The sequence below is a fragment of the Streptodolium elevatio genome (genome assembly GCF_053592165.1).
The window spans coordinates 1-56,765 of record NZ_JBSFVE010000032.1 but is presented as its reverse complement, the minus strand read 5'-3'; the positions used below and the strand labels follow the sequence as shown (position 1 = coordinate 56,765).

The following is a 56,765-nucleotide window of genomic DNA, read 5'->3' as shown; positions in this document are numbered from 1 at the left end:
TGTACGCGGTGAGTTCCACCATCGCCGCCGCGCCGAGCCGGTCGAGCAGGCTCGCGTGCAGTTCGTCGGTGACGGTCGGCGGCGTGTTGGTCATGGCCTCGGCGTACTCCAGCACTTCCCGCTCCAGGACCGTGAAGTCCGCCGACTCGCGCCAGCGCGGCACCTGGCTCGCCTTCGCCGGGTCCAGGTTCTGGTTCAGCGCCTGGAAGTAGCCGACGTCGAGACACCAGGCGCAGCCGACCTGGGCGGCGACCGCCATGTGGGCGTACGACTTGAGGCTCTCGTCGGCCGCGTCCCACGCCGCCAACTTGGCCGAGAACTCCAGGTTGGACATGGCCACGGCCGGGTTGTGCCACACCACTTCGACGGGTTCCGCGACCTGGCCCAGCTGGCCGACCATGTTCTCGCGAAGCTCGGTGGGAAGCTCCGCCTTCGGGACTCGCAGCACCATGGTGTCCTCCTCGGGACTGTCTCTTCGGACCGGGTCTTTCGTCGGCGTCTGCCGATCTGACATGAAGACACCGGCCGGCCCGCGCGTGTGACACCCGTGGAGGAACCTCGCTCATGTGTCGACCGCGCCCGGGGGTCCGGGCGCGGTCGAGAGCGGTGCTTGCGTCGGTCGTGTGCGGGTCAGCGGCGGGCGCTGCGGAGGCCGCCGAAGGTGGTGAGCAGGGCGAGGAAGGCCGCGACGACGGAGACGACGAAGGCGGCCTTGTAGCCGGCGAGGAGGTCGGAGGGGGACTCGGACTGGGTGACGGCGACGTTGACGGCCGTGGCGACGGCCAGGCCGAGCGCCGAGCCGAACTGGAAGGACGTGTTGAACAGGCCGCCCGCGAGGCCCTGTTCGGCCTCGTCGATGCCGTCGGTCGCGGCGATGGTGAGCGGGCCGTACGCGAGGGCGAAGGCCATGCCGAGCAGCAGCATCGCGGGGAGCATGACGGCGTACGCGGTGTCCGTGCCCACCGTCAGGAAGAACGCGTAGGCGCCGAGGGCCGCGGTGAACCCGGTGGCGATCACCTTCGCGTTGCCGAACCGCGCCACCAGGCGCGGCGTCAGGACCGGCGCCACGATGGCGTCGATGCCGATCGCGATCATCGCGAGACCGGTCTCCAGGGCGCTCCAGCCGCGCAGGTGCTGGAGGTACTGCACCAGCATGAACTGGAATCCGACGAACGAGCCGGAGAACGCGATGGCGCCGATGTTGGCGCGGATGAGCGGTGCCGAGCGCAGGATGCCGAGGCGGACCAGCGGCGACGAGGAGCGGCGCTCGACGGCGACGAAGACGGAGAGGGCGAGGAGTCCGGCGACGCCGGTCAGGACGGTCCACTTGACGTCGACGTCGGGGGCGCGGACCACGGTGGTGACGAGCAGCAGCATGGCACCGGTGATGGTGACGGCACCGGTGACGTCGAACCCGCTTGTGCGGGCCGGGCGTTCCTCGCGCGGGAGGAGGCGGGCGGCGGTGACCAGGATCAGCGCGGCGAGGATGACCGGCGCAAAGAAGACCCAGCGCCAGTGGATCGCGGTCAGGAGTCCGCCGACCACCAGGCCGAGGGAGAAGCCGGCCGCGGCGATGCCGGCGTACACGAGCAGCGCCTTGTTGCGCTGCGGGCCCTCGGCGAAGGAGGTGGTGATGATCGAGAGCCCGGCGGGGGTCATGAAGGCGGCGGCAAGGCCGGTGACGAAGCGCGACAGGATCAGCATCCAGCCGCTGTCCGCGAAACCGCCGAGGCCGGAGAAGAGCAGGAAGACGGTCAGCCAGAAGAGGAACATGCGGCGGCGGCCGAGCAGGTCGGCGGCGCGTCCGCCGAGCAGCATGAAGCCGCCGTAGCCGAGGACGTACGCACTGACCACCCACTGCAGGGACGCGGTGGACATGCCGAGGTCGGACTGGATCGCGGGCAGGGCGACGCCCATCATCGCGACGTCGATGCCCTCCAGGAAGATCGCGCCGGACAGGACGAGGAGGATGCCCCAGGCCCGTGGACTCAGGCCGACGTCGGGTTTTGCGGCCGACGTGGCGGTGGCGTGGTCCGGAGAGGGCGGTGCGGTGGAGAGCGCGGACATGGCATGGCTCCTCGGGTGCGCGGACGGCAGGGGACGGGCACACGGCGCCCGGTCCCGGGCGAGCCCGAGTCGGTTACCTCTTGTGCCTGAAGGAATCTTCGGGAACCATGGGCTGACATGGAAGAAGGCACTTACAAGTCACCCGGTCACTGCGAAGGAACCGACCGCGACTACGACGCCCTTCAGTGGGACACACGGGAGGACTGCGAGGTACGCCAGATCCTCGACCGCGTCGCCGACAAGTGGTCGCTGCTCGTCATCGCGCTGCTGGACCGGCACACGCTGCGCTTCACGGAGCTGCGCCGCAAGATCGACGGCATCAGCCAGCGCATGCTGACGGTGACGCTGCGGCAGTTGGAGCGCGACGGGCTCGTCGAGCGCACGGTGTACCCGGTCGTGCCGCCGCGCGTCGAGTACGCGCTGACACCGCTGGGCGCGACGCTGCACGACACCATCCAGGCGCTGGTGACGTGGACCGAGGGGCACCAGAACGAGATCGCGGCGGCGCGGGCGGCGTACGACGCGCGCGAGGCGGCGGAGGCGCGGGCCCGGCCTCAGGAACATACGCGGGTCTGAGGAGCGGTCTGACCGACGGTCTCAAGAACGGGCCGACGTGCGCGGGCCCTGCCGTACCCACGCCGCCCTTGCGCGCCCTCAGAACGCCGCGCGGACAGCCCCCACCGGCCGACCGCCACCGGTCAGTTCGACCTCGGCGATCTCGTCGAGCACGGCGGCGTCGACACCCATGCGACGCAGCGCCCGGGCCACGATCGGCCCGAGCGTACGCACCGAGCCGTCCTCGACCTTGAACGCCAGCGCGCGCCCGTCCGCGAGCGCGATGCCCTGCACAGCTTCCGCACCCATCTTCGCGACCAGCCCCGGAACGCCGCGCATGAGCAGCGTGTCCACTCGGCCGGTGCCCGCGACGTACTCGGGGTGCGCCCGCATCGCCGACGCGACGCGCTGCTGAGGCGTCCCGGTGCACGCGACCACCATCGAGCGGAACAGCCGTGCGAGTCCGGTCAGGCTCACCGCCGGCACCGGCGCACCGCAGCCGTCGACGCCCAGGTGCGCGATGCGCTCGTCGGCCAGTTCCTCGATCGTCCGCAGCACGAGCTGTTGCAGCGGGTGCACGGGGTCGAGGTATGTCTCGGTGTCCCAGCCGTTGGCGACGCATGCGGCCAGCCACGCGGCGTGCTTGCCGGAGCAGTTCATCACCAGCGGGTCGGGACGGCCGCCGGAGCGCAGGTAGTCCTCGTACGCCCGTTCGCCCAGCGGCGGTTGCGGCGGCGTGTGCAGCGCGGACGGGTCGAGGCCCGCCCCGGCCAGGATCTTGCGTACCCCGTCCAGGTGGAAGGGTTCACCCGAATGGCTCGCGGCGGCCAGCGCCAGCAGCTCGCCGTCGAGGTCCAGCCCCGCCCGCAGCGCGGCGGCGGCCTGCGCGGGCTTGGTCGACGAGCGCGGGAACACCGGGCGCGTGACATCCCCCAGGGCGAAGGCGACCGAGCCGTCCGCGTCCAGGGCGACCAGAGCGCCCCGGTGCCGCCCCTCGACGAAGCCCGAGCGGACGACCTCGGCCAGGACCGGCGGGGCTTCCGGCGTCGCCGGCGCTGAGCCCGGTATTGCCCCGGAGGACGCCCCGGACACTGCCCCGGGTATCGCGGGCAACGAAGGGTCCTGCGGCTGGACGGACATAGGCGTGTTCCTCGGCATACGACTGGTGAAGGCGCGCACGCAAGGCGGCCGCCCGGGATTCCGGCCGGGGTCGCCGCCACCCGCTCCGCACCGCCCATCAGCGCCCGGAGAGCAGGTCGTCGACCCTGGCCTCCCCTTCACGGTACCTGCGGGCGATCTCCGCGCCGCAATGGTCCATCTCGCGCTGGAGTTCCAGGCGCCGCGCGGAGACCTCCTGCTCGTAGCCCGACAGGTCCTCCAGCGCGGTGCGGAGTTCGGCATCGCTGCGTGCCGCGAGATCCGACAGTTCGACGTCGGCGAGCATGCGCTCGATCCGGACCCGGTACCGCTCGGTGCGCGGCGGATGGACCGTGACGTGACGTGCCCCGCGGGCGGGGCCGGTGTGCCTGGACAGGATCTCCGACAACTTCTCCATCACCGGCGCCGGACCGGGGCCACCTGCCGGGGCCGCCGCCGGGTCCTGCCGCCGCAGCAATTCGGCGCGCACGATGTCGATCCGGCCTTGCAGCAGGCGACGCAGGTACGACAGGTCGCTCTCCTCCCGCTGGGCCTCGCGGCGCCGACCGCGCACGGCGTCGAGACCGAGGGCGCGTACCGGGTCGGGCGCCGGGTCCGGGACGGCGGCAGGGGCGTCGCCGGAGTGTGCCGCCGACGCTCCGGGATCCGAAGCGGGGTTCGGCGCCGGGTCCGGGGCGGTGGCGTGTTCGGGCGCGAGGGCCGTGGCCGGAGCCGCGGAGGGGGCGGGCGAAACGGCCTTTCGGGCTGCCTCGTCCCGCGCGGACGGCTTCAGCGGATCTGCCATGGCACGCATCGTGCCACGGCAGCCGGGATGGTGCGTGCCGTACAGGGACGAATCGCCCCGGACGGGTCGCACCCGCACCGCGTCCGGGGGAACCGCCCTCGATCGCCCGACGCTCGGGATAAGAACGGCCCGCGTGCCCGCTGTTGAGCTAGATGTCGATGACGAGCTAGATGTCGATGACGAGTGTGATCGGCCCGTCGTTGACGAGTGCGACGCGCATGTCCGCACCGAAGACGCCGGTCTCCACGTGTGCGCCCAGCGCCCGGAGTTCGGCGACGACCGCGTTCACCATGGGCTCGGCGACCTCGCCGGGCGCCGCCGCGTTCCAGGTGGGGCGCCGTCCCTTGCGGGCGTCGCCGTACAGCGTGAACTGGCTGATCACCAGGAGCGGGGCGGACAGGTCGGAGCACGACTTCTCGCCGTCCAGGATCCGCAGGCTCCACAGCTTCGCGGCCAGGCGTTTGGCGTGCTCGGCGGTGTCGTCGTGCGTGACGCCGACGAGCACGCACAGGCCGGGGCCGAGGATCGACCCGACGGTCTCCCCGCCCACGGTCACGGACGCTTCCGACACACGCTGGACGACTGCTCGCATGCGGCCATTGTGACGCCCCGGACGTCCGGCCCGGCAAACGCCCCCGGCGGCCGCGGTCAGGGGCCGTCAGGGGGCCGTCAGGGCAGCCTGCGGCGGTTGATGTTGCGGATGCGGCGGCGCTGCGAGCGGTCGAGCGTGAGGTACGCGACGACCGGGATCCCGAGGATCGCCGCGAAGACGACCCACGCCAGCCAGCCCGGAATGACCCACAGGGCGATGATCGCCACGACGATTCCGGCGGCGATGTACGGGCCGCGGTTGGACATGTCGTACCCCCTCGAAATGGCCTCGTACCGCCATTGTCCGCCCGCGGCGGCGCAACCGACATGGGGATACCCCCCGGTCGCGCCGGAACCCGGTCAGGCCGAGACGACGACCTCCTGGGAGGCGGGCACGCCATCGGCGGTCAGCACCGCGTCCACCGCCGTGTTCCGCTTCACCAGGGCCAGCGCGATCGTGCCGAGCTCGTGGTGCCGGGCGGAGCTGGTCACGAAACCGATCTGCCGACCGTCGAGTTCCACCGGGGCGCCGTGGGCCGGGAGCTTCTCCTCGGTGCCGTCCAGGTGCAGGAACACCAGGCGGCGCGGGGGCCGTCCGAGGTTGTGCACGCGCGCGACCGTCTCCTGGCCGCGGTAGCAGCCCTTGTTGAGGTGCACAGCAGTGCCGATCCAGCCCAGCTCGTGGACGATCGTGCGGTGGTCGGTCTCGTTGCCCACCCGCGGGCGGTACGCCGCGACGCGCAGCGCCTCGTACGCCCACATACCCGCCGGATCGGCGTGCGCGGCACCGTACTCGGCGAGGCGCTCACGCGGCAGGAACAGCTCGCGGCCCTCCTCCGTCGCGCGCACGACGACGCCCTCGCCCGCGGACGTGTCGCCGTCCGGTTCGGTGCGCGGCTCGAAGACCACCGCGTACGTCTCGGTCAGGTCCTCGACCTCGACGCGCAGCAGGAAGCGCATGCGGTCGAGGAAGGTGACGAGCGCGGGGGCGGTGCCGGGCTCGACGTGCGCCCAGAGAGCCTCGCCGTCGTCGACGACGTACATCGCGTGCTCGATGTGGCCGTTCGGGCTCAGGACGAGGGTGACGGTCGCGTCGCCCGGCTTGAGGTCGGTGAGGTGCTGCGTGGTCAGCGAGTGCAGCCACGACAGGCGGTCCGGGCCGGAGACGCGGACGACGCCGCGGTTCGACAGGTCGACGAACCCCCGGCCCTCCGCAAGCCTGCGTTGTTCGCGCAGAGGGTCGCCGTAGTGCGCGGCGACGCCTTCGTCCGGCGCCTCGGCGGCGACGGCACCGGGCAGGGACAGCAGAGGGCTGGTGACGGTCATGCCGTCCAGCTTAGGTACCTCGCGCGGAAGTCGACGGGGAGGTGGTCCCGTTGCCGACGCCGTCGCCGGCCCTGCTGCCCGCCCCGGCGCCCGTCCGGTCGCCGTCCGTCGGGCCTGGCTCCTCACCACGACGGGCCTCGGGGCCGTCCTCCGCGGCGCTCTCGGCGGCACGGACCCGCACGCAGTCCCCGCAGCGGCCGAAAATCGCGAAGTGCTGGAGGTCGATGTCGAAGCCGTGGCGCGACTCCACGGTGGCCGCGAGCGGCGCGGCGAGGCCCGGCTCGACCTCGGTGACGCCCCCGCAGTCCCGGCACACCAGGTGCAGGTGATTGCTGTGCCCGGCGGGGTGGTACGTCGGGGCGCCGTGCCCGAGATGCGTGTGCTTCACCAGCTCAAGGTGCTCGAGGAGTTCGAGCGTGCGGTACACGGTCGAGATGTTGATGCCGCTGGCGGTCTTGTGGATCTCCGTCAGGATCTCGTCCGGCGTCGCGTGCCCGAGGGTCGTCACCGCCTCCAGCACGAGCTGGCGCTGTGGCGTCAGCCGGTAGCCCTTGTCCCGTAGCTCGCGCTTCCAGTCGGTGGTCACCGGCCAATTCTAGGTCGCCTCACGACTTGGCGGATTCCCACGTGGCAGTGTCCTCGCCGGGACACAATGCCCCACGTGGACGACGAACAGTCCCGGGTGGGGGCACCATCGGACGGCACGTCCGGCGACGGACGTGCGCAGCCGCACGCCGAGTCGCCGGGCGCGGCGCAGGGCGAAGCTTGGCGCGGGTCGGAGCGCGGTTCGGGGAGCGAGTCGGAGGGCGCGTCGCAGGAGGGGTCGACGCGGGCCGAACGTCGCGCCCGGGCACGTGCCGAACGCGAGCGACAACAGATAGCCGACGGCATCAGCAACGTGCACGGCCTCGGGCTGCGCATCCTGGACGACGGCAGCATCGACGAGCGTACGGCCGCCCGCCGCGGTGGCGGCGTCGACGACGACGGGGTGGACGGCGACGCGGGCTCGGGAGCGGGCTCCGGCGGAGGCAACGGGGACGGGGACGGGGACGGGGACGACGGGAGCGACGTCCCGGCCGTGCCGCCCGACCGGCGCAAGTTCCGGCGGCGCCGACGTACCCGGGCCGTCCTGATCTCGATGCTCGTGATGATGCTGTCGCTGGTCCTGGTGGCGGCGGTCGGCGTGTGGTGGTTCATCGACCACTACGCCGGCAAGGTGGACCGCATCGAAAACGCCTTCCCGAACGTCCCGATCGCCGAGCAACCGCCGCGCGGCAAGGGCCTGAACTTCGTCCTCGTCGGACTCGACTCGCGCTCCGACATGCCGACCACCGGGCGCGACGCCAAGGCCCCACTGTGGCAGGAGGGTGCGCAGCGCAGCGACGCGACGATGCTGCTGCACCTGTCGGCGGACCGGACCCAGGCGTACATCGTCTCGATCCCCCGCGACTCGTGGGTGACGGTCCCGGGGCGCGGCGACGCCAAGATCAACGCGGCCTTCTCGTGGGGCGGCCCGCCGCTGCTCATCGACACCGTGCAGCGGCTGACGGATGTGCGCGTCGACCACTTCGCGGCCATCGACTGGGAGGGCTTCAAGAAACTCACCGACGCACTCGGCGGCGTGGACATCGTGGTGGACGAGGAGATCCCGCCGGGCGAGGACGGCCGCGCCTGGACGGTCGGCAAGCACCACATGAACGGTGCCGAGGCGCTGGCGTACGTACGCGAGCGCAAGGGCCTGCCGCGCGGCGACCTCGACCGGGTCGAGCGGCAGCAGGAGTTCATGCGGGCGGTCATGCAGAAGCTGTTGTCCGGCGGCCTGCTGGACGACCCGCTCGACCTGCCGGACCTGCTCGACGCGCTGACCGGCTCGATCAGCGTCGACGACCGGATGTCCAACAGCGACCTGCGCGACCTGGTGTGGGGAATGCGCAAACTGCGCGGCGACGACGTCAGGTTCATGACCGCGCCGGTCTCGGAGCTGACGAACATCGCCGGACAGGACGCGGTGGTGCTCGCCCCCGAGCAGTCGCAGTTCCTCTGGGAGAACCTGCGCGCCGACACGATGGACGTCTACCTGCGGCGCTATCCGAACGCGGAGACGCCGAAGACGGTCGGGTAGCGCGGTGAGCGCCGTGGGCCGCGATCAGTGGTCGGCGGCGCGAGCCTGCCGGCCGCGCACATGCGGTCGGCAGGCCCCGGTACGGCCCGGCTCGGTCGGACTGCCGGGCGTACCCGGTCTGTTCGTCCTACTCGGCGGCGATCTCCGTGTCGACGCGCTTGAGTTGCGCGGACACGTGGGCCTGGAGGGGTTGCCCCATCGCAGCCATGTCGTACGCGTACATCAGCTCGCCCTTGACCAGGCCGTAGAGCCGGTGGCCCGCGGTGTACTCCTTGGCGTCGACCGTGCGCGCCACGACATCCGTGCGGATCTCGACGCGGCCGTTGTCGGTCTCGCCCAACCAGATCTCGACGATGCCGGTCGGATGAGCGAGGGTCACCTCGACGCTGCCGTCGAGCTTCGACTTCCAGTACCCGGTCTCGGTGGCGAGCGGGCGCACCCGGTTGCCGTCGTCGTCCAGCAGCCACGTCCGCGACGTGTAGGCCAGGAACGGCCTGCCGTCCTGCGTGAAGGTCACCTGCTGGCCGTAGCGGAACGCCTCGATCGTCGGGTAGTCGCCGACGCCGGCGCCTTCCCAGGTGCCGAGCAGAAAGGCGAGCGGGACGACGTCGGGGTGCATGTCGTCCGGAATTTCGATCATGTCATCCGGCCTGGTACGGGAACAGTGTCGGCGCCCGAGCCTACCGGGTGGATCAGCTCTGGCCCTTGTAGAGCTTGGAGACGGTGAGCGCCGCGAACCAGGCGACCATGATGCCGACGACGACCAGCATCACGATGAAGAACGTGTGCACCTTGCTGCTCCTTGGGCGAGTGCCGCGCGTCGTGCCGCGAACCAGGCTGAATCCGCGATCAGTGTACGGGCGCGGGGGGTGCCGGAACCGCCCAGGGTGGCGTACGACACGGCCGTGGGACGGGCGCCGGCCGCCGGGCGCACTACCGTGAGCCGGATGAAGCGGAGTCTTGTGGTGAAGGTGACGGCAGGCCTGGACGCGCCCGAGCGGTGCTCGCAGGCGTTCACCGTCGCGGCCGTGGCGGTGGCCGGCGGCGTCGAGGTGTCCCTGTGGCTGACCGGCGAGTCGGCGTGGTTCGCGCTGCCCGGCCGTGCCGCGGAGTTCACCCTCCCGGAGGCCGCGCCGCTGACCGACCTGCTGGAGGCGGTCCTCGCGGGCGGCCGCGTGACTGTGTGCACTCAGTGCGCGGCGCGGCGGGAGATCACCGGCGACGACGTGATCCCGGGCGTGCGGATCGCGGGCGCGCAGGTGTTCGTGCAGGAGGCGATGGCCGACGACGCGCAGGCGCTCGTGTACTGACGTCCACACGTGCTGGCGTGCGCGCGTACTGGCGTGCACGTGTGTACCGACGTCCGCGCGTACCGACGTCCACGCGGACCTACTCGTCGAACCACTTCTCCCCCGGGTCGCGGCGATTGGCGACGATCGCCGCGAACGGCGGGATCACCATGGCCACGACGCTCATCGCCACGGCTGCCGGCACCGAGACAAAACGGATCACCGCCCATGCGAGCACGAACAATGTCAGGCAGGTGCCCATGAGCGCGAAGTAGAGCCTGCGGCGCCGACGCACCCTTCCACCGTACGTCCGGGGCGGCGAAAAGCCCCGTCCCGCCGCGACGGCCGGCGGCCTGCCGTCAGTGGCTGATGCCCGACAGGTTGAGGCCCACGACGCCCGCCAGGATCAGCGCGATCGAGACGAGCTTGAGGACCGACGAGGATTCGCCGTACAGGAAGATGCCCATGATCGCGGTGCCCGCGGCGCCGATGCCGGTCCACACGGCGTACGCCGGCCCGACGTCGAGTGTCTTGAGCGACAGCGTCAACAGGCCGAAGCTGCTGATGGCGCACAGCGCGAACCCGATCGTGGGCCACAGCTTGGTGAACCCGTCGCTGGCTTTGAGCAGCAGCGCGAACCCGGTCTCCAGAACCCCCGCGACGATGACGAGCAGCCAAGCCATCAGCGCCTCCCCTCCCCCTCGCGGACGCGACCGTCCGTCGGTCGGTTGCGTGCGCGATCATGAATCGTTTCTGCGGACGATGGGTTAGTCACAACGGCGATCTTGCCCGAGACCCGGCGTGCTCACACGGACGGGTATGCGCAAGGGCGGTGCCCCTCGCCCTTTCGGGGGAGGGGCACCGCCCTTGCGCGAACGCCCGGATGGGACAGGCACCGTGGGTGTACGTCCGAAGGAGACCCGTGCCACCGTCGTCCGCGCCGCCTTGCGACGGGCGTCGACCGCCGAGCGCCGGAGCGTCCGGGACGTCGAAGCGTCCGAACCTCGGAGCGTGGTCGGAGCGTCAGACCGCGATCTCGACCTCGGCGACGCCGCCCTTCTCGGCGACGACCGCACGGTCCACGGTCGCGCCGGGGACCAGCGCACGCACGGTCCAGGTGCCCGGGGCCGCGAAGAACCGGAACTGGCCGCTCGCGGAGGTGGGGACCTCCGCGGTGAAGTCGCCGCCCGCGTCCAGGAGACGCACGTAGCCGTTTATCGGCTGTCCGCCCTTGGTCACGGAACCCTGGATGATCGTCTCGTTCGCCACGTCTACTCCTGCCAGATCCGGCCCGCCGGCCTTAGCGCCGCACATGTCGTAACTCCTTGCCTTATATGCGCTGAGCGCTTACTTGCCGGAACCGAGCTCGATCGGCACGCCGACGAGCGCGCCGTACTCGGTCCAGGAACCGTCGTAGTTGCGGACGTTGGCCTGGTCGAGCAGCTCGTGCAGCACGAACCAGGTGTGCGCCGAGCGCTCGCCGATGCGGCAGTACGCGATGGTGTCCTTGGACAGGTCGACACCCTCGCCCTCGTAGAGGGCCTTGAGCTCCTCGTCGGACTTGAAGGTGCCGTCGTCGTTGGCGGCCTTCGACCACGGGATGTTCTTCGCGGTCGGGACGTGGCCGGCCTTCTGCGACTGCTCCTGCGGCAGGTGCGCGGGGGCGAGCAGCTTGCCGGAGAACTCGTCGGGCGAGCGCACGTCGACCAGGTTGGTGGTGCCGATCGCCGCGAGGACGTCGTCGCGCCAGGCGCGGATCGACTTGTCCTGCTCCTGGGCGACGTAGGTGGTCGCCGGGCGCTCGACGACCTCGACGACCAGCTCGCGGGAGTCGAGCTCCCACTTCTTGCGGCCGCCGTCGAGGAGCTTGACGTCGCCGTGGCCGTAGAGCTTGAAGTACCAGTAGGCGTAGGACGCGAACCAGTTGTTGTTGCCGCCGTAGAGGACCACGGTGTCGTCGTTGGCGATGCCCTTGGCGGACAGGAGCGCGCCGAACGCCTCCTGGTCCACGAAGTCGCGCTTGACCGGGTCCTGGAGGTCCTTGCGCCAGTCGATGCGGACCGCGCCGCGGATGTGGTTCTTCTCGTACGCGGCGGTGTCCTCGTCGACCTCGACCAGGACGACCTTCGGGTTGTCGAGGTTGGCCTCGACCCAGGCGGCGTCTACCAGGACGTCGGAACGGCTCATGGGGTGTCTACCTCCGGTGTGTGGGCACGCCGCACGGAGGCGGCAGGCCACGAGACTGGGCACTGCACGGGCAGAAAAAGTCGGGGGATGCGCTTCGTCGACGCGCGGCGGCGGCCTTCACCGTCCGGCTCCGGGGCCCGCCACCCGCACGGGTCGGGGGTCCTGGTCCGGTGGCGCGGTCGGCCGCTCCGGTGCTCTCCGGGGCTGGCCGCGGCTCCGCGGGTGCGCCGCCGTGTCCTCGGTCGGGCATGCGGATGCATGGCTCGCGAGTCGCGGGCGGGCTTTGCGGGCCGCCGGTCACATGGTCGCGGTCGTACGCGGAAACTCGTCGAGTCCGCCGGTCGCCGACCTGTGTGCCCGGGTGCGCGTCAGCGCAGGCAACACAGGCAGGTTGCGGTGCGGCACAGGTCCACTGCGCGCCGCTTGGTGAGGTCTGCCTGTCGCTTCACGTTCCCGATCGTAGGGACGTATGACCGGCAATGTCATGCCCGTGTCATATATCGAGACGCAAATGCCCGGATGGTGAGATGCGACGTCGGGCCACGGGGGTCTTTGTCATGGTTTCCTGCGGTCTGACGCTCAACAAAGTCTCGTCCTTGCCGACGACCGTGATCCGGAAGCTCACGATCTCGTCGGGCGGGATGCTCGTCGCGCCGGGCACGGTCAGCGTGCCTCCCGGGCCGCCGTAGCCGCCCTCCGGCACCACCCACGACGACGCGGTCTCCTGGCGCCCGCGGGTGCCGTAGACGTCGAGCTGGCACCGGGTTCCCGCGGGGACGCCGGACAACATGAGGTCGATGCCGGTGCCGTACGTCGCCGGGCGGTAGTCCAGCGTCATCGCGGCCCCCGACGCCGCATCGGAGGCCTTGACCGTGCGCTGGTCGGCCGGCGGCCGGGAAGGCCCGGGCGGTGTCGTCGGGACGGGCGAGGGCGGTATGGCACTGGCCGTTCCGGCGGCGGTCGGCGAGCCGCCGTCCTCGGCCCCGAGCGCCCAGCCGAGCGTGCCGGTCAGGATCGCCAGCGCGGCCGCGGCGGCGAGCAGGACGTGGCGCGTGCGCTTCTCCCGGTGCACGCGTTCCGCGGCCGTGGTGAAGACGCGCGCGGGCGGCAGCTCGTCGGCGGCCCCGCTCGCCTCCGCCTCGGCCGGGGTGAGGCGGGCCAGGAAGCCCGGCAGTACGGCGAGTTCCTCGTACGCGGCGCGGCACTCGGGACAGACGGCGACATGCGCGCGGACCCACTGCGCCTCGCTGTCGCTGAGCGCGCCGAGGACGTACGCGCCGAGGTCGAGGCGCAGGGCGGCGCAGATCTGCTTCGCGGGGTCGTCGGTGTCCGCGCTGTCGGCATCCGTGCTGTCGGCATCCGTGCTGTCGGCGTCGGTACGTCCAGAGCGCGAGCTGCCGGAGTGCGAGCTGCCGGAGTCCGCACTGTGGGACGCGAGTTCGTCTGCCGAGACGGCGGAGGCCTTGGCGAGCACGGGGGCAGCCGCGGGCGCCGCGGGTGGCTTGGGGCGTAGCCACGGGTTGTCGGGGCGCTCGGCCTCGCCGGGCTTCTCGGTCGCTTCGGTCGCCTCGGTCGCCGGCGCCGCCTCGGCCGGTTCGCGCGTGCCTGGCTCTCCGTCGTCCGCGGCTGCGGGCACCGGCGGCGCATGGGCGGGGCGGGGTGGGACCGGCGGGGTGGTCGGACGCGGCGGCACGGCAGGGCGTTCGGGGACGGCGCCGGACGTACGGTCGGCGTCGGCCTCGGCGCGACCGGCGGCGCCGGCACCTTCGGACGCCCCCTCGTCCGGAGCCTCAGCCGGAGCCTCAGGCGGCAACGGGGCGGGGAACGCGGGCGGTTCGGCGTCCGCGTCCGACAAGGCGGGCGCGGGCCTGCGCCGGTCGGGCCTGGCCGTTGCCGGGCGAGGTACGTCGGGCACGCCGCGCTCGTCGGGCCCGCCGCGCTCCTCGGGCATACCGGGCTCGTCGACACCCCTCACGGCACCAACCCCCGTTCCTCCAAGGCGACGCGCAGTGCGCGCAGTGCGTAGTACGTCCGCGATTTGACGGTGCCTTCCGGCACCCCGAGCACTTTGGCGGCCTCGGCGACCGACCTGCCTCGGTAGTACGTCTCCAGTAACACCGCCCTGTGCTCCGGAGTGAGCGCCCCCAGTGCTTCGGCCACTTCCCACGACAGCAAGGCCCTGTCGAACTCGTCCTCGGCGCGCTCGTCGGCAACCGACAGCAGCGGAGCGTCGCCGGTTTCCGGCGGCCGCGCGCGTCGTGCCCGGCTGCCGTCTATGACGAGGTTGCGGGCGACCGTGCACAGCCATCCGCGGATGGGTCCGCGCGCGGGATCCAGCGCCTCCGGATGCCGCCAGGCACGCAGCAACGTCTCCTGCACGACGTCTTCGGCCCACAGGCGGTCGCCGTCGGTGAGCCGAAGCGTGTAACCGAGCAGCGGTCCGGCGTGTTCCAGGTAGAGCGCGCGGATGACCGCTTCGTCCGCCGTGGGCAGGGGAGCTGACGTCGTGTCAGGGGTTCGCTCCGGGACGGAAGGGGCCACTATCGGCGCGAGCCCGCGCGCGGCGGCCGACACCCCGTCACCGGCGGAAGACACGTCCGCCGGCCGGGCGACGACATCGCTTTTGCCGGTCACATCCCCTTCACGCGCGGGGGAATGCGCCGGTTCATCGCTTCCCCCCGCCCCGCCCCGGCGGCGTTTCCACGGCATGCGACGAATCCTGCCGTGATCTTTGCCGCACCACCAGAGGGAAGCCCCGCAGAGCGGCCGCCGATCTGATCAAGGCGGAGTGCTGCGGGGAGCCTTGCGAGTGCCGCGCATCAGCCCGGCTTCGCGCCACAAGCTCCACGGACCAGAGCCGCAGCCGGCACCGCGCCTCAGCCCGGCACCGCATCAGCCCAGCGCCGCGCGTCAGCCCAACGCCGCCCGGCCTAGGAGGTAGACGGCGGGCGCGGCCAGCGCAAGCGGCAGGGCGACTCCCGCGGTGAAGTGCACGAACTTCGACGGGTGGTCGTACCCCGCGGTACGGCGACCCAGCAGGCCCATCACACCCGCTCCCACCCCCAGGGCCACGGCGGTGCCCCCGACGTTCAGGACCGACCCGGCGACCAAGCCGGCGACCGCCGCGGCGGCGAGGCCGAGGGCGGCGCCCAGCGGGCCGGGGAGCGGCATCGCGGCGGGAAGCACGGCTACGGCGACGGCGGCGGCGCCGACCACGACGAGCGCGCCGTCCCGTACGTCCGGGCTCTCCACCCGGGCGGCCAGCACGAACAGCACGTCCAGGACCGTCAGAAGCGCGGCAGACGCAGTGACCGTGAGAGCGGGGAGCAACTCCGGGCGGCCGTCCCGGCGCGCGAGTTGCTGGAGCAGTACGACGCCGAGCACGGCGGCCAGAATGCCCGGCAGTATGCCGAGCGCGTCGTCGCCGGCCTTCAACACAGCCACGTCCGCCGCGAAGCCGGCGAGGATTGCGAGCGCGATCCCCTGACGCGCCGGCCACATGCCGTGCAGTCGGAACCACCCTGCGGCCGTGACGACTTGCAGGACGGCGACACTTACGACAATGGCGGGTCCGCCGACGAGCGCGCCGACGACGAGAGCGCCCGCCAAGCCCGAGGTGAGTAGCGCGGGGAGCAGTCCAGGGGGATGCCAGATAGGCACGCGGCGGGCCGCGCGCTCGGCCGCCTGCCGCCCGGGGGCGGGTACCTCCGCGTAGTCGTCCCGCTTGCCCCGCCTGCCCCGCCCGCTCGTCTCACCCCGCTCGTCCCGAGCGTCGAACGGCGCAGGGGCGTCCAGAACATCCGAATCACCGAAGCCCGCACGCGCGTCGAACTCGGCACCGACTTCGACCATGACGCCGCCGTCGTATCCGTCCGCGCCGTCGAACTCGGCGTCCCTGTCGAACTCGGCGGCCCCGTCGAACGTGTCGAACCCTTCGAGCCGCCGGTCGCCCCCGGCCTGCTCCTCGTACGGCGCATAGGCGACGGGCGCGGGGTGGCCGTACGCCGACTCCTCCCCGCCACCGGGCGCGTAGGGCACGTACAACTCCGCGGCGAACGCCTCGCCGGCGTACGGCTCCCCCGCATACGGCTCCGCTGCCGCCTCGTACTGCTGCTGCTCATAGGCCTGGGCATATTGCTGCGGGAAACCGCCGCTGTCGTACTGCTGCGTGTCGTATTGCTGCGTGTCGTATCGCTGCGAGCCGGGGCGGGCGTCCGGCAGCGTCGGCACCTGCTGCGGATGTCCCTCGTAGTCATAGCCCGCCGCCGCGTAGCCGTCGCCGGATCCACCGCCCGAATAGCCGTCGGGGTAAGCGTCGGCCGCATATCCGCCCTCGACAGCGCTGCCGACGTAGCCCTCCGCGTAGCCGTCCGCCGCCACGTAGCCGTCGACCGCCGCGTGGCCGTCCGCGTACTGCCCGGGATGCGCCCCGTCCGCCCAGCCGTCGAATTCCTGCCGTGCGTGCTGCCCGTGCTGCCCCTGGGGCGTCCCGCTCATCCGCCGGCGAAGGGCGGCAGGACCTCGACGGTTCCGCCCTCGGTCAGGAGCACCGAGCCGTGGTCGCGCTTGCCGACCGGGTTGCCGTCCACGACGAACGAGCAGTTCCCGACCACCGGGACGAAGCGCGGCGAACCCGCGTGGCGCTCGCGTGCCGCGCGCAGCGCGTCGGCGAGCGTGTCCGCGTCGTACACCTCCTCGGCTGTGCCCGCGGCCTCCTTGGCCGCGGCCCAGTACCGCATCGTGCCGACCGCCATCGCGCCCACTTCCGTTCACAACTCTCCCGCGCCGCGTAGGCCGCGGCGGACACCAGAGTGCCCCATCATCGCGCCCGCGCACGCCTCGTCCGCACGCCGCCGCCTATCCGGGGATCCGCCCGTTCACCCACGCGCCGATGCGTTTGACCAGTTCGGGGCCCACGGCGTTCTCCGCATGGCCGAGTCCGGGCTCGATCCACAATTCCCTCGGTTCACGCGCCGCGGCGTACAGCTGTTCGGCGTGGTCCACCGGAAAGTACGCGTCGCGGTCGCCGTGCACGATCAGGAGCGGCACCGGCGACAGGCGCCCGACCAGGTCTTTGGGAGCCTGCGGGATCGGATTCCAGCGTCGCGGCGAGACGCGCGTCTTGAGGACCGTTCGGGTGACGAGTCGTCCGACCGGGTGATTGATGGCCAAATGAATCCGGCGCATTGGCGGCGTACCCCGGTAGTACCAGCGCGAGGGGGCGCTCACCGCGACGACCGCGTCCACTCCCCCGTGCAGCGCGGCGTGCCGCACCACGACCGAGCCGCCCATCGAGAAGCCGACCGTGGTCACCCTCCGATAGCCCATTTGGCGGGCCCAGGCGACCGCCGCGTCCAAGTCGAGAACCTCGCGGTCCCCCATGGTCGCGTGACCGCCGGAGGCCCCGTGGCCGCGGAAGTCGAAGCCGATGACGCCGCCGTACGCCCGCAGCACGTCCATCACCGCCGCGACACGCGGCCTGCGCCACGATCCGGTGAATCCGTGCGCCACCACGAAGGCCAGATCCCGGGCGCTGTCCGGATGGTGGACGGCGCTGATGCGTACGCCATCGGCGCTGATCAGCACATCGTGACGAACCGAGTGCGCATGCGTGGCGGTATTCGTCCGCGATACGGGACGATCGCCGTCTCCATCGGAAAGCGGTGCCATGTCGGCTATCCTGACTCGCGAGTCCACTGGGGTGGAAACGGCCGGGTTGATTTCCGGCCGGGCTGGAAGGTGACGACCTGATGTCTCCGGACCGGCTGACACCACCCCCGACGACTCGTGAAGAGGATCCGGGCGACGACGCCCCGGGTCCTTTCGTGTTTTCGTGGAGGTGAGAATGCGGCGCACGCCAGGACCCACAACGTCCTTGCCGCGCCCGCACACCCGCCACCGAACAGGTGCGGACCCGATCGTCCGCACCGGGCGAGGGGAGCCCAGTTGAGTGCCCTGCTGCTGCTCACGAACGCGCTCCAGCCGTCGGCCGAAGTGCTTCCCGCGCTCGGCCTTCTGCTGCACCAGGTCCGCGTGGCCCCGGCGGAGGCGTCCGCGCTCGTCGACGCGCCACCCGCGGACGTCATCCTGGTCGACGGCCGCCGGGACCTCCCACAGGTGCGCAGCCTGTGCCGGGTCCTGCGCACGACCGGGGTCGGCTGTCCGCTGATCCTGGTCACCACCGAAGGTGGCCTGGCCGCGCTGACCGCCGACTGGGGCGTGGACGACGTGCTGCTGGACACCGCGGGTCCCGCCGAGGTCGAGGCGCGCCTCAGGCTCGCCATAGGGCGCCTGCAGGCCGCCCAGGGCGCGGAGGACGAGCCGACCGAGATCCGCAACGGCGACCTGACCATCGACGAGGCGACGTACAGCGCGAAGCTGCGCGGCCGGGTGCTCGACCTCACTTTCAAGGAGTTCGAGCTCCTGAAGTACCTCGCCCAGCACCCGGGCCGCGTCTTCACGCGCGCCCAACTGCTGCAGGAGGTGTGGGGGTACGACTACTTCGGCGGCACCCGCACCGTCGACGTCCACGTACGCCGCCTGCGCGCCAAACTCGGGCCCGAGCACGAGTCGCTGATCGGCACGGTGCGCAACGTCGGCTACCGCTTCGTGGTGCCCGACCGGGGCGCCGAGGCGGAGGCGCGCAGCCAAAGTGCGTCGGCAGGGGCCGTTTCGGTGGCAGACGTGGTCCCGGAGCAGGCATCCTGAAGGCCGTTCCGACCGGATTCGAGCGGATCCGGTCACGCATTCCACTACGAGCGGGGACACTGCGGATATGAGTGACGGGCGTCGTCCCTACAATGGTGGCGTGCCCAAGGTGACCCGCGACGACGTTGCCCGCCTCGCGGGGACGTCGACCGCCGTGGTCAGCTACGTGGTCAACAACGGACCGCGACCGGTCGCTCCGGCGACCCGTGAGCGCGTCCTCGCCGCGATAGAACAGCTCGGATACCGGCCCGACAGCGTCGCGCAGGCGATGGCGAGCCGGCGTACGAACCTGATCGGCCTCGTGCTGCCCGACGCTCGGCAGCCGTTCTTCGCCGAGCTCGCGCACACCGTCGAGAAGGCCGCCTTCGACAAGGGCCGCCTGGTGCTGATCGGCAACTCCGACTACGAGGACGACCGCGAGCTGCACTACGTGCGGGCGTTCCTGGGCATGCAGGTGTCCGGTCTGGTGCTGGTCAGCCAGGGCCCGTCGGAGCGCGCGGCGCAGGAGATCGCGGCGCGCGACGTACGCGTGGTCCTGATGCACCGGCAGCCCAACGCGCTCAGCGGCGACGCGGTGGTCCTGGACGACGTCGAGGGCGCCTACCTGGCCACCCGGCACCTCATCGAGGCGCACGGCCTCACCCGCATCCACTGCCTCGGCGGCCCGCCGTCCACGCCCGACCTCGGCGACCCGGTGACGGACCACGTGACGGGCTGGCGGCGCGCGATGCAGGAGTCGGGGCTGCCGACGGACGGGCTGGTGCGGGGCGCGCCGTTCAACCGCTTCGGGGCGTACGGCGTGGCCCGCGAGATGCTGGCCGAGCAGGACCGCCCGGGCGCGCTGTTCTGCTCGACCGACGACCAGGCCATAGGCGTGCTGCGGGCGGCCCGCGAGCTGGGGCTCCGCGTACCGGACGACCTCGTCGTGGTCGGCTTCGACGACATCGCCGAGGCGGCCTTCGCGGACGTACCGCTGACCACGGTGGCCGCCGACCGCGCGGCGATGGCCGAGGCGGCCGTGGACCTCGCCCTGGAGCGCGAGCCGGCGGCCCCCGGCGAGGAGCGCGTACGCAGCTTCCCGGCCCGCCTGGTGGTCCGCCGCAGCTGCGGCTGCTGACCCGGCCTCCCGGCTCGGCGCCAACTATTTGCTCGACCTGACACCTCGTCAGATCACTGTCATCCACCCTGCCGGTCCCGCACGGCAGACCGTGAGGATTGCTACTCTCCCTCCCTGTTCCACTTGTTGGTATTCGGGGAGGGGCTTCACCGATGGCGTACACGCCGTCTCACGCACAGGGCATGCCGCCCGCATACGCCCAGCAGCCACCCCCGGAGCCGCCCCGCAACGCCCGCGGCGAAACCCCGGTAGAGACAGAACGCCGCTGGCTGGGCAACATCGCCTCGATCGCACTGCCGATGTTCCTCGCGGCGAAGCTGCTGAAGCCCAAGTACCACACGGGGCGTCCCGACCCGGTGATGGAACGGGTCATCCGCATCCGAGCGTGGCTGGGCATGGCCGTGGTCTTCGCCGTATTCGTACGGATCTTCTACGACCGGAAGTCCAAGGGGCCCGGCACGACGCCGACGACCGGCGACCCCGCGGGCATTCCCACCGGCATCCCGAGCATGCCGAGCTTCCCGACAAACTTTCCGACGAACTTTCCCACGAACCTGGGTATGCCGCAGGGCGGTTCCGGGGCGGCGCCCTCAGCGGAAGCGCTCGCCAACGTGCCGATGCCGCAGGTCACCAAGCCCCCCTCCATCCCGACGAACATCCCCACGGGAGTGCCGACGAACCCGCTGGGCGACGCCGACAAAGCGCTTCAGCAGGCCAACCAGATCGGCGAGAACCTGAACACCGGTGTCACCGTGGCCCAGGAACTCGCCGGCGCGGTGATCGAGCGCATCATGATCGCCCCGCTCCTCTGCGCCCTCGGCATAGTCGTCGTCGGGTTCCTTCTGGTGATCTCCGCGGCGCCCCACGCGCGCGGCACGACGCTCAGCCAGCTTCGCCACCCCATCCGCGTCATCGTCGTCTTCGCCATTCCCGCGGCTCTCGGCATCGGGGCCTACCTGGGATTGCACGCGGGCGCGGGGCTGCGCGGCAAGACGTACATGCTCAATGAGGACGGCACAACGCTTCAGCTCGCGCTGTCGTGGGCCGCGGTCTTCGCGTTGTTCTGGAGCGTCCTGTACGCGCTCGGTGCGCTGTGGCAGGTCACACGGCACCTCTTCGCCGCCATCGACGGCCACCCGCTGCTGCCGGCGCTGCTCGCCACGTGGCTCGCCTGGACGCTGGTCCTGAACGACCTGACAGTGGACCTCGGCAGCGACTTCGTGCCGCTCGCCGGTGCGATGGGCAACAACGACGCCGTACCGGACAACGTCAAGGCGGCCATCGGCATCCTGGGCGCGACCACCATCACCGTCCTGGCGCTCTGGGAGATCTCCCGCATCGGCAAGTGGAACGGCATCAACTTCCGCAGCGGGCCCTTCGTTCACCGTCCCTGACGACCCTGCGCGACGTAGAGCAGCACGAAGGGGTGTGCCGCCACTGGCGGCACACCCCTTCGTATCGCTCTTCGCCGCCGCTACTCCATCGCGATGACGTGGTAGGGCCGCAAGTTGTAAGTCACCGACTGGTTGAACGCGTTCGGGACGTTCTCCATAAGCTCCTTGTCCACCGGGTACGCGTGTCCGGCCACGTACACGCGCCCGTTTTCCTCGTGGAAGAGAACGTCCCGCATGAGGGCGAGGACGGCAAGCGTGGCGCGGCCCGGAAACTCCTTCAGGTTCGTCAAGGTGCCGTCCGCCGCGGACAACCGGACCAGGCTCATGGGCCTGCCGGTGATCATGCCGCCGTCCTGCACCATCACCAGCAGGTCCCCGGACTCCTCGACGCGCACCGGATACAGCTTGCCCTGCTGCTTCAAGCCGAGTGTGCTCTTGCCTTCGGCCACGCTCGTCGTCCAGAGCTTCTGACCGGTCTTGCGGTCGACGGCCGTCACCAGGTTCGCGGACCCGCTGCCCTGGTTGAGTGAGGCAGACATGTCACTGCCGGGCACGTAGATGACCTTGTCGCTGGCCAGGACCGGTACGTTCCCGACCAGGCTGGTGCTGCTGCCCCGCGGACCCGCCACGGTGAAGCCGTCGGTGATCTTGAACGCTTCCTTGCCTTGGTCATCGAGCACCGTGACCTCGGGCGGCTGTGTGCTGAGCGCGCCGTGCGAGCGTACGACGACCACGGGGTCGGTGGAGACGACGTCGATCCCGCCCAGGCTGAAACCGGCGCCGCCGGGAACCTCGAACTGCCACTTCGGCTTGCCGGTGGCCACATTCAGCTCGGCCAGGATGGTGCCGCTGTCGTACCCGCACGACACCTTCGCGATCAGCTTGGTGCCGCCGGTGACAGCGTCGGAGGTGCACCCCTCCCCCAAGGACGACTCCAGCGACCACAGGTTCCGGCCGTCGGTCGCGCGGTACCCCTTGCCGTCGAAGACCACGGTCCCGTCCGACACCGAGATGCCTTCGGTCGGAAGCACATAGTCTTCGAGGCCTGGTGTGTCCGTGTCGCCCGAGTCGGCGACGTCGGCCGACCAGACTTTCTTGCCCTGGTCGAGCTCGATCGCTTCGAGCGTGGTGCAGTCCTGCTTGCCGCCGAAGGCGACGTACGCCTGCTTGTCCCCGCTCTGCAGGTCGACGTCGCAGACGAACTCACCGGCCGACGACGAGTATTCCCAGGCCAGGCGACCGGTGTTCTTGTCGTAGGCGGCGACGCGCTTCTCCTCCGCGACGACGATGTTGGCGGCGGTGTACCAGACGCCTGTGCGCGCCAGCCTCCCCTCGCCGAATTTTGTGACCGGCACCGACTCCGGGACGTCCCGGCCCTCTCGGATCGACCACAGGACCTCCGCCTTGGCCAACGGGGTTCCGGCCTTGCTCTCCCCGGCGTCGCTCTTCGCCTCACCGACCGCACCCGGCAGGGCCGCGGCCGCGACGAGCGCCGCGGCCACGCCGAGGGGCAGCAGCCACGAACGCTTGTGCTTGCGGGGTCGCATGAGCGGTGGGCCGAGCTGGATGTCCTGGGGCCGCGCCGGCGGACCGTACGCGGCGGGCGGAACCGGGCCCGCCGCGGGCCGGAACCCGCTGGTGCCCGGACCGGACCCGTGGCCGGTCGGCGGCCCCGCGGGCGGCGGCATACTCCCGGGCTGGAAGTTGCCGGGAGCGTAGTTGCCCGGCGGGTAGTTCCCCGGGCCGGACGAACCCGGCGGCGGGCCCGGCGGCTGCGGCTCGACGTAGCCGCCACCACCCGACCACTGCGGCTGTTGCGGCGGCATGTATTGCTGCGGTGGCTGCTGCGCCCCCGAAGGAGCCGAGCCCGGCGGCGGGCCGTATGACGGCTGACCCGTGGGCGGAGGCGCCCACGGAGCGGCCTGCGGGGGCGCCCACTGGTCGGCGGCCTGCGGCGGCGCCCAGGGGGCCTGCTGCCCGGGCGGCGGCCCTTGCGGAGCGTACGCAGGCGGCGGGGCACCGGCCTGTCCAGGCGCTCCCGGTGTCCCTGGCCCGCTCGGAGGCGGCTGCCACGCCTGGCCGCCCTGCGGCGGCACATAGGGCTGCCGACCGTCGTCCGGCTCGTTGTTGTCCGGGACCTGGAACGAAGGAGGCGGGTTCGTCACGCGCCACCACCGGTCGGGCCCGTGGGGATGTCCGCGGGTCCGGGCACGGGCGCGCCGAGACCGCGCGGTGCCGGCAGGTCCTTGTACGGGTTCGTATCGGTGAAGCCGGTCTCCTTGATCGAGTTGTCCCACCACAGAGCGGTGAAAGCCATCGACGACAGCGCCGCGACGGTGATCAGAACTCCCACCAACCCGACCAGGAGCTTCCTCGGGCGCGCGGGTCCCCGGTACGGCTGTGGGGGTGGCGGCTGCGCGGCGCCCCACTGCTGTTGGTGGGGGATACCGCCGTGCGGGCCTGGGGGAGGCGCGTACGACATCGTCGAATCCTGTTCATGGGGGGGAACGCCGGTCAGTCTCGACACGCTATCGGCAGCAACCCCCCTGCCGCCCAAGTCGGACGCCCCAACCAGCAGTTCTCGCCCGAATCGTCGGCTTTGCCACCAAGAAGACCCGCACGGTGCGTCTTCGCGCGTCGGCACAGGTCCGCCCCGCTTCACGACAGGCGCCGTACGGTTGGGGCATGGTCGACGGTGAGGGTTATGTAGCGGGCACGAACCGGATGGACGCGGCGGATGTCGCGGTGGTCCTGGGGCTTGCGGAGGAGGCCGCGCGGGTGGACGGGGCCGCGCCGCTGTCCGAGCAGACGCGGCTCGAGCTGCGGCACGGGGCGCCCGGTGCGCGCGAGTTGCTGTTGCGGGTGCGGGACGAGGTCGCCGGGTACGCGCACTTGGACGTGTCGGACCCGCACGACGGGCCTTCCGGCGAGTTGTTCGTGGCACCGGGCGCGCGGGGCAAGGGGTACGGCAGGCTGCTCGTGCAAGCGCTGCTGGACGAGGCCCGGCGGCGCGAGGGGAGCGGGCGGCTGCGGGTGTGGGCGCACGGGAAGCAGGCCGCCGCGGAGCGCTTGGCGGCGGAGCTCGGCTTCAGCGCGTTCCGCGAGCTGTGGCAGATGCGCCGCGCGGTCGACCTGCCGGTGCCGGAGACGCAGCCGCCGCCCGGGGTGACGGTACGCACGTTCGTCCCCGGCCAGGACGACGACGCCTGGCTCGCGCTCAACGCGAAGGCGTTCGCGCATCACCCCGAGCAGGGCTCCTGGACGCACGACGACCTGCGCCTCCGCATCGCGGAGCCGTGGTTCGACCCGACGGGGTTCTTCCTGGCCGAGGACGCCGACGGCCGGCTGGTCGGGTTCCACTGGACGAAGGTGCACCCGGCCACCGCCGCCGAGGGCCCGCTCGGCGAGGTGTACGTGGTGGGTGTGGACCCGTCCGCGCAGGGCAGTGGACTCGGCAAGGCACTCACCGCAGTCGGCCTCACCCATCTGGCCCAGACCGAAGCCGACGGCGCGCCGCTCGCCGAGGTCCTCCTGTACGTCGACGCGGACAACGAGGCGGCGGTCGCCGTCTACACCCGTCTGGGCTTCCGTGTGCATACCGTGGATGTGATGTACCGGCACCAGGACTGAACCCGGGCGCTTTGCGGCGGCACTCCGGTTTCCGGGGCGTCGTTTCGTATTTACCGTGGAGACACCGATCCCCGGGAGGATGATCAGATGACCGCCGATCTGCCCGCATCCGCCCGCACCCGCCACCTCGCGGTGGCCCCCGTACCCGAAGACGGCGACGGCTCGGCGAACCTCGTGGGTCCGGCGGTCGCCGTCGTCGGCGCGCGCGCCGACGAGACCGACCTGCCCGCCGACCGCTTCCTCGACCGCGAGGGCAGCTGGCTGGCGTTCAACGAACGTGTGCTCGAGCTGGCTGAGGACCCCACGACACCGCTGCTGGAGCGCGCCCGGTTCCTGGCGATCTTCGCCTCCAACCTGGACGAGTTCTTCATGGTGCGCGTCGCGGGTCTCAAGCGCCGCATCGCGACCGGCATGGCGGTACGCGCCGCGAGCGGCCTGCAGCCGCGCGAGGTGCTGGAGAGCATCTGGTCGCGCAGCCGCGGCCTGATGGCCCGGCACGCCACGTGCTTCCACCACGACGTCCTGCCCGCGCTCGCGGACGCCGAGATCGAGCTGCTGCGCTGGGACGACCTGACCGAGGGCGAGCACCAGTCCCTCTACACGCTCTTCCGCGAGCGCATCTTCCCGGTGCTGACGCCGCTGGCCGTCGACCCCGCGCATCCGTTCCCGTACATCTCGGGGCTGTCGCTCAACCTCGCGGTCGTCGTCCGCAATCCGCGCTCCGGCAACCAGCACTTCGCGCGCGTCAAGGTGCCCCCGCTGCTGCCCCGGTTCGTCGAGGTCTCCCCCGCGCGCTTCGTGCCGCTGGAGGACGTCATCGCGGCACATCTCGGCGACCTCTTCCCCGGCATGGAGATCCTGGGCCGCCACACCTTCCGGGTCACCCGCAACGAGGACCTGGAGGTCGAGGAGGACGACGCCGAGAACCTCCTCCAGGCCCTCGAACGCGAGCTGATGCGCCGCCGGTTCGGGCCGCCGGTACGCCTGGAGGTCGCCGAGACGATCGACCCGCACGTCCTCGACCTGCTGGTACGCGAGCTCGGCGTGGGCGAGAAGGAGGTCTATCCGCTGCCCGGCCCGCTCGACCTGACCGGGTTGCACGCGATCGCCGACCTGGACCGCCCGGAGCTGACGTACCGCAAGTTCATCGCCGGGACCCACCGCGACCTCGCCGAGGTGGAGACCGCGCACTCCGCCGACGTGTTCGCCGCGATGCGCAGGCGCGACGTGCTGGTGCACCACCCGTACGACTCGTTCGCCACCTCGGTGCAGGCGTTCCTGGAGCAGGCCGCCGCCGACCCGCACGTGCTGGCCATCAAGCAGACGCTGTACCGCACGTCGGGCGACTCCCCGATAGTCGACGCGCTCATCGACGCCGCCGAGTCGGGCAAGCAGGTCCTGGTCCTGGTCGAGCTGAAGGCCCGGTTCGACGAGAGCAACAACATCGAGTGGGCGCGCAAGCTCGAGCAGGCCGGCTGCCACGTCGTGCACGGCGTCGTCGGCCTCAAGACGCACTGCAAGCTGTCGCTCGTGGTCCGCCAGGAAGGCGACACGCTGCGTCGCTACTGCCACATCGGCACCGGCAACTACAACCCGAAGACCGCGCGGCTGTACGAGGACATGGGCCTGCTGACCGTCGACCCCCAGGTCGGCGAGGACATGTCGAACCTGTTCAACAGGCTGTCCGGCTACTCGCGCGCGCAGACCTTCCGCCGCCTGCTGGTGGCCCCCCACTCGCTGCGCAACGGGCTCGTCGAGCGCATCCAGCGCGAGGTGGCCCACCACGAGCAGGGTCTGCCGGCGTACATCCGCCTCAAGTCCAATTCGATCGTCGACGAGACGGTTGTGGACGCGCTGTACCGCGCGTCGCAAGCAGGCGTACCGGTCGACCTGTGGATCCGCGGCATCTGCGCGCTGCGCCCGGGCGTACGCGGTCTCTCGGAGAACATCCGGGTGCGCAGCGTCCTCGGCCGCTTCCTCGAACACTCGCGCGTATGGGTCTTCGCGAACGGCGGCGAGCCGGAAGTGTGGATCGGCAGCGCGGATCTCATGCACCGAAACCTTGACCGCCGAGTGGAGGCCGCGGTACGTCTGAGCGGCCGACACCGGGACCAGATCGCCGAATTCATCGACCTCGGCATGTCCGACGAGACCGCTTCATGGCATCTGGGCCCCGATGGGACGTGGACGCGGCACGCCACGGCCCCCGACGGCACCGTGCTGCGCGACGTGCAGGACCACCTCATAGAACTGAGGAGGCGACGGCGTGGGCCGGAGTGAACGGCAGGTCAAGGACGGCACCGACAGCGCGGAGACGACCGGGGGCGCAGGCACCGGAGACACCCGGAGCCCCCGGAAGAGCGACCGGACCGGCAGGTCCGGCGGAACCGACGGGAACGGCAAGACCGACAAGGCCGCCACGGGCGGCAAGGACTCCAAGGGCCCCAAAGGCCCCAAGGGCCCCAAAGGCGCCAAGCCCGGGAAGGCCGACGGGGCGGGCAGCACCGAGAAGCGTCGGCGCACGGCCAAGAAAGCGGCCGAAGCACTGAGCGTGAGCCCGGATGCGGCGGAGGCACCCGCCGCGCTGCCGAGCCCGGGTACCCCGGCGGCATTGGACACACCGAAGACGCCGGATGATTCGGCCGCGCCGAGCGCTCCGACTCCCGAGGTTGCCGCCCGGCTCCCCCGGCCCAGGTCCGATCCGGACGCCCCACCGCGCGCGGACACAGAGCCCGCGATTGCGGAGCCTGCGGTTACCGAGCCCGCAGTCGCGGGGCCCGCAGCCGTGGAACCGCCCTTCGCCCCCGTGTCCTTCCCGCCACGCACCGCGGGCGACGTACTCCTCGACCACCTGCGCGCGGAGGCGGCCGAGTTCCTGGCCCAGGCGCCGCGCGTACGCGAAGGCGGCGAGGATGCGGCACACCGCATGCGGGTCGCCGCGCGCCGCATGCGCAGCGCGCTGCGTACCTGCAAGTCGCTGGTCGAACCGGGGCCCGCGCAGGCGCTGTCGCTCGAACTGCGCTGGGCCGCCGACTCACTGGCCGGCGAACGCGACAACGAAGTTCTGCTGGAACGCCTGCTCGCGGCCTTCGAGACGCTGCCAGCGCGTTCCGGTACGCCTCGTGCCCGCGCCGCGGTCGAGCGCCGCCTGCGCGGCGGACTCGCGTCCGGCCACACCACGGCACTGCGCGCCATCGACTCGCCGGACTTCGGCACGCTCGGCGAGCAGCTCTCCGAGCCGGGACTCGGCCTGGAGTTCACCCGCCAGGCGGCCCGGCCCGCCGCCAAGACCGTGCCACGGCTCGCGGCCAAGGCGTTCCGCACCCTGGCGACCGGCGCGGAGGCACTGCCTCTCGCGCACGCCGCCGTCGCGTACAACACCCCCGTCCCGTTGTCGGGCGAGGACGACGAGGCGTGGCACCGCGTGCGCATCCTGGGCAAACGGGCCAGGTACGCCGCCGACCTGTGCGCACCCGAGTTCGGCGCCTCGGCGAAGAGCCTGGCCAAGCGCATGAAGGCGGTCACCGAGTCGCTCGGAACGCACCAGGACGCCGCACTCGCGGCAGAGGTGGTCCGCGAACTTGCGTTGTCACCGCGTCTCGGCGGGGCGGCGGCGTTCGTCCTGGGCGAGTTGTACACGGTGCAGCGTTTCGCCGTCGCCGAGGCGCGCTTCACCTTCGCCTCGGTGTGGCCGCCCTTGCGCGATCGGCTCGACGAGGTGGAGCTGTGGGGCTCCTGAGCGGACTGGGGCGGTCGGCCGACCCACCCTCGCCCGAGCGGCTGCGCACCCCGGTGCACGCCGCCGGGGCCGTGCTGTGGCGACCCGCGGAACGCAGCGGGCGTGCCGGTGCCGGTGCCGACATCGAAGTCGCGCTGGTCCACCGCCCCAAGTACGACGACTGGTCCCTTCCCAAGGGCAAGGTCGAGTCCGGCGAACACGGCGCGGCCGCGGCGGTGCGCGAAGTCGGCGAGGAGACCGGCTTCGCGTGCGCGCTCGGCCGCGAGCTGGGAGTGCAGTCCTATGCGGTCGGGGAGCGCCTGAAGCTGGTGCGCTACTGGGCCGCCGAGGCACGCGGCGGGCGGTTCACCGCCAATCGGGAGGTGGACCGCATCGCGTGGCTGTCGCCGGACGACGCGGGCACGCTGATGTCGTACGGCCGCGACGTCCAACTGCTGGTGTCGCTGACCTCCCGGCCGCACGCGACCGCGCCGGTGATCGTGCTGCGGCACTGCGGCGCGGTGGCCCGTACGAGCCACCGCGACGGCGACGCCGACCGGCCGCTGACCGCCGCCGGCCGCCTGCAGGCCGCCGCACTCGGCGACATCCTGGCGGCGTACGGGCCGGCCGCCGTGCTGAGTTCGCCGTCGCTGCGCTGCCTGGAGTCGGTGGACCCGTACTGCCGCCGCGCGGGCGTCGCGGTCGAGGTGGTGCCGGCGCTGTCCGAGGAGGGCCACGCGGACCGGCCGGACGCGGCCGGCGAACTCCTCAAGGTGCTCGTCGCGCAGAGCGCCCCGGTGATCATCTGCACGCACCGCCCGGTGCTGCCGTCGCTGCTGCGCTCGGTGGGGCGGGCGGGGCAGCCCGGGAGGGACCCCAACGAGCTGCTCCTGCCCGGCGAATTCCTGGCCTTGCACACCGCGGCCGGTGTCGTGGTCGCGGCGGATCGTCACGCCCCGTATCCGACGGAGCGGTGAGTGTCGGAATGACCGCCCGGCGGTCAAGAAACGGACACAGCGGGCGGAACGGTGGGCCCGACAACTTTGAACTCCCCGTTAACGCCTTCTGACATTTCCGATAAACCCGCAGGTCAGAGGACTACCATCAGATCAGTTGGGGATGAAACGCGCCCGCGGGCTGATCGTCTGATGGCCCGCCTGTGTTCATGCCGGGTTCACTTTCCCCCGCCGTTCGCTTCACACGTGCGACCTAACGTCGGCATCGACGGTGACCGACGTGGTCATCGCAGAGGCTCTTTGAAGCAACCGGAAGGAACAGCCGTGACCACTCGGCCCCGACTCGCCCGGCGCGGCACCGCGTTCGCCGCGATAGCCGTCGCCGGCGCGCTCACGCTCACCGCCTGCGGCTCTGACGACAACGACACGGCGGACAAGCCGAGCGCGAACGGCACGACGGGCGCCGGGTCGTCCTCCGCGCCCGCCGCGAACCTCACCTGCGGCTCGGGCACGCTCGCCGGCGCCGGCTCGAGCGCGCAGAAGAACGCCATCGACGAGTGGGTCAAGCGGTACCAGCAGAAGTGCTCGGGCACCACGGTCGACTACCAGTCGAGCGGTTCGGGCGCCGGCCGCCAGTCGTTCTTCGACAAGCAGATCGCCTTCGCGGGCTCCGACTCGGCGCTCAAGGAGGAGGAGGTCGCCAAGGGCGCGGCCGCGTGCGGCGGCACCCCGGCGATCAACCTGCCGATGGTCACCGGCCCGATCGCCGTCGCGTACAACCTGCCCGGCGTGAAGGACCTGGTCCTCGACGCCAAGACCATCGCCGGCATCTTCTCCGGCAAGATCACCAAGTGGGACGCGGCGGAGATCAAGGCGCTCAACCCGAGCGCGCAGCTGCCGTCCTCGGCGATCCAGACGGTGCACCGCTCCGACAAGTCGGGCACCACCGAGAACTTCACCAAGTACCTCAAGGCCGCCGCGCCCGCCGACTGGACGGCCGAGCCGTCGCAGGACTGGCCCACGCAGGACGGCCAGTCCGCCAAGGGCTCCGAGGGTGTCGCGACCGTCGTCAAGGGCGCCAGCGGCGCCATCGGCTACATGGAGGTCTCGTTCGCCGAGAACAACGGCCTCGGCATCGCGGCCATCAACACCGGCGCCTCCGCCCCGGTGAAGCTGACCCCCGAGGCGGCGGGCAAGGCCGTCTCGGCCGCGAAGGTCGAGGGCCAGGGCAACGACCTGAAGCTCAAGCTCGACTACGCCACCAAGGCCGAGGGCGCGTACCCGATCATCCTGGTGACGTACGAGATCGTCTGCGAGAAGGGCAACGCGGCGGACAAGCTCCCGCTCGTCAAGTCCTTCCTGACCTACACCGCGAGCGAAGAGGGCCAGGCGATCCTCGCCGACAACGGCTACGCGCCGCTCCCGGCAGAGATCGCCACCAAGGTCCGCACCGCGGTCGCAAGCCTGTCCTGATCCGGCACCGCCCTGATCGACAGTCACGGAGAAGAGATGTCCACCTCCACTACGCCGGAGCCGCGCGACACCGACGTGCGCGGTTCCGGTCGGCGCCGGGGCCCGTCCGACAAGGACGCGCACGGCACCGACGTGAAGTCCGCCAAGACCCGGGTACGCCTGGGCGACCGGGTGTTCAGCGGCTCGTCCCGCGGCGCCGGGATCCTGCTCCTGGTGATCATGGCCGCGATCGCGGTCTTCCTGGTCACCGAGGCGCTGGACGCGCTGGGCGACAACCAAGGCAACTTCCTCACCGACTCCTCGTGGGTCACGGACGGCAGCAAGCCCGCGTTCGGCGTCGCCGGGCTGGTGACGGGCACCGTCATCAGCGCCGCGATCGCGATGCTGCTGGCGGTGCCGGTCGCGGTGGGGGTGGCTCTCTTCATCACGCACTACGCCCCGCGGCGGGTCGCGCAGACGCTCGGCTACATCGTCGACCTGCTCGCCGCGGTGCCCAGTGTGGTCTTCGGCCTCTGGGGACTGGTGTTCCTGTCGCCGAAGCTGCTCGGCCTGCACACCTGGCTGAGCGACTACCTGGGCTTCATCCCGATCTTCGACAAGGACGGCGCCGGGGCCACCGCCCGCACGCTGTTCACCTGCGGCATCATCCTGGCGATCATGATCCTCCCGATCATCGCCGCGGTCACCCGCGAGGTCTTCCTCCAGGTGCCGCGCGCGCACGAGGAGGCGGCGCTCGCGCTCGGCGCGACGCGCTGGGAGATGATCCGCACCGCGGTCCTCCCGTTCGGCAAGCCGGGCATCATCTCGGCGTCGATGCTGGGCCTCGGCCGGGCGCTCGGCGAGACCATCGCGGTCGCCATGGTGCTGTCCAGCAGCCAGGAACTCGTCTACAAGATCCTGGACCCGGGCGGCAACACCATCGCCGCGAACATCGCCAACCAGTTCGGCGAGTCCAACGAACTCGGCCGCGGCGCGCTCATCGCGTCCGGCCTCGTGCTGTTCCTCCTGACGCTGCTGGTCAACGGTGCGGCGCGGGTCGTCATCAACCGGCACAAGGAGTTCTCGGGGGCCAACGCATGACCATCACCAAGACGGACGTCACCGCGCCCCCCGCGGAATCGGGCCCGCTCAACCTGACGCGGCGCAGCATGCCGAACTGGATCCCGTGGGCCGTCGGCGCCGCGGCGGTCGCGGTCGGCCTGCTCACCAAGGCCGTGCAGGGCAACTGGGCCCTCGGCGGCGGGTACGCCGGGCTGTTCTTCATCGTCGGCGTGACCGTCGCGTCCTGGCGCATGGAGGACCGCCGCTGCGCCAAGGACCGGCTCGCCACGAGCCTCGTCTACGGCGCGTTCGTGGTCGCGATCGTCCCGCTGATCTCGATCCTCGGGTACACGATCCAGGAGGGCTTCCAGGAGCTCTCGCCATATTTCCTGTCGCACTCGATGCGCGGCGTCGGCCCGCGCGACGACACCGGCGGCATCTACCACGCGATCATCGGCACCCTCGAACAGGTCGGCCTGGCCACCCTGATCGCCGTACCGATCGGCCTCATGACGGCGATCTACCTGGTCGAGTACGGGACCGGCCGGCTCGCCCGGGCGATCACCTTCTTCGTCGACGTCATGACGGGCATCCCGTCGATCGTCGCGGGCCTGTTCATCTACTCCTTCTGGATCATGGTCCTGGGCTTCAAGGCCTCCGGCTTCGCGGGCTCGCTGGCCCTCATGATCCTGATGCTCCCGACGGTCGTCCGCGCCGCCGAGGAGATGCTCAAACTGGTGCCGAACGAACTGCGCGAGGCCAGCCTCGCGCTGGGAATCCCGAAGTGGCGCACGATCCTCAAGGTCGTCCTGCCCACCGCGCTCGGCGGCATCATCACCGGCATCATGCTGGCGATCGCCCGCGTCATCGGTGAGACGGCCCCGCTGCTGCTCCTGGTGGGCACGGCGCAGTCGATCAACACGAACCCGTTCGACGGCTGGCAGAGCTCGATCCCGCTCTACGTGTTCGAGCAGAACCACGCCGGCAACCAGTTCTCGCCCGCCCGCGCGTGGGCCGGCGCGCTCACGCTCATCATCATCGTCATGGTGCTGAACCTGGTGGCGCGTCTGATCGCCCGCTGGAAGGCCCCGAAGGCAGGACGATGACCGTGGCGAAATCCCCGATACCTTCCCAGGCAGTCCCCGCCCGGAAGACAGCAGCAGTTCCGACCCCGGGCACCGGCGCCCGTGACGAGGCAGGCATGACCAAGCGCATCGAAATCTCCGGACTCAGCGCCTACTACGGCACCAACAAGGCCGTCGAGGACATCTCGATGACCATCGAGCCCCGGACGGTCACGGCGTTCATCGGCCCCTCCGGCTGCGGCAAGTCGACGTTCATCCGCACGCTCAACCGCATGCACGAGCTGATCCCCGGCGCGCGGGTCGAGGGCTCCGTGCAGTTGGACGGACAGAACCTGTACGGCCCGGACGTCGACCCGGTCGCGGTGCGCCGCACGGTCGGCATGGTCTTCCAGCGGCCGAACCCCTTCCCGACCATGTCCATCTACGACAACGTCGCGGCGGGCCTCCGGCTCAACGGCACCAAGAAGAAGGCCGACCTCGACGTGGTCGTGGAGCGCTCGCTGCGCGGCGCGAACCTGTGGAACGAGGTCAAGGACCGGCTGGGCAAGCCCGGTTCGGGCCTGTCCGGCGGCCAGCAGCAGCGCCTGTGCATCGCGCGCGCGATCGCGGTGGAGCCGCAGGTGCTCCTCATGGACGAGCCCTGCTCGGCGCTCGACCCGATCTCGACGCTGGCGATCGAGGACCTGATCGCGCTCCTGAAGGAGCGGTACACGATCGTCATCGTCACGCACAACATGCAGCAGGCCGCGCGCGTGAGCGACCGTACGGCGTTCTTCAACCTCGCCGGCCCGGGCCAGCCCGGCCGCCTGGTGGAGATCGGCGACACGGAGAAGATCTTCTCGTCGCCCGAGGTCGAGGCGACGGCCGACTATATTGCCGGCCGTTTCGGCTGATCACGCACCTGGTGACGCTGTCGCCGGCAATGTGCGGGCGCGGCCGTTTCGGCCGAGCCCGGTATCGAGAAGGCCCACGAGGCGAGCGAGTACCGGGTATGACATGCGCGAGGGGCGGTTCCCGTACGGGGACCGCCCCTGTGTGGTGCGTGGTGGTTTTGCGATGCTTCGCGGCTTTGCGCGGCCCGGCGGCTTCGCGGGGTGCCGCGGCGGGCCTACAGGAAGATCACATCGAGCAGCGCGTACGCACCCGCCGAGACCAAAGCCGCGGCGGGGATGGTGAGCACCCACGCCGTCACGATGTTGCCCGCGACACCCCAGCGCACCGCGGACAGGCGCTTGGTGGCGCCGACGCCGAGGATCGACGAGGTGATCGTGTGCGTCGTCGAGACCGGCGCGTGGAACACGAACGCCGTGCTGTAGAGCACGCTCGCGGCCGTCGCCTCCGCTGCGAAACCACGCGGCGGGTCGAGTTCGATGATGCGGCGGCCGAGGGTGCGCATGATGCGCCAGCCGCCGGCGTACGTACCCGCGCTGATCGCGAGCGCGGCCGAGACCGTGACCCAGAACGGCACGTCGTAGTCGGTCTGGTAGCCGCCGACGACGAGGGCCATGACGATCAGGCCCATGGTCTTCTGCGCGTCCTGGAGCCCGTGGCCGAACGCCATGGCGGCCGCGGAGATGGTCTGCGCGACGCGGAACCCGCGCGTCACCTTGTGCGGGTTGCGGCGGCGGAAGATCCACAGGATCGCCACCATGAGCAGGTACGCGAGGGTGAAGCCGATGAGCGGCGACACGATCATCGGGATGACGACCTTGTCGACGACGCCGTCCCACTTGACGGTCTGCGACGCCGCGAGCGCGGCGCCGACCAGGCCGCCGATGAGCGCGTGCGTGGACGACGACGGCAGGCCGAAGTACCAGGTGACCATGTTCCAGGTGATCGCGCCGACGAGTGCGGCGGCCACGATCACCAGGCCTTGGTTGCCGTCGGGGGCGTCGATGATGCCTTTGCCGACGGTTTTCGCCACTTGCTCGCCGGCGAACGCGCCGGCCAGGTTCATCACGGCCGCCATCGCCAGGGCCGCCCGGGGCGTGAGCGCCCGGGTCGACACCGAGGTGGCGATGGCGTTGGCCGCGTCGTGGAACCCGTTGGTGTAGTCGAACGCCAGAGCGATCACGACGATCGCAATGGTCGCCAGCAGAACGAGGTCCACCGGTCAGGACTCCTTGACCGTGATGGTCTCGATCGTGTTCGCGACGTGCTCGAATCCGTCCGCCGCCTCTTCGAGGGCATCCACGATGCCCTTGAGCTTGAGCACCGTCAGCGCGTCGTACTTGCCGCTGAACAGGTGCGCGAGCAGCTTGCGGTGGATCTGGTCGGCCTGGTTCTCGAGTCGGTTGATCTCGATCCAGTACTCGGTCAGGTCCTTCATGGTCCGCAGCCGCGGCATCGCCTCGGCGGTCAGCTCGGCGGCGCGTACGAGCACCTCGATCTGGTCCGCGATCTGCGGCGGCAGCTCGTCGAGCTGGTAGAGGACGACGAGGTCGACGGCTTCGTCCATGTAGTCCATGACGTCGTCGATCTGGGACGCGAGGGTGTAGATGTCCTCGCGGTCGAACGGCGTGATGAACGACGAGTTCAGCTGGCGCAGGATCGCGTGGGTCGCGTCGTCGCCCGCGTGTTCGGCCGCACGCATCCGCTCGGCAATCTCCGGACGAGCGGAGATCTCGGCGCCGAGCAACTCGGTGAGGAGCTTGGATGCGGTGACCAGGTTGTTCGCCGCTGTGGCGAACATGTCGTAGAAGCTCGTCTCCCTGGGGGTCAGACGCAATCGCACAGAGATCTCCGGAATGAGGAATGCGGTCCCGACGATGCTAGGCGCTTGCCACTACCGGTAGACAATCCGGGTGAGTCGCGCTCGGCATGCCGGTACCCGGGCGTAACAAGCCGCACGCGCACCGCGACGAGCCCGCTCCGCATCGGAGGACCGGGAAAACCGGAAGAAGCCCCTCCGGGGCGGAACACGCCCGTCGCATGAGAAGAGTAGGCCGGATACGACCGTCCGGGTCACGTGGTTCCCCTCGGGGAGATCATGTAGTCCATGTCACATCGGCCGCGCGCCCGGCGGGTGCAGGGTGTGGGATGGGTATCGCGCGCTTGAGGCACGCGTGGCCGCAGTCCGATGGTCAGGGCGAATAGTGCGGTATTGGCACGGCATGCTTGCCGAAAATACCCCCCGGGGGTAAATTTGGCGCATGGACACCACGGTCGAAACCCACGCCACGGGCCCCGGCACCGGTCCCAGCCCTCAGGAGGGGGCGGACCACGGCAAGGGCCACAAGCACGCCGGACACGGCTACAGCCCGCGCAAGGACGAGCACCTCAAGCGCCTGCGCCGCGTCGAGGGCCAGGTGCGCGGTCTCCAGCGCATGGTCTCCGAGGACGAGTACTGCATCGACGTGCTCACCCAGGTCTCCGCGGCCACCAAGGCCCTGCAGGCGTTCGCACTCAGCATGCTCGAGGAGCACCTCGCCCATTGTGTCGCGCACGCCGTCGAACAGGGCGGGCCCGAGGCGGACGCCAAGGTCAAGGAAGCGTCGCAGGCGATCGCGCGCCTGGTCCGGTCGTAGTCCCGCGGGTAGTGCCGGGGTAGTCCTTGGGTAGTCCCGCGCTGCTCTCGGGCGAGGGCCTTGGCCCGGGCGTGGCGCCGTGCGGTGCGGTCGGTGCCGGGGCCGACCGTCAGCCGCGCGTACGACCGCCGCGGGTCTCCCCGCCGGACGGGCGCTCCTCCACGGGCAGTGCCCACGGCACCGCGCGGGTGGTCGGGTGTGCCGTGCTGCCGATGCCCAGGACCGCGTCGATCTCCGCCTGGGTCAGCGGGCCTTCGCTCTGCGACGCCGCGATGATCAGTTCTCCGTAGAGTTCGATCTCGTCGAACACCACGAGGTCGTGCACGCGCACATCAGAGAACGGTGTCACCCACACCACCTCCTCGTTCGCTCCGGCGGGCGGGAACGTCCGCCCGTCCGGGCGCACCCAGCCTAGGCACCGCCGGGCGGGAGCGCATGACACGCATGGGCCATTTGCGCACCGCCCACGCCCGGGGGCGCGCTGGCTCGCCGGGCGGCGCGCCACCGGCGCGCGCGGGTGGTCCAGGCCTGTGGTCCGGGCGTCGCGTGGGCACGGCGGCATGCCGGACAGGAACCGTGCGCGGCAAGGGTGTTCGCGGCGGAGTGCGGCGAATGACGGCGCGGGCGGACGACGGCAAGGCAGCGACAAGACCGAGCTGACGCGACGTCAGGGCTTGCGTGTCGGGGGGACGACGGGGGCGGCGGGCGTGGCGGGGGCGACGTACAAGTCCTCGGGCCGGGGTGGCTGCACGTCGACGGAGACGCCGAAGTCGAACAGTTCCGCGGCCGAGATCACCTTCGCGGTCTGGCTCTTGTCCTTGCCTTTGCCGCCCTCGGAGGCGAGGTTGAACTCCTCCTGGACCTTGCGCAGCCGGCCCTGGTCGTCGAGGTACACCTCGAAGGGGATCGTCGGGCTCGCGAAGCTCTTGAGCGCGGCGGCAAGCGGCGCACGGAGATTCGGCGGGGTCTCGTCGTGCGCCTTCTTGAGGTCGAGCGTCCCCTTGTAGTGCCGCACTTGGTCGTTGCCGAACTTCTCGGTGCCGACCAGCACCACGTCGTCGTTGACGCCGCGCAGTATCTCGAACGACGTCGTCGGGTCGGCGCTGCCGCCGCTCAGCAGGTTGCCGTCGGCCAGACCCGCCACATCGATCCGCACCCACTTGTCGGGCGGTACGCCGGGGGCGGCGTTCTTCATGTAGAGCGCCTCGGGCGTGAGGATCTCCTGCAGCGGGCCGGTGATCCCGGAGTCCTTGGGGACCTGGAGGCTCACCGTGCCGATGCGGCGGCGGTAGTCGAACAACCCCTCGCCGGTCAGCACCACGGTGCGGTCGCCGGACTGCATGGTCATGGTGGTCCGCGTACGCGAACTGCCCGCGTTGACGGTCGTCGCGGCGGCGGCGCGCACCGCGGCGACCGCCTCGGCCGAGCCGGCGGCGCCGGCGGGCCGGACGTTGTCGCCCGTGTCCCCGCCGCACCCGGTCAGCCCCACGGCGCCCACACACGCACCGGTCAGCACGATCCGGAACTTCATCCCACGACTCCCAAAGCGGACGCTTGCACCCGACGTCGGCGCGGGTGCGCGCACGAGAGGCGCGGCACCGCTCAAGGGACGCAACGAGCGGCGGGGCGCGGGGACACGGGTGCGTGACGGGAAATTCCTCCGGACGGACCGATGTCGGCGGATCTCCGAATGCGCGCGTCGACGCCGTGGGGCGGTCGGGCGTCGGGGTGGTCGGCGCTGGGGCCGGATCGGGCGCTGGAGTGGTCAGGCGTGCGGCATTTGGACGTTGGGCTGCCGGTCAGGAGGCGCCGGGGCCGACGGCCGCGTGCGACTCGGGCAGCCCGGCCAGTTCCTCGGGCTCCATGCGGCGGGTCCAGATGAGGTGACGCTCCATCAACTGCGTGACGGCGTCCGGGTCGCGGGCCTCGATCAGGTCCAGCAACTCGTGGTGTTCGTCCGCGGCCTGGCCGACCTCGCCCCGCTCCAGCAGCGTGCGCAGGCGGTAAAGGCGCGCCTGGGACCGCAGTTCGACCACGATGCGGACCAGACGCATGTTGCCGGACAGCTGCAACAGGCAGGTGTGGAACCGCTGGTCGGCGGCGACGTACTCGAGCGCGTCCCCGCGCTTCGCGGCGGCGACTATGTCGTCGGCGAGCGCGCGGAGGGTCGGCAGCGCGTCGGGACAACCGGCGCGGGCGATCTCGGCGACCGTCGGCACCTCGAGGAGGCGGCGCAGGCGGTGGATCTCCTCGGCGTCCTGCGCGGACAGCGCCCGGACCCGGAACCCCTTGTTGCGCACGGGTTCCACGAGGCCGTCCTTGGCGAGGTCGAGCAGGGCCTCGCGTACCGGCGTCGCCGAGACACCAAAGCGGGTGGCGAGGCCGGGCGCCGAGTAGACGACGCCGGGGCGCATGTCGCCGGCGATCAGCGCCGCGCGGATCGCGCGGGCCACCTGCTCGCGCAGGCTCAGGCGTTCGCCCAGGCGTGCGGCGTCTGCTCCCGGATCGGCGCCTGGTTCGGCCCCGGGGTCGACCCTGTCCCCCGTGCCCGCCTCGTCCATGCCGCTTCAAGTCCCTCCGTGACACGGCGTGCGGTTCCCGCCGTGGAGGCGCCGCGCGGCCGGGGCCGGAGCGCCTCCACCAGACCGTACCCAACTGCGTGCGTACGGCGCAGCTTCGCGGGTGGCGGGTCAGCCGGCTCGGCGGCGGCGCGCGGCGACGACGGCGGTCGTACCGCCCGCGGCGAGCAGTCCCGCACCCGAGACGAGGAACGGCCACGTCGGCGATCCGCCGCCGGTACGGGCGAGTTCGGGCTGCGCGGAAGGCTGCGGGCTCGTGCTGGGCACGGACGCGGCAGGACGGGTCGCGGGCGGTGCGGAGGTGGGCGCGACGGGCGTCGCGGTCGCCGTCGAAGGCGGTTCCGGGGTGCGCGGCCCGGGCGTTCCGGGGCGCGACGGGCACGCCTTCTCGCCGACCGTCAGATTCACCGGTATGGGTCCGGCGGGGAGCAGGTGGAGTTCGAGGGCGACGGCGCGTCCGGGGTATTGCGAGCCGATGCCGATCCAGCCGAGCGGCCCGAGGTCGATCTTGGGCAGTCCGGTGGACTTGACCTCGACGCCGATCGTGCGCAGCGCCTGGAGGGCGGCGACGGTGAGCGCGCCGCGTTCGCCGCAGGTGGGCTGGAGGAGTTGGAGGTCGACGACCTCGCGGAGCGCGGCTTCCACACGCTCCGCCTGCTCCTGGCCGTCGGCCCGGCCCGTCGGCTCTGCGGCTGCGGCGATGGCGGCAGGGGGCGGTGTGGTCGGCGCCGGGGTTGTGGCGGCCTGCGCGGGGGCCGCGCCCGCGAGGAGGGCGGCCAGCGCGGCGGCCGGGACGATTGCGGCGGCGGAGATGCGGGTGGCGGCGCGGGTACGGGTACGGCTACGGGTGGTGGTGGTGCGGGTGCCGGCGCGGCCGGCGGCGGGGGTGGGCTTGGCGGTTGCCCGGTGCGTACGGCGGCGTGCGGATGTCGGTGCGGACACGGCTGTGGACCCCTCGTCGTGGAGTGCGCGCGCCACGGGACGGTGGCCGCGCAGGAGCGACTGTCCGGGGAAACGGCGCGGAGGGGTGACGCCTCGGATGATGATCCGATGACCGGACGCGGGTGAGTCTGGCACCGAGGGCGCGCGGTTGGGCCCGGTTTCGGGAATCTTGACCCTTGCGGGCGGTGGCTCGTCGAGGGCGGGGTACGCCACGTCGGGCGCGATGGGCTGCGGGCGGCGTGCAGGCGCGCGGTGTGCGGTGTGCGGCGGGACGGTGCGAGCGGTGGGTCAGCCGGTCGGCTCCGCGACGACCAGCGGGCGCAGCGGTGTGGTCTCGACCCGGCGTACGACCGGCAGCAGGGCACGCAGGGCCAGCGGCGACAGCGCGAGCGCGACGAGAGCGCCGAGCGCGAAGCCACCCAGGATGTCCGTGGGGTAGTGGACCCCTACATAGAGGCGGGCGAACCCCTGAAGGACGGCGACGAGGACGGCAATAGCGCCGAGCCTCCGGTCGACCAGCAGCAGGGCGATCGCCAGGGACATCGTCAGCAGGGCGTGGTCGGAGGCGAAGGACGGGTCGTCCTTGCCCTGCACGAGGACCGTGACGTCGGGGTGGGTCAGGAAGGGGCGGGGCCGGTCGACCCATTCGCGCAGCGGCATGTTGGCCACCTCGGCGAGCAGGGCGGCGATCGGCGCCCAGATGAGCCCGGCGACGGCGACGTCGTGGTCGGGACGCCGGCGGGCCCGGAACCACGCGATGCCGAGGAGTCCGGCGAGGATCGCGAGGAGGCCGTACTCCCCCATGAACTCCATGAAGCCGTGCGCCCATGTGGTGTCCTCGGCGAGGCCGTTGACGCCCTGGAGGACATCGACGTCGATGTTGTCTCCGGCGGCGAGGGGCACCGCGGGCTCGGCCGCGGCGGGCAAGGCGTACACGGACACGGCAGGACCTCCCGAGAATTCGTCCTTCAAGATCACGCTTGGGAGGTCTGCGCGGTTCCCGAACCGCGGGGATTCCCCTGATTGGGGCCCTGAGAGGGAGCTCGGCCGACCGGATAATCCGGACGAATGATGGCAGAGTGCCCGTCAGGTCATCCGATCGAAGGAGATGCGCGCCGATGACCTGCCGAACAAAGCCCCATGTCGGACATTTCGGATCTTGCCTTCGGAATGTCGGCCAGGTCACACCGATTTGACGTTCGATCACCGTCCGTGCGCGAAGCGTGGTGGTTTTTCACAAACGGTCAGTGGAGCGGTACCGAAGGTAGGAATTCGGACACCTTCGGCCGTCCAAAAGTGACAAGGAGTGACGTCTTGCCCACCACAAAACGGACGTAAACCTGTTCTTACGATGAGTCGCTTGTGATCTCAGGATCTGTCTGCCTAACGTGCTCCGCGTCGGTCCCCACACCGACCCCTCTCACCGGAACGCCTAGTTCTGCCGCCGGTCGGGACGGGACAGCTGAGAAGCAGCCACGGCAGAAGCGGGGGAACCAGGTGTAACGCGCCGGACTGGTGACAAACCAGGACGGCTAGGGGTGAAGCCGTACCAGTGACCCTTCGACCGGGGTCGCCGCGGGCGGCCGGGCAACTCCAGCCCGAATCCGACAGCTCACCTCGCAGGCGTAGGAGAGGAAACGCTTCATGCTGTCCGGAACCGGGCGTCATCGCCGTACCCGTCTGTCCACGACCTCGCGCATCGCCGTCGCCGCCGGTGTCACCGGTGCCGCGATCGCCGCCCCGATCATCGGGGCGACCACCGCCTCCGCCGCGTCGGTGAGCACCTGGGACAAGGTCGCCCAGTGCGAGAGCACCGGCAACTGGTCCATCAACACCGGCAACGGCTTCTACGGTGGGCTGCAGTTCACCAACTCCACCTGGCGCGAGTTCGGCGGCACGCAGTACGCCGCGCGCGCCGACCTGGCCACCAAGGACCAGCAGATCGCGATCGCCGAGAAGGTGCTCGCGGGCCAGGGCCCCGGCGCCTGGCCGGTCTGCTCCGTCAAGGCGGGCCTGACCAAGAACAGCGGCGCCCCCTCGATCGACACCGGCTCGTCCAACGGGTCCTCGCAGACCCAGGGCAAGACCTCGACGCAGACCGCGCCGAAGCCCGCCGCGCAGCAGCCCTCGGGTGCGAAGCTCACCGAGGACGCCAAGGCCGCCGCCCCCAAGCCGGCCGCGCAGCCCGAGGCGAAGACGCAGCAGGCCCCGACCAAGCCGGCGACCCCCGCGCCGTCCGCGAGCACCGCCAAGGCCGACTACACGGTCGTCGTCGGCGACACCCTGTTCAAGATCGCCCGGGCGCACGACGTCACCGGCGGCTGGCAGAAGCTGTACGACCTCAACCGCGGCGTCGTCGGCGGCAACCCGAACCTGATCTTCCCGGGCCAGAAGCTGGCCCTGGGCGGCCAGTCCACCGCGGCCCCGGCCCCGGCGAAGCTGACCGAGGACACCCCGGCGAAGCCGGCTCCGGCCCCGTCGGCGTCCTCCTCGTCCACGAAGCCCTCGGGCGCGAAGCTGACCGAGGACAAGGCCCCCGCCAAGAGCGAGACCACCAAGCCGAGCACGAGCTCCAACACGAACTCGAGCGCCGCCAAGCCGTCGACCGGCAACTCGTCGTCGACCGAGGCGTCGTCGTCCGGCTACGTCCGCCCCGTTCCGGGTGCGGCGAGCGGCTCGTACGGCCGCTCGGGCTCCATGTGGTCGAACGGCCACACCGGTGAGGACTTCCGCGCGTCGGCCGGCACCAAGGTCAGCGCCGTCACCTCCGGCACCGTGGTCTCCGCGGGCTGGGGCGGCGCGTACGGCAACGAGGTCGTCATCAAGCACGCCGACGGCCGCTACACGCAGTACGGCCACATGTCGAAGATCTCCGTCTCGGTCGGCCAGAAGGTCTCGACCGGCCAGCAGGTCGGCCTCGTCGGCTCGACCGGCAACTCGACCGGCCCGCACCTGCACTTCGAGGTGCGCACCGGCCCGAACTACGGCTCGGACATCAACCCGATCACCTACCTCCGCGCCCACGGCGTCAACGTCTGATCCACTGATCCTCGCGATCGGTCGAACTGACATCGCAGTGACGCGGTAGAGGCACCACGCCGCAGGCCCCGGACCCCACGGTCCGGGGCCTGCGGCGTTTTCGGGCGGGTGGCGGCCTGTTGTGGGGGATGGGCGTCGCCGGGAGCCGCTACGGGCGCACAGGGGCCGCGGCGGGGGCACGGGTGGGCGGTGGGGACGTGGTGGGCCTGGAGGGCGGCGGCTGCTTGCCGGGGGCCGGGCGGCTGGTCGTCGGCGCACCGGGACGCGGGGGCGCCTGCGCCGGTGGTTGGCTCGGTGCGGGGGCTGTCGGCGAGGGGGTTGCCGGTGCGGGGGTGGGGGTGGGCGGCGCGGGGGTCGTGTCGGAGAAGGACGTACGGGGTGCACCTGCCCCCGCCGTTCCGGCGACGTTGGCGACGACCGGGCCGCCGCGTACCGGCAGGGCCTCCGCCCCCTCGGGGGTCACCCGTGTGGCACCGATGTAGTCGGGCTTGTCGATCTTGCCGAAGCGGATGACCTCGCCCGTGTAGGGCGCGTGGATCATCGTGCCGCCGCCGACGTAGATCCCCACGTGGTGGATGCTGCGCGGATCCTTGAGGTCGTACGCGAAGAACACCAGGTCCCCGGGCAGCAGTTCGGCCCTGGCTGGGTGCCGGCCCGCGTTCCACTGGTCGTTCGCGACGCGCGGGAGCTTGATGCCGACCTTCTGGTACGCCGCCTGGGTGAGGCCCGAGCAGTCGAACCGGCCCCGGTGGGCGGCCGTGCCCTCACCGCCCCAGAGGTAGGGCGTACCGAGCTTCGACTGCGCGAACTCGATGGCCCCGACCGCGAGAACCGACGGCGGCAACGGGGCCTTCACCGCGCCGAAGCTCTGCTCCAGGGAGCGGATGTTCTTGACGTAGTTGCGCGTCTCCTTGTACGGCGGGATCCCCTTGTACTGGATGACGCGGTACGCGCCGGCGTTGTACGCGGCGAGCATGTTGTTCGTCCGGTCCCCCGGCACGGAGGCGATCGACTTCGACAGCGCGCAGTCGTACTTCGCGGCCGAGGGGATCGCGTCGTCGGCGTCGAAGGGGTCACGGCGGCCGTCGCCGTCGCCGTCCGTCGACCACTGGGGCCAAGTCCCGGGCATGAACTGCGCGATGCCCTGCGCACCGACCGGGCTGACCACCTTCGGGTCGAACCCGCTCTCCTGGTAGAGCTGCGCGGCGAGCAGCGCCGGGGAGATCTCCGGGCAGAGCCGGCCCCACTGTTCAATGGCACCCTGGTACGCGGCGGGCACCGTCCCGGGCGCGAGCGCCACCTGCCCGGAACCGCCTGCGGGGGCGGGAGTTCCGGACATCCCGCCTACCGCGGCGGCGAGCAGGCCGACGAAGCCGAACGGGACCGCGACGGCGATCCCGACGGCAATCCGTGCCTTACGCATGCGCGGTCGGGGGTCGCGCGGGGAAGGACCTCATGGAAACGGGACACCATCCGGGACAACATGGGACCAGCCGCTACTCCGGCGGGAACCTGCGGGGGTGCGGCGACGGGCAGGGACCGCGCACGCGTCGTGCTCCCGTCATTGTGCGCGCCATGATTGCTCTGCGCAATCACCCGTGATACACACAGTGAGCGAGCCGTCTCTCGGGGGTGGTGGCCCGAACGGTGTCGTCAGGACAGAATAATCGAGTGACAAAGAGCCCCCGCTCCACCCGGCGGGGGCAATTCGAGAAGCCCAATCGGGGGCGGTGAGCGGCATGTATCTAGGTGCAGGCAACGGCGACATCAATACGATCATCGGTGGGATTGCCCCGGACTGGGGGCCTTTCGGAAAGCTCGGCGCCGAAGCGCGCACCATGGTCCAGGTCGTGATGGCCGTGGCGATCCTCCTCTGCCTCGCCATCGCCATCTGGGGCGCGGCGAAGCAGCGGATAGGGGCAACGGCCTTGCGCGACACGTTCAGTGCCGAGCAGGGCAAGGGACTGATCATCGCCGGACTCACCGGCGTGTTCATCATCGGATCACTGGGCACCCTCTTCACGATCATCTACGGGATGGCGATCTAGGACCGGGCCCTCCCGAATTTGCCGACTCGAGGTGGCTCACGTGGCGTACGCCTGCCCGCATAACTCCCAAAGTGCGACGTATGCCCGAAGATCGCATTCCCTTTCGGTGGAAATCGGGAAGACCGGATATTTCTCGTCAGACCGGAGTGAATTACCTGCGGATTCCGCCGCGCGGGGAGGGGTCCGCGCATGAGTGACGAGTTGCCGCGGACTCGGACCCTGCTGCCGCCGCGCCCTGACGCCGTCGGCGTCCCCGCGCGGCGGCGCAATCCCGTGTTGTCCGGGATCGGCGTCGTCGTCGTGATCATGGTGGTCGTGCTGACGCTCGCGTACGCGAGCCGGCGCGGCGGCGGCGACACGCCCTCCGGGACCGAGAACGCCGGCAGCTCGCAGAGCGCTACCACCACCACAGGCGCTCCGCCGTCCGGAGCCCTGTCAGGCGTGCCGGTCGGGTACGCGCACACTCGCGAGGGCGCGCAGTCCGCCGCGGCCAACTACTCCACCGCATACGGCTCTTCCGCGATGTTCAAGCCCGCCTCCCGGCGGGCCGTGATCTCCGCCCTTGCCGCGCCCACCGCGAAGGACGGACTGCTGACCCGCGCGGACGGCGCCTTCGCGGCGCAGAACACCCTGTTCGGCCTGGACGCGGAGGGCAACGCCCCGAAGGGCCTCACCTTCGTCTGCCGTGCCCTGCCCGTCGGCACCAAGGTGGCGGCTTACACGCCCGATTCCGCGACCGTCGAGGTATGGGGGGCCGGGCTGATCGGACTCGCCGGAGCGGGCTCCACCAAGCCGGTCACCGAAGCGTGGACCACGACGACGATGCGGCTGTCCTGGGCGGACGGCGACTGGAAGCTCGTCGACTTCAGCCAGAAGGAGGGGCCGACCCCGGTCAGCGGCCTGCAAGGCGCGTCGGGTGCGGAGGAGATCGCGCAAGCGGTCAGGGACTTCGAGGAACTTCGCTATGCACGTTAGTCCGCGCCGTCAACTCCCCACCGAGTCCCAGGGTTCAAGCTCCGCTCCCCTGTTGTCCGTGCGGTCTCCTTTTCCCTTCCTGCGTCGTGGTTTGGTGCTTGTGGGGGTGGCGGCTGCGGGGGTGGTGGGTGGGGGGACGGCGGCGCTGGGGGCGGCTGTGCCGTCGCCTGGGGCTCCGGCGGCGCCGGCGGTTCCGGGGGCTGGTGTGCCCGCCGCGCCGGTGACGTCGTCTGGGCCGCCGCAAGGGGGGCAGGCGCAGGCGTACTGCGACATGTTGACGGGACCGGCGAAGACGTACTGCCAGAGTGGGGACGCGGGTGCGTCCGTGGGGGTGCCGGGGAATCCGGTGCAGACGGCGGGGTTTGTCGCGGATCCGCTCGGGGCGATCGCGAAGGGGTGTGCGGACGCCGCGACGTGGATCCTCAATCAGCTGGCCCATGCCGTGAACGACACGACGCAGGTGGACTTCACGAATGCGGGGTTCCTGCGGCAGTACGCGGTGGTCTTCGCGGCGTCGACGTTCCTGACCCTGCTGCTGTGGATGCTCGCCGTCGCCAAGCGCGCCGTGCGCGGGGCGTCGATCACGACGGCGATCACCGAGGCGGTCGGGTACCTGTGGCTGGCGGTGACCGCGTCGGCGTTCACGCCGCTGACGCTGTATCTGGCGGTGTCGTTGACCGACGGGCTGACGGCCGCGATCGCGTCCGGTACGCAGCAGGACACCGACCGGTTCCTCGGCGGGTTCGCGAAGGCCCTTGATCCGAACGCCGGTTTGGGCGGCGGTCCGGTGATGCTGATCTTCGTGTCGATGTTGTCGATGGCCGCCGCGGCGGTGCTGTGGATCGAGCTGCTGATCCGTGCGGCGATGCTGTACGTGGGCGCGATGCTGGGAACTGCCGTGTATTCCGGCTTGGTCGACAAGGCGATGTGGCACCATGTCCGGCGTTGGGCGGGAATCATGGTGGCCGTGCTGCTCGCGAAACCGGTCGTCGTGATCGTGTTGGGCCTGGCCACCGCCGTATCGTCGAACGGCGGACCGAACGGTGGTCGGCAGGACGCGTTTTCGGCGGTGTTGAGCGGGCTGGCCATCATGGTGTTGTCGATCTTCGCGAGTGTGTTGATCTACCGTTTCGTGCCGAACCTGGGTGACGACATGGCGCAGTTGCACAGCAGCCGCCGTGCGTTGACCGGTTCGGGCGCGGCGGGGATGGTGAGCGGACCCGCGAACTTCATGAAGCAGGGGATCCGCGCGCACGCGGGGCGCGGTCAAGGCGGCGGGGGCCAACCGGCTCCGGCCGCGGCGGGAGCCGCGGTGTCCTCGGGCATCGCGGCGCACGGCCAGCGCGGTGGCGGCGGTACGGGGGCCGCCTCCGCGGCACCACCCCCGGCAAGCCCGGGCAACACGCCGCATGCCAGGACCGGGAACGAGGCTTGACCATGACCACACAGCCCATCCACCGACGCCGCACGTTCCTCATCGGCAAGGCCAAGCCGACGGCCGTCATCGGCAAGAATCGCGAGCCGGGCGAGATCTTCCTGATCATCGCGGGCGGCGGCCTCGGGTTGCTGTGGGGCCTGCTCGTACCGGTACTGGTGGTGCGGATCGTCGGCCTCGCCGGTTTTCCGCTGATCGCCTTCGCGGCGGTCTACATGCCGTACAAGCAGCGCACGTTCTACAAGTGGTTCGAGATCAATCGGAACTACAAGCGCACGCTCAAGCGCGGGGCCCGCTACCGCTCGGCGGTGATGGAGGCCGGCACGCGCCTGGACGGCGCCGGGGTGGCGGTCGGTTCGCCGCCCGGCATCGGCCGGCTGACGTGGACGAGCGTGCCGTTCGGGCCGGATGAGCTCGCGGTGCTGATGCACCTGGAGCGGCGTACGGTCACCGCCGCCATCGAGATCGAGGGCCCCGGCGTGGGCCTGCGCGACTCGGAGGACCAGGAGGCGCTGGTCGAGCGGTTCGGCACGCTGCTGAAGCATGTCGCCAACGGGGACGGCTTCGTGACGCGGCTTCAGATCCTGGCGCGGACGATGCCCGCCGACCCCGACGCGCACGCGAAGGACGTGGCCCGGCGCGGCGACCACAACGCCCCGCGGTGGGTGAAGGATTCGTACGACCAGCTCCAGTCGATGGTGTCGACGTCGAGCGAGCAGCACCGCGCGTACCTGATCGCCTGCATGCACTACAACCGCGACCTGGCGGCCGAGTCGTCGGTGATGGGCAAGGGTGACAAGGGCCTCGGCATCGTCATGGCCCGCGAACTGACGGACGTGTGTGCGCGGCTGGCCGAGGCGGACATCCGGGTGCGGCAGCCGATGAACGAGGCCCGGCTCGCGTCGCTGATCCATTCGATGTACGACCCGGAGCACCAGATCGACCAGTTCGACGGCATGCGCGCGCGGTATGCCTGGCCCGCCGAACTGGACGCGACGCACCCCAACTACCTCCAGGCCAAGACCCGCGAGTCGGACACCTCGCGGCCGTGGTGCCACGCGACCGCGTGGGTCAAGGAGTGGCCGCTGACCCCGGTCGGCGTGAACTTCCTGGCTCCGCTGCTGGTGCACACGCCGGACGTGATCCGGACGGTCGCGGTCACGATGGACCTGGAGCCGACCGACATCGCGATCGAGCGCATGCTGACCGAGAAGACCAACGACGACGCCGACGCGGCGCGTGCGGCCAAGATGAACCGTACGGTCGACCCGCGCGACCTGGCCCACACCGGCCGGGTGGACCAGCGCGGCGAGGACCTCGCGGGTGGCGCGGCCGGGGTGAACCTGGTCGGCTACATCACGGTGTCCTCGCGCGATCCCGAGCAACTGGCCCGTGACAAGCGGACGATCCGTGCGTCGGCGGGCAAGTGCTTCCTCAAACTGGAGTGGTGCGACCGCGAGCAGCACCGGGCGTTCGTGAACACGCTCCCGTTCGCGACCGGCATCAGGAGGTGACGCCTTGACCGGCATCATGTCGCTACTGACCGAGGGGTTCTCGAGCTTCCTGTTCGGCAGGCCCGAGACGCAGCGGCTTCCCGTGCGCACGTCGACGGGCCAGGCGCAGGCGGTGTACCTGCCGACGGCGGCGCCGGGGCTCGGCGACTCCGGGGTGATCATCGGCCGCGAGGTGTACTCCGGCAAGGGCTACGTCTACGACCCGTTCCAGCTGTACGGCCAGCAACTGCCCGCCCCGCACTGGCTCGTGCTCGGCGAGTCGGGCAACGGCAAGTCGGCGCTGGAGAAGACGTACGTGCTGCGCCAGCTGCGCTTCCGCGACCGCCAGGTGGTGGTCCTGGACGCCCAGGGCGAGGACGGCGTCGGCGAATGGAACCACATCGCGGAGGCACTGGGCATCCAGCCGGTGCGGCTGGACCCGACGGACCTGGGCAGCAACGGCGTACGCCTCAATCCGCTCGACCCCGCCATCACCTCCACCGGCCAGCTGGCGCTGCTGCGCACGATCATCGAGGTGGCGATGGGCCGCCCGCTGGAGGAGCGGGCCGGATACGCGCTGAAGGCCGCACACGTGCACGTCGTGCGCACCGTCAAGGACCGCCAGCCGATACTCCCCGACGTCGTCGACGCGCTGCGCAACCCGACCAAGGAGTCGGCGGACCTGCTGAGCCTGGATCTCGCCGACGTGCGGATCTGGGGCCTGGACGTCGCGCTGGTGCTCGACCGGCTGGTGGACGGCGACCTGAAGAACATGTTCGAGGGGCCGACCACGACCGGCATCGACCTCGACGCGCCGCTCATCATCTTCGACCTGTCGCACATCGACCGGAACTCGATCGCGATGCCGATCCTGATGGCGATCGTGGGAGTGTGGCTGGAGCACACGTGGATCCGGCCGGACCGGGTCAAGCGCATCTTCCTGGTGGAGGAGGCGTGGCACATCATCAACAGCCCGTTCGTCGCGCAGCTGTTCCAGCGGCTGCTGAAGTTCGGGCGGCGGCTGGGGCTTTCGTTCGTCGCGGTGGTGCACCACTTGTCCGACGTGGTGGACGGCGCGGCGGCGAAGGAGGCCGCGGCGATCCTGAAGATGGCGTCGACGCGCACGATCTACATGCAGAAGGCCGAGGAGGCGCGCGCAACCGGCAAGGTGCTCGGGTTGCCGCGCTGGGCCGTGGAGATCATCCCGACGCTGACGCCGGGCATCGCGGTGTGGGACGTCAACGGCAACGTGCAGGTGGTCAAGCACCTGATCACCGACACCGAGCGGCCGATGGTCTACACGGACCGGGCGATGACCGAGGACGCGGTCGAGGAACGGGTGCGGGCGGAAGCCGCGCTGGCGGGCGACCCCGCGGCCTGAGGGCCGGGGGGTACTGCGGCCCGTAGGCGGGGCGAGCACGTACGGAGGCCTGCCGGCGGTCGGACCGGTCGCACGGGTCGTACCGGCCGCACCGGCTCGTACAGGGGAGGCGTATGGCGCAGGAGGGGCCGCGGCGGGCGCCGCAGCGGGGCATACCCGACGGCGCGCTGATCGGGGTGCTGGTGCTGCTGGTCGGGGCGACCGCGACCACGTGGCTGTCCACGGGGCTCGCGGGCCTCGTGTCGCATCAGGAGTGGCCGGACAACGTCCGGTTCTCCCGCTCCGGTACGGCGATCCGCGAACTGACCGCGGAGCCGGGCGATGTGGCCGCCGCGTGGCCGGACACGCCGCCGGAGGCGCTGCCGCCCGCGTCGACGTTCTGGATCGTGTTCGGCGCGATGCTCCTGTTCGTGCTGTTCCTCGCGGGCTTCGCGCTGTGGATATGGCTGCGCCTGACGCTGCGTCAGGCGGTGCACCGGGACTCCGGGAAGCGCCCGCCGGCAGAGGGCGGGCCACCCGGAAAAGCCTTGTGACGCGCCGAATCTGCGATGAAAGCACACCTTCGGGTGAACCGGGCCGCTCAACCGGAATCGTCGGTTCTCCGACGGGGAACGCTCTACGTACCGTGGCCGAGTCGGCCGCCGCGTGGCCGTACGGTCACCCGCCGGTCGGCTCGACCCACCAACTTCCCCGCGGTGTCCGCGCGTCGCGCGCCTCAGCCGTCCGTACGGCCCGTTCCGTCCGGCTGGGTCTCCTCGATGCGGGCGAGCATGCGCCGCAGCCCCTCCGCGAGCGCGTCGCGCTGCCTGGTGCCGAGGTCCTGCAGCAGCGCGGCCTCGAAACCCGCCGCCTCGCGGACGACCCGCACCCACATGTCCCGGCCGGCGTCGGTCAGCTCGATGATGACGCGCACCCGGTTGTTCTCGTCCCGCGTCCGGGTCACCAGCTCGTCGGTGACCATGCGGTCGATGCGGTGCGTCATGGCGGCCGGCGTGAGCCCGAGGCTCCGGGCCAGCTCGCCGGGGCTGAGCCGGTAGGGCGCCCCCACGAGCACGAGCGCGCGCAGGACCTCCCACTCGGCGTTGGTGATGCCGAGGGCGGTCAGCTGGCGGCTGTACGCGACCGACATGCGCCGGTGCAGCCGGAACAGCGCCGCGACGATGATCTCGACCTGCGGGTCGACCTCGGGGAACTCGCGCTGGAAGACCGCAAGGTGGGCTTCCAGGTCGGACTCCGGCAGCACCGGCTCGGACGTTTCCGGCTGCTCGGACGGTTCGGGCGTCTCGGGGCGCTCGGGCTGCTCGGAGGGCTCCGGCGGCTCCGCGGTCGTCGGCCGGTCCTGGCCCGACTCTGTGTCCGACTCCATGGCGTGCAGCATACCCGCACCGGCTTAAGTCGTTAGACAGAAACACTTCAGGTGCGTATAGTTTAGTTCTGAAGTCTTCAGACTCAAGTTCCGAACACCCCCAAGAGCCGTCGCCCCGCCATTCCGGCCGGTGCGACGGTTTTCGTCGGGTTGCGCCCGGACGCGCGTCTGCGGGACTCCCCCGAGCGGGTCCGGAACGGCCGTACCCGCGCACACGACAGTCAGGAGGTGTGTGGTGGCGACCAACACGGCGCTCCGTCGGATCCAGCTGGGGAACGCGCTCAGTGCGTTCGGCAGCGGGTTCACCGTTCCTTTCCTCTTCGTCTACGTGACGCGGGTGCGCGACATGACCGCCGGTCAGGCCGGGCTCATGTTCAGCGTCCTCGCGGTCGCCGCCCTCGTCGTCCTGCCGTTCGTCGGCCCGGCGATCGACCGGCGCGGACCGCGCCCGGTCGCGGTCGCCGGGGCCGTCGTGGCCGGCGCCGGCTCCCTGACGCTCGGGCTCGCGACCGACGCGACGACGGTCATGCTCGGCGCCGCCCTGCTCGGGGCCGGCATCGCGGCGATCCAGCCCGCGCTCGCGACGATGATCGTGCGCTGCACCACCGCGATGACGCGCGCCCGCGCGTTCGCGCTGCAGTTCACCTTCAACAACCTGGGCCTGGGCATCGGCGGTCTGATCGGCGGCCTCATCGTCGATCCGTCGCGCCCGGCGAGCTTCACCGTGCTGTTCGCGATGGAGACCGCGATGTTCCTGGTGCTCGGTGCCGTGGTCGGCACCGCTCGGGTGCCCGCGGCCCCGAAGTTCGAGGGCGCGCACGCGGCCGCCGGGTCCGGCGCGGGCTGGCGGCACCTGCTGCGCAACAAGGCGATGGTCCGCCTGTGCGTGGTCAGCGCGCTGATCTTCTTCACGTGCTACGGGCAGTTCGAATCCGGCCTGGCCGCGTTCGCGACCGAGGTCAGCCACATCTCGCCGAGCATGCTCGGCGTGGCGCTGGCCGCCAACACCGCGGTCATCGTGCTGGGCCAGCTCACCGTCCTGAAGATCACCTCGCGGCGCCGCCGCAGCACGGTGATCGCGGCGACCGGCCTGGTGTGGCTGGTCGCCTGGATGGTCACGGCGGTGTCCGGCCTGGTACACAGCAACGCGGTGCTCGCGGCGGTCACCATCATCACGACGTACGCGCTGCTCGGTGTCGGCGAGAGCCTGCTCGCGCCGACCCTCGGCCCGATGGTCGCCGACCTCGCGCCGGCGCACCTGCTCGGGCAGTACAACGCGGCGCAGTCGCTGGTGAAGCAGCTGGCGATGGCGGCCGGCCCGGCGTTCGCGGGGCTGATGGTCGGCTCGGGGGCCTACGGGCCGTACGTGGCTTCGCTGATGGTCTGCTCGCTGCTCGTCACGGTCCTCGGCGTCCGGATGGGCGGCAAGCTCAGCCCGGTGCAGAACGGCGTGCTGGTCGCGTCGTCGGTGCCGGTCGAGATCCCGGTGAAGACCGGGCCCGAAGCGGCCTCGCCGCCCACGGTGCAGGCCCCGGATCAGGCGCCGGTGCGGCGCCCGGCGGAGTCCCCGGCCGAACCGGCCGAGGTGCCGGCCCGCGCCGCGGCCCCCGTCCCGGCCGCGGTCTGATCCCCGAAGCGGCGGGAGGCGCAGGCCTCCCGCCGCCTCACAGCAGGAACTCGCACCACACCGTCTTGCCGGTGGCGGTCAGCCGCGACCCCCAGGAGCTGGCGATGGTCGCCACGATCGCGACACCGCGCCCGTTCTCGTCGTCGGCCGCCGCCCGCCGCCGGCGCGGCACGTGGTCGTCCGCGTCCGACACCTCGACGATCAGCCGCCGGTCGGTGCGGCGCAGCCGCAGCCGCATCGGCGCCGCCCCGTGGGTCAGCGCGTTGGCGACGAACTCGCTGACCGCGAGCACCCCGGACTCCCGCAGCTCCTCGCCGACCTGCCAACTGGCCAGCACCCCCGACGTGAACGCCCGGGCCCGGGCCGCGACTTCGTGCCCGCCCAGGAGGTCGAGCGACGCCGTGCGGAACAGGGTCGCCTCGCGTCCCTCGTGCTTGGGCAGTTGCAGCACCAGCACGGCCACGTCGTCGTCGTGCTCGACCGGCAGGCGCATGTGCTCCACCAGGCGGTCGCGCACCGCCTCCGGCGAACCGGTCGCCACGTCCAGCGCGCCCGCGAGGTCGTCGATCCCCCGGTCGATGTCCTCGCCCCGGCGTTCGACGAGGCCGTCCGTGTAGAAGACCACCGTCGAACCCGGCTCCAGCGGGACGCTGCCCGAGGTGTGCGGCCAACTCCCCCCGGTGCCCAGCGGCGGCCCCAGCGCGTCGTCCAGCCGGTGCACGCGTCCTTCGGGGTCGCGTACGAGTGGCGGCAGGTGGCCCGCGGTGGAATAGGTGAGCACCCCTTCGCTGGGGTCGTGCACGGCGTAGACGCAGGTCGCGATCTGCGTCGCGTCGATCTCCATCGCGAGGCCGTCGAGGAGTTGCAGCACCTCGTGCGGGGGCAGGTCGAGGCGCGCGTACGCCCGTACCGCGGTCCGCAGTTGCCCCATGACCGCGGCCGCGCGCACGCCGCGGCCCATGACGTCGCCGATCACGAGCGCGGTACGCCCGGCGCCGAGGGTGATGACGTCGTACCAGTCCCCGCCGACCGCCGCGTCCGCGCCGCCGGGCAGGTAGCGCACCGCGACGCGCAGGTCGTCCGGGTTCTCCAGGCGCTGCGGCAGCAGGCTGCGCTGCAGCGTGACCGCCGCCTGCCGGTGCCGCCGCTCGCTCTCCCGCAGCCGGTCGGTGGCCTGCACCTGGTCGGTCACGTCGACGGCGAAGACCAGGACGCCGCGTACCGACCGGCCGCCGCTCTGGGTGCCCTCCGCGCGCACCGGGGTGCAGACGAACGTGTAGTAGCCGTGCCGCCGCTCGCTCTCCGGCATGCCGGGGTAGGCGGCGGCGTGGTGGTCCACGCGCCGGGCCCGGACGGTGCGCCCGCGTCCCGTCCGGTAGACCTGGTCCATGAGCGCCAGCAGCCCGTGGTCGGCGAGTTCGGGGAGGATGTCGCGCGCGGGGAGGCCGATCCGGCGGGGCCCGAAGACCTCCCGGTAGGCCTCGTTGACGTACGCGAGTTCGTGTGCGGGCCCCCGGGTGACCGCGATGAGCGCGGGCGCGTGCGCCAGCACCTCCCGCAGCGAGAAGGTGTCGATGCGGTCCTGCATCCGTGCCGCGGGCACGGATCGCCGCCGGTCACCGGACAGTCGGGCGCCCCACCGAGTGATGTTCAACCGCCTGCTTCCTGATGGATGAGTTATTCACACTATGTGCCGTGAGGTTTACCTCAAGTGACATCACCAGTGTGGGCGAAACTCGGCCACAGGGGAATCGCGACGCCGCGCCCGACCCCCCGTTCGGGGGACTCTCCGGCGCGGTGCCCGCATTGTCCGCGGTGGCCGGAGTGCCGCTGCGTACCCGGTGCGTGACCCCGGTCACACGGCGCCCGCGCGGCCCCAAGGCCCGACGGGTGCATGTCGACGCAGTGTCGCGCGGGGACCCCGAGAGCATGGCATCGCTGACTCAGCGTCAACACCACACGGTTCCTCCACAACCGTTACGTCGGATTCCGCTTCTGGGCCGAGATGAGGTCGGGTACGCTCGGCGAACTGGCAATGACTGAGCGGTCCGGGCTGGGACACGAACACTTGCCTTCGGGGGAAGCAAATGGGCGCTTCGCGTACATATACCAACGATCTGGCACGGGATCGGGACACCGCGGGGAGGTCGGCGGGAGCTCACGCCGCCGTGATCCCCTCGGCCCGACGGCCGCAGCGCGGGCGCACCGCGATCGCCGCGCCGCCGGGCACCGCCGATCCGGAATCCACCACACAGTTGCGCACCGACGCGCGCCGCAACCTCGAACAGGTGCTGCGCGCCGCGCGCGAGGTGTTCGGCGAGTTGGGCTACGACGCGCCGATGGAGGAGATAGCCCGCCGTGCGGGCGTCGGCGTCGGCACCATCTACCGGCGGTTCTCCGGCAAGGAGTCGCTGGTCCAGCGCATCATGATCACCGAGACCGCGCGGCTGACCGGCGAGGCCGTGGCCGCACTGGCCGAGGAGCCGGACGCGTGGGCCGCCCTCAACCGCTACCTGCGGCGCGCGGTCGCCTCCGGGGCGGGGCGGCTCTTCCCGGCGCTCAGCGGGCGGGTCCCGGTGACCGAGGAGATGCGCAACGGCCGTACGGCGCTGAACGAGGCGGTCTGTCTGCTGGTCGACCGGGCGAAGGACGAGGGGTACCTGCGCGACGACGTGTCGGACGCCGACATCTCGCTCCTGCTGTCCTGCCTCCTGCCGCCGCCCGGGCTGCCCAAGGCGCAGCGGCTCACGGTCGCCGCCCGCTACCTGGAGGTAGTCCTGGACGGCCTGCGCGCGGACCGGCCGTCACCGCTGCCGGGCAGGCCCTTCACCCAGGACGAGCTCGACACCTTGTTCCTGCGCGGCGGGCCGCGCTGACGCTACGCCGGTCGCGCCCCGTCTTGCGGCGCACCGGCCGGGGCCCCGCCCCGCCTCGCGCGGCCCGGCCCGGCAACCGGGCCGCGGCGTACCACGCCGGGACCCCACGGAACAACTCCTGAAACTCCAGGCACTTCGGAAGACTCGGAAAACCTCAGAACACTCCTGTACCAGCCCGACCCGAGCCGATCCGCACCGACCAGTCGCGCCGGAATTGCACGCCCGGACAGCCGGGCGAGAGGCCGCGCCCCCCCCCGTCCGCAGGCGGGGGGGGCG

54 protein-coding genes, 1 pseudogene and 1 riboswitch (1 of these 56 running past the window's edge) are annotated in these 56,765 nt (G+C 71.3%); of the genes and pseudogenes, 24 read left to right on the top strand and 31 right to left on the bottom strand.

Features of this window, described 5'->3' with window-relative positions; all coding sequences use genetic code 11:
* Nucleotides 1-451, bottom strand: the 5' portion of a protein-coding gene (locus ACWD12_RS37115) for a carboxymuconolactone decarboxylase family protein (protein WP_450103297.1). The gene continues 128 nt to the left of window position 1, outside the view; 451 of the gene's 579 nt are visible here — the first part of the coding sequence; it begins with the start codon at nt 449-451; its stop codon lies beyond the left edge, outside the window.
* Between the two features lie 179 nt (nt 452-630).
* On the bottom strand, nt 631-1,992 hold the full coding sequence (locus tag ACWD12_RS37110) for an MFS transporter (RefSeq protein ID WP_450103307.1): 1,362 nt from the start codon (nt 1,990-1,992) through the stop codon (nt 631-633).
* A 192-nt stretch (nt 1,993-2,184) separates the two neighbouring features.
* Between ACWD12_RS37110 and ACWD12_RS37105 the strand changes: the two genes are divergently transcribed.
* Entirely contained in the window at nt 2,185-2,643 is a 459-nt protein-coding gene (locus tag ACWD12_RS37105) for a winged helix-turn-helix transcriptional regulator (protein WP_450103296.1), read from the top strand.
* Nucleotides 2,644-2,721: 78 nt separating this feature from the next.
* On the opposite strand, the gene ACWD12_RS37100 is transcribed toward ACWD12_RS37105, so the two are convergent.
* The 6 genes from ACWD12_RS37100 to ACWD12_RS37075 form a co-directional block, all read right to left on the bottom strand.
* Nucleotides 2,722-3,762: an asparaginase gene (locus tag ACWD12_RS37100; RefSeq protein ID WP_450103295.1), complete on the bottom strand. Its 1,041-nt coding sequence runs from the start codon at nt 3,760-3,762 to the stop codon at nt 2,722-2,724.
* Nucleotides 3,763-3,859: 97 nt separating this feature from the next.
* Nucleotides 3,860-4,564, bottom strand: a complete 705-nt coding sequence (locus ACWD12_RS37095) for an RsiG family protein (protein WP_450103294.1) — start codon at nt 4,562-4,564, stop codon at nt 3,860-3,862.
* 166 nt (nt 4,565-4,730) lie between these two features.
* On the bottom strand, nt 4,731-5,156 hold the full coding sequence (gene dtd, locus ACWD12_RS37090) for a D-aminoacyl-tRNA deacylase (protein ID WP_450103293.1): 426 nt from the start codon (nt 5,154-5,156) through the stop codon (nt 4,731-4,733).
* Nucleotides 5,157-5,233: 77 nt separating this feature from the next.
* A complete protein-coding gene (locus ACWD12_RS37085; RefSeq protein ID WP_358352002.1) occupies nt 5,234-5,422 on the bottom strand; it encodes a hypothetical protein in 189 nt (62 codons plus the stop codon).
* 93 nt (nt 5,423-5,515) lie between these two features.
* Nucleotides 5,516-6,481 carry a CAF17-like 4Fe-4S cluster assembly/insertion protein YgfZ gene (ygfZ, locus tag ACWD12_RS37080; protein ID WP_450103292.1) on the bottom strand — a complete coding sequence of 322 codons (966 nt, stop codon included), beginning with the start codon at nt 6,479-6,481 and terminating at the stop codon, nt 5,516-5,518.
* Nucleotides 6,482-6,491: 10 nt separating this feature from the next.
* Entirely contained in the window at nt 6,492-7,067 is a 576-nt protein-coding gene (locus tag ACWD12_RS37075; protein WP_450103291.1) for a Fur family transcriptional regulator, read from the bottom strand.
* A gap of 75 nt (nt 7,068-7,142) precedes the next feature.
* Here ACWD12_RS37075 and ACWD12_RS37070 point away from each other — a divergent pair, with 75 nt between their 5' ends.
* Nucleotides 7,143-8,603: an LCP family protein gene (locus ACWD12_RS37070; protein WP_450103290.1), complete on the top strand. Its 1,461-nt coding sequence runs from the start codon at nt 7,143-7,145 to the stop codon at nt 8,601-8,603.
* Nucleotides 8,604-8,730: 127 nt separating this feature from the next.
* Here ACWD12_RS37070 and ACWD12_RS37065 read toward each other — a convergent pair whose 3' ends face one another.
* On the bottom strand, nt 8,731-9,243 hold the full coding sequence (locus tag ACWD12_RS37065) for an FABP family protein (protein WP_358352012.1): 513 nt from the start codon (nt 9,241-9,243) through the stop codon (nt 8,731-8,733).
* Nucleotides 9,244-9,550: 307 nt separating this feature from the next.
* Here ACWD12_RS37065 and ACWD12_RS37060 point away from each other — a divergent pair, with 307 nt between their 5' ends.
* A complete protein-coding gene (locus ACWD12_RS37060; RefSeq protein WP_358352014.1) occupies nt 9,551-9,913 on the top strand; it encodes a DsrE family protein in 363 nt (120 codons plus the stop codon).
* A 79-nt stretch (nt 9,914-9,992) separates the two neighbouring features.
* Here the strand turns inward: ACWD12_RS37060 and ACWD12_RS37055 are convergent, their stop codons facing one another.
* From ACWD12_RS37055 to ACWD12_RS37010, 10 genes are all read right to left on the bottom strand, one after another.
* Entirely contained in the window at nt 9,993-10,187 is a 195-nt protein-coding gene (locus ACWD12_RS37055) for a DUF3099 domain-containing protein (protein ID WP_358352015.1), read from the bottom strand.
* Nucleotides 10,188-10,251: 64 nt separating this feature from the next.
* Nucleotides 10,252-10,575 (bottom strand): DMT family transporter, encoded by a 324-nt coding sequence (locus ACWD12_RS37050; RefSeq protein WP_358352018.1) that lies wholly within the window; start codon nt 10,573-10,575, stop codon nt 10,252-10,254.
* Nucleotides 10,576-10,915: 340 nt separating this feature from the next.
* Nucleotides 10,916-11,206: a DUF1416 domain-containing protein gene (locus ACWD12_RS37045; protein WP_358352021.1), complete on the bottom strand. Its 291-nt coding sequence runs from the start codon at nt 11,204-11,206 to the stop codon at nt 10,916-10,918.
* A 33-nt stretch (nt 11,207-11,239) separates the two neighbouring features.
* A complete protein-coding gene (locus tag ACWD12_RS37040; RefSeq protein ID WP_358352023.1) occupies nt 11,240-12,079 on the bottom strand; it encodes a sulfurtransferase in 840 nt (279 codons plus the stop codon).
* Nucleotides 12,080-12,447: 368 nt separating this feature from the next.
* Nucleotides 12,448-12,528 (bottom strand): putative leader peptide, encoded by an 81-nt coding sequence (locus ACWD12_RS37035; RefSeq protein ID WP_358352153.1) that lies wholly within the window; start codon nt 12,526-12,528, stop codon nt 12,448-12,450.
* A 44-nt stretch (nt 12,529-12,572) separates the two neighbouring features.
* Nucleotides 12,573-14,054, bottom strand: a complete 1,482-nt coding sequence (locus ACWD12_RS37030; RefSeq protein WP_450103289.1) for an anti-sigma factor family protein — start codon at nt 14,052-14,054, stop codon at nt 12,573-12,575.
* Complete coding sequence (locus tag ACWD12_RS37025) at nt 14,051-14,620, bottom strand: sigma-70 family RNA polymerase sigma factor (protein WP_435839019.1); 570 nt, start codon at nt 14,618-14,620, stop codon at nt 14,051-14,053. Before ACWD12_RS37025 ends, ACWD12_RS37030 begins: the two co-directional genes overlap by 4 nt.
* A gap of 369 nt (nt 14,621-14,989) precedes the next feature.
* Nucleotides 14,990-16,576: a hypothetical protein gene (locus ACWD12_RS37020; protein ID WP_450103288.1), complete on the bottom strand. Its 1,587-nt coding sequence runs from the start codon at nt 16,574-16,576 to the stop codon at nt 14,990-14,992.
* Complete coding sequence (locus tag ACWD12_RS37015) at nt 16,573-16,833, bottom strand: MoaD/ThiS family protein (RefSeq protein WP_358352031.1); 261 nt, start codon at nt 16,831-16,833, stop codon at nt 16,573-16,575. Before ACWD12_RS37015 ends, ACWD12_RS37020 begins: the two co-directional genes overlap by 4 nt.
* Before the next feature lie 103 nt (nt 16,834-16,936).
* On the bottom strand, nt 16,937-17,665 hold the full coding sequence (locus ACWD12_RS37010; protein ID WP_450103287.1) for an alpha/beta hydrolase: 729 nt from the start codon (nt 17,663-17,665) through the stop codon (nt 16,937-16,939).
* A 360-nt stretch (nt 17,666-18,025) separates the two neighbouring features.
* Between ACWD12_RS37010 and ACWD12_RS37005 the strand changes: the two genes are divergently transcribed.
* The 3 genes from ACWD12_RS37005 (at nt 18,026) to ACWD12_RS36995 (ending at nt 21,298) form a co-directional block, all read left to right on the top strand.
* Nucleotides 18,026-18,787: a response regulator transcription factor gene (locus ACWD12_RS37005; RefSeq protein ID WP_358352035.1), complete on the top strand. Its 762-nt coding sequence runs from the start codon at nt 18,026-18,028 to the stop codon at nt 18,785-18,787.
* A 100-nt stretch (nt 18,788-18,887) separates the two neighbouring features.
* Nucleotides 18,888-19,904: a LacI family DNA-binding transcriptional regulator gene (locus tag ACWD12_RS37000; protein WP_358352038.1), complete on the top strand. Its 1,017-nt coding sequence runs from the start codon at nt 18,888-18,890 to the stop codon at nt 19,902-19,904.
* Nucleotides 19,905-20,086: 182 nt separating this feature from the next.
* A complete protein-coding gene (locus ACWD12_RS36995) occupies nt 20,087-21,298 on the top strand; it encodes a hypothetical protein (RefSeq protein WP_450103286.1) in 1,212 nt (403 codons plus the stop codon).
* Nucleotides 21,299-21,378: 80 nt separating this feature from the next.
* Here ACWD12_RS36995 and ACWD12_RS36990 read toward each other — a convergent pair whose 3' ends face one another.
* The gene (locus tag ACWD12_RS36990; RefSeq protein WP_450103285.1) at nt 21,379-23,463 is read right to left on the bottom strand and encodes an outer membrane protein assembly factor BamB family protein; all 2,085 of its coding nucleotides are present in this window, start codon (nt 23,461-23,463) and stop codon (nt 21,379-21,381) included.
* Nucleotides 23,460-23,780, bottom strand: a complete 321-nt coding sequence (locus ACWD12_RS36985; RefSeq protein WP_450103284.1) for a hypothetical protein — start codon at nt 23,778-23,780, stop codon at nt 23,460-23,462. The genes ACWD12_RS36990 and ACWD12_RS36985 overlap by 4 nt, the downstream gene beginning before the upstream one ends.
* A gap of 203 nt (nt 23,781-23,983) precedes the next feature.
* Between ACWD12_RS36985 and mshD the strand changes: the two genes are divergently transcribed.
* The 8 genes from mshD to pstB all read left to right on the top strand — a co-directional run bounded on the left by mshD (nt 23,984) and on the right by pstB (nt 34,094).
* Nucleotides 23,984-24,928: a mycothiol synthase gene (mshD, locus tag ACWD12_RS36980; RefSeq protein WP_450103283.1), complete on the top strand. Its 945-nt coding sequence runs from the start codon at nt 23,984-23,986 to the stop codon at nt 24,926-24,928.
* A gap of 87 nt (nt 24,929-25,015) precedes the next feature.
* Nucleotides 25,016-27,208, top strand: coding sequence for an RNA degradosome polyphosphate kinase (locus ACWD12_RS36975; RefSeq protein WP_450103282.1), 2,193 nt, complete (start codon nt 25,016-25,018; stop codon nt 27,206-27,208).
* Complete coding sequence (locus ACWD12_RS36970) at nt 27,195-28,667, top strand: CHAD domain-containing protein (RefSeq protein ID WP_450103281.1); 1,473 nt, start codon at nt 27,195-27,197, stop codon at nt 28,665-28,667. Before ACWD12_RS36975 ends, ACWD12_RS36970 begins: the two co-directional genes overlap by 14 nt.
* Complete coding sequence (locus ACWD12_RS36965) at nt 28,655-29,623, top strand: NUDIX hydrolase (protein WP_450103280.1); 969 nt, start codon at nt 28,655-28,657, stop codon at nt 29,621-29,623. The genes ACWD12_RS36970 and ACWD12_RS36965 overlap by 13 nt, the downstream gene beginning before the upstream one ends.
* 303 nt (nt 29,624-29,926) lie before the next feature.
* The gene (gene pstS, locus ACWD12_RS36960; protein ID WP_358352059.1) at nt 29,927-31,075 is read left to right on the top strand and encodes a phosphate ABC transporter substrate-binding protein PstS; all 1,149 of its coding nucleotides are present in this window, start codon (nt 29,927-29,929) and stop codon (nt 31,073-31,075) included.
* A gap of 36 nt (nt 31,076-31,111) precedes the next feature.
* Complete coding sequence (pstC, locus tag ACWD12_RS36955; RefSeq protein ID WP_450103279.1) at nt 31,112-32,155, top strand: phosphate ABC transporter permease subunit PstC; 1,044 nt, start codon at nt 31,112-31,114, stop codon at nt 32,153-32,155.
* A complete protein-coding gene (pstA, locus tag ACWD12_RS36950) occupies nt 32,152-33,222 on the top strand; it encodes a phosphate ABC transporter permease PstA (RefSeq protein ID WP_450103278.1) in 1,071 nt (356 codons plus the stop codon). Before pstC ends, pstA begins: the two co-directional genes overlap by 4 nt.
* Nucleotides 33,223-33,317: 95 nt before the next feature.
* Nucleotides 33,318-34,094, top strand: coding sequence for a phosphate ABC transporter ATP-binding protein PstB (pstB, locus tag ACWD12_RS36945; RefSeq protein WP_358352065.1), 777 nt, complete (start codon nt 33,318-33,320; stop codon nt 34,092-34,094).
* A 215-nt stretch (nt 34,095-34,309) separates the two neighbouring features.
* Here pstB and ACWD12_RS36940 read toward each other — a convergent pair whose 3' ends face one another.
* Both ACWD12_RS36940 and ACWD12_RS36935 read right to left on the bottom strand, forming a co-directional pair.
* On the bottom strand, nt 34,310-35,311 hold the full coding sequence (locus tag ACWD12_RS36940; RefSeq protein WP_358352068.1) for an inorganic phosphate transporter: 1,002 nt from the start codon (nt 35,309-35,311) through the stop codon (nt 34,310-34,312).
* A 3-nt stretch (nt 35,312-35,314) separates the two neighbouring features.
* Nucleotides 35,315-35,935, bottom strand: coding sequence for a DUF47 domain-containing protein (locus ACWD12_RS36935; RefSeq protein WP_358352071.1), 621 nt, complete (start codon nt 35,933-35,935; stop codon nt 35,315-35,317).
* Between the two features lie 418 nt (nt 35,936-36,353).
* On the opposite strand from ACWD12_RS36935, the gene ACWD12_RS36930 reads away from it, so the two are divergent.
* Nucleotides 36,354-36,728 carry a metal-sensitive transcriptional regulator gene (locus ACWD12_RS36930; RefSeq protein WP_358352074.1) on the top strand — a complete coding sequence of 125 codons (375 nt, stop codon included), beginning with the start codon at nt 36,354-36,356 and terminating at the stop codon, nt 36,726-36,728.
* 109 nt (nt 36,729-36,837) lie between these two features.
* On the opposite strand, the gene ACWD12_RS36925 is transcribed toward ACWD12_RS36930, so the two are convergent.
* The 5 genes from ACWD12_RS36925 to ACWD12_RS36905 all read right to left on the bottom strand — a co-directional run bounded on the left by ACWD12_RS36925 (nt 36,838) and on the right by ACWD12_RS36905 (nt 41,191).
* Entirely contained in the window at nt 36,838-37,077 is a 240-nt protein-coding gene (locus ACWD12_RS36925) for a hypothetical protein (RefSeq protein WP_450103277.1), read from the bottom strand.
* Nucleotides 37,078-37,395: 318 nt separating this feature from the next.
* Nucleotides 37,396-38,259, bottom strand: a complete 864-nt coding sequence (locus tag ACWD12_RS36920) for a hypothetical protein (RefSeq protein ID WP_450103276.1) — start codon at nt 38,257-38,259, stop codon at nt 37,396-37,398.
* Nucleotides 38,260-38,527: 268 nt separating this feature from the next.
* Nucleotides 38,528-39,289, bottom strand: a complete 762-nt coding sequence (locus ACWD12_RS36915) for a GntR family transcriptional regulator (RefSeq protein ID WP_450103275.1) — start codon at nt 39,287-39,289, stop codon at nt 38,528-38,530.
* A 129-nt stretch (nt 39,290-39,418) separates the two neighbouring features.
* Nucleotides 39,419-40,249: a hypothetical protein gene (locus ACWD12_RS36910; RefSeq protein WP_450103274.1), complete on the bottom strand. Its 831-nt coding sequence runs from the start codon at nt 40,247-40,249 to the stop codon at nt 39,419-39,421.
* Nucleotides 40,250-40,537: 288 nt separating this feature from the next.
* Entirely contained in the window at nt 40,538-41,191 is a 654-nt protein-coding gene (locus tag ACWD12_RS36905) for a phosphatase PAP2 family protein (protein WP_358352087.1), read from the bottom strand.
* 519 nt (nt 41,192-41,710) lie between these two features.
* Nucleotides 41,711-41,890: riboswitch (cyclic di-AMP (ydaO/yuaA leader) on the top strand.
* A gap of 3 nt (nt 41,891-41,893) precedes the next feature.
* Between ACWD12_RS36905 and ACWD12_RS36900 the strand changes: the two genes are divergently transcribed.
* Nucleotides 41,894-43,288, top strand: a complete 1,395-nt coding sequence (locus tag ACWD12_RS36900; protein ID WP_450103273.1) for a transglycosylase family protein — start codon at nt 41,894-41,896, stop codon at nt 43,286-43,288.
* A 433-nt stretch (nt 43,289-43,721) separates the two neighbouring features.
* Here ACWD12_RS36900 and ACWD12_RS36895 read toward each other — a convergent pair.
* Nucleotides 43,722-44,711, bottom strand: a pseudogene (locus ACWD12_RS36895) (NlpC/P60 family protein); the annotation flags it as partial.
* Nucleotides 44,712-45,027: 316 nt separating this feature from the next.
* Here ACWD12_RS36895 and ACWD12_RS36890 point away from each other — a divergent pair.
* The 6 genes from ACWD12_RS36890 (at nt 45,028) to ACWD12_RS36865 (ending at nt 51,153) form a co-directional block, all read left to right on the top strand.
* The gene (locus ACWD12_RS36890) at nt 45,028-45,336 is read left to right on the top strand and encodes a hypothetical protein (RefSeq protein WP_450103305.1); all 309 of its coding nucleotides are present in this window, start codon (nt 45,028-45,030) and stop codon (nt 45,334-45,336) included.
* Between the two features lie 189 nt (nt 45,337-45,525).
* Nucleotides 45,526-46,311, top strand: coding sequence for a hypothetical protein (locus ACWD12_RS36885; protein ID WP_450103272.1), 786 nt, complete (start codon nt 45,526-45,528; stop codon nt 46,309-46,311).
* 271 nt (nt 46,312-46,582) lie between these two features.
* Nucleotides 46,583-47,746, top strand: coding sequence for a hypothetical protein (locus ACWD12_RS36880; protein ID WP_450103271.1), 1,164 nt, complete (start codon nt 46,583-46,585; stop codon nt 47,744-47,746).
* Nucleotides 47,747-47,748: 2 nt separating this feature from the next.
* Nucleotides 47,749-49,260: an SCO6880 family protein gene (locus ACWD12_RS36875; RefSeq protein ID WP_358357482.1), complete on the top strand. Its 1,512-nt coding sequence runs from the start codon at nt 47,749-47,751 to the stop codon at nt 49,258-49,260.
* Between the two features lie 16 nt (nt 49,261-49,276).
* The gene (locus ACWD12_RS36870; RefSeq protein ID WP_435839108.1) at nt 49,277-50,620 is read left to right on the top strand and encodes an ATP-binding protein; all 1,344 of its coding nucleotides are present in this window, start codon (nt 49,277-49,279) and stop codon (nt 50,618-50,620) included.
* A gap of 113 nt (nt 50,621-50,733) precedes the next feature.
* Nucleotides 50,734-51,153, top strand: coding sequence for a hypothetical protein (locus tag ACWD12_RS36865; RefSeq protein ID WP_450103270.1), 420 nt, complete (start codon nt 50,734-50,736; stop codon nt 51,151-51,153).
* A gap of 182 nt (nt 51,154-51,335) precedes the next feature.
* Here the strand turns inward: ACWD12_RS36865 and ACWD12_RS36860 are convergent, their stop codons facing one another.
* Nucleotides 51,336-51,986, bottom strand: coding sequence for a MarR family winged helix-turn-helix transcriptional regulator (locus ACWD12_RS36860; RefSeq protein ID WP_450103269.1), 651 nt, complete (start codon nt 51,984-51,986; stop codon nt 51,336-51,338).
* A 232-nt stretch (nt 51,987-52,218) separates the two neighbouring features.
* Between ACWD12_RS36860 and ACWD12_RS36855 the strand changes: the two genes are divergently transcribed.
* Complete coding sequence (locus ACWD12_RS36855) at nt 52,219-53,613, top strand: MFS transporter (protein WP_450103268.1); 1,395 nt, start codon at nt 52,219-52,221, stop codon at nt 53,611-53,613.
* A gap of 37 nt (nt 53,614-53,650) precedes the next feature.
* On the opposite strand, the gene ACWD12_RS36850 is transcribed toward ACWD12_RS36855, so the two are convergent.
* Nucleotides 53,651-55,267, bottom strand: a complete 1,617-nt coding sequence (locus tag ACWD12_RS36850; RefSeq protein ID WP_358357493.1) for a SpoIIE family protein phosphatase — start codon at nt 55,265-55,267, stop codon at nt 53,651-53,653.
* 514 nt (nt 55,268-55,781) lie between these two features.
* Here ACWD12_RS36850 and ACWD12_RS36845 point away from each other — a divergent pair.
* On the top strand, nt 55,782-56,489 hold the full coding sequence (locus ACWD12_RS36845) for a TetR/AcrR family transcriptional regulator (protein ID WP_450103267.1): 708 nt from the start codon (nt 55,782-55,784) through the stop codon (nt 56,487-56,489).
* Nucleotides 56,490-56,765: the final 276 nt, after the last annotated feature.

What these genes read in the sequence shown, in the direction of transcription:
- ACWD12_RS37020 (WP_450103288.1), bottom strand. Translation starts at nt 16,576, where the DNA reads ATGAGCGGGACGCCCCAGGGGCAGCACGGGCAGCACGCACGGCAGGAA.
- ACWD12_RS36930 (WP_358352074.1), top strand. Translation starts at nt 36,354, where the DNA reads ATGGACACCACGGTCGAAACCCACGCCACGGGCCCCGGCACCGGTCCC.
- ACWD12_RS36900 (WP_450103273.1), top strand. Translation starts at nt 41,894, where the DNA reads ATGCTGTCCGGAACCGGGCGTCATCGCCGTACCCGTCTGTCCACGACC.
- ACWD12_RS37085 (WP_358352002.1), bottom strand. Translation starts at nt 5,422, where the DNA reads ATGTCCAACCGCGGCCCGTACATCGCCGCCGGAATCGTCGTGGCGATC.
- ACWD12_RS36875 (WP_358357482.1), top strand. Translation starts at nt 47,749, where the DNA reads ATGACCACACAGCCCATCCACCGACGCCGCACGTTCCTCATCGGCAAG.
- pstB (WP_358352065.1), top strand. Translation starts at nt 33,318, where the DNA reads ATGACCAAGCGCATCGAAATCTCCGGACTCAGCGCCTACTACGGCACC.
- ygfZ (WP_450103292.1), bottom strand. Translation starts at nt 6,481, where the DNA reads ATGACCGTCACCAGCCCTCTGCTGTCCCTGCCCGGTGCCGTCGCCGCC.
- ACWD12_RS36995 (WP_450103286.1), top strand. Translation starts at nt 20,087, where the DNA reads ATGCCGCCCGCATACGCCCAGCAGCCACCCCCGGAGCCGCCCCGCAAC.
- ACWD12_RS37040 (WP_358352023.1), bottom strand. Translation starts at nt 12,079, where the DNA reads ATGAGCCGTTCCGACGTCCTGGTAGACGCCGCCTGGGTCGAGGCCAAC.
- ACWD12_RS36975 (WP_450103282.1), top strand. Translation starts at nt 25,016, where the DNA reads ATGACCGCCGATCTGCCCGCATCCGCCCGCACCCGCCACCTCGCGGTG.
- ACWD12_RS36985 (WP_450103284.1), bottom strand. Translation starts at nt 23,780, where the DNA reads ATGTCGTACGCGCCTCCCCCAGGCCCGCACGGCGGTATCCCCCACCAA.
- pstA (WP_450103278.1), top strand. Translation starts at nt 32,152, where the DNA reads ATGACCATCACCAAGACGGACGTCACCGCGCCCCCCGCGGAATCGGGC.
- ACWD12_RS36860 (WP_450103269.1), bottom strand. Translation starts at nt 51,986, where the DNA reads ATGGAGTCGGACACAGAGTCGGGCCAGGACCGGCCGACGACCGCGGAG.
- ACWD12_RS37095 (WP_450103294.1), bottom strand. Translation starts at nt 4,564, where the DNA reads ATGGCAGATCCGCTGAAGCCGTCCGCGCGGGACGAGGCAGCCCGAAAG.
- dtd (WP_450103293.1), bottom strand. Translation starts at nt 5,156, where the DNA reads ATGCGAGCAGTCGTCCAGCGTGTGTCGGAAGCGTCCGTGACCGTGGGC.
- ACWD12_RS36920 (WP_450103276.1), bottom strand. Translation starts at nt 38,259, where the DNA reads ATGAAGTTCCGGATCGTGCTGACCGGTGCGTGTGTGGGCGCCGTGGGG.
- ACWD12_RS37100 (WP_450103295.1), bottom strand. Translation starts at nt 3,762, where the DNA reads ATGTCCGTCCAGCCGCAGGACCCTTCGTTGCCCGCGATACCCGGGGCA.
- ACWD12_RS37045 (WP_358352021.1), bottom strand. Translation starts at nt 11,206, where the DNA reads ATGTGCGGCGCTAAGGCCGGCGGGCCGGATCTGGCAGGAGTAGACGTG.
- ACWD12_RS36870 (WP_435839108.1), top strand. Translation starts at nt 49,277, where the DNA reads ATGTCGCTACTGACCGAGGGGTTCTCGAGCTTCCTGTTCGGCAGGCCC.
- ACWD12_RS36885 (WP_450103272.1), top strand. Translation starts at nt 45,526, where the DNA reads ATGAGTGACGAGTTGCCGCGGACTCGGACCCTGCTGCCGCCGCGCCCT.
- ACWD12_RS37105 (WP_450103296.1), top strand. Translation starts at nt 2,185, where the DNA reads ATGGAAGAAGGCACTTACAAGTCACCCGGTCACTGCGAAGGAACCGAC.
- pstC (WP_450103279.1), top strand. Translation starts at nt 31,112, where the DNA reads ATGTCCACCTCCACTACGCCGGAGCCGCGCGACACCGACGTGCGCGGT.
- ACWD12_RS36865 (WP_450103270.1), top strand. Translation starts at nt 50,734, where the DNA reads ATGGCGCAGGAGGGGCCGCGGCGGGCGCCGCAGCGGGGCATACCCGAC.
- ACWD12_RS36880 (WP_450103271.1), top strand. Translation starts at nt 46,583, where the DNA reads ATGTTGACGGGACCGGCGAAGACGTACTGCCAGAGTGGGGACGCGGGT.
- ACWD12_RS36890 (WP_450103305.1), top strand. Translation starts at nt 45,028, where the DNA reads ATGTATCTAGGTGCAGGCAACGGCGACATCAATACGATCATCGGTGGG.
- mshD (WP_450103283.1), top strand. Translation starts at nt 23,984, where the DNA reads ATGGTCGACGGTGAGGGTTATGTAGCGGGCACGAACCGGATGGACGCG.
- ACWD12_RS37015 (WP_358352031.1), bottom strand. Translation starts at nt 16,833, where the DNA reads ATGGCGGTCGGCACGATGCGGTACTGGGCCGCGGCCAAGGAGGCCGCG.
- ACWD12_RS36915 (WP_450103275.1), bottom strand. Translation starts at nt 39,289, where the DNA reads ATGGACGAGGCGGGCACGGGGGACAGGGTCGACCCCGGGGCCGAACCA.
- ACWD12_RS37060 (WP_358352014.1), top strand. Translation starts at nt 9,551, where the DNA reads ATGAAGCGGAGTCTTGTGGTGAAGGTGACGGCAGGCCTGGACGCGCCC.
- ACWD12_RS37050 (WP_358352018.1), bottom strand. Translation starts at nt 10,575, where the DNA reads ATGGCTTGGCTGCTCGTCATCGTCGCGGGGGTTCTGGAGACCGGGTTC.
- ACWD12_RS37065 (WP_358352012.1), bottom strand. Translation starts at nt 9,243, where the DNA reads ATGATCGAAATTCCGGACGACATGCACCCCGACGTCGTCCCGCTCGCC.